This is a genomic window from Providencia sp. PROV210 (assembly GCF_028479445.1).
GTDB classification, from domain to species: Bacteria; Pseudomonadota; Gammaproteobacteria; order Enterobacterales; family Enterobacteriaceae; genus Providencia; species Providencia rustigianii.
Genome location: NZ_JAMPNQ010000011.1, coordinates 1 through 57,282, shown reverse-complemented (window position 1 = coordinate 57,282; position 57,282 = coordinate 1). Strand labels below are relative to the sequence as shown.

General features: G+C 41.6%; 58 protein-coding genes (1 of these 58 only partly in view). 38 read left to right on the top strand and 20 right to left on the bottom strand.

Features of this window, described 5'->3' with window-relative positions:
• The 4 genes from dppD to PR761_RS08730 form a co-directional block, all read left to right on the top strand.
• Positions 1–863, top strand: partial view of a dipeptide ABC transporter ATP-binding protein gene (gene dppD, locus PR761_RS08745; RefSeq protein ID WP_039854553.1) — the 3' portion only. 118 nt of this gene lie to the left of the window's left edge; only the last 863 of its 981 coding nucleotides appear in the window; its start codon lies beyond the left edge, outside the window; the stop codon is at positions 861–863.
• A complete protein-coding gene (gene dppF, locus PR761_RS08740) occupies positions 860–1,870 on the top strand; it encodes a dipeptide ABC transporter ATP-binding subunit DppF (RefSeq protein ID WP_006813754.1) in 1,011 nt (336 codons plus the stop codon). Before dppD ends, dppF begins: the two co-directional genes overlap by 4 nt.
• A 195-nt stretch (positions 1,871–2,065) precedes the next feature.
• The gene (locus PR761_RS08735) at positions 2,066–2,764 is read left to right on the top strand and encodes a HAMP domain-containing protein (protein WP_039854550.1); all 699 of its coding nucleotides are present in this window, start codon (positions 2,066–2,068) and stop codon (positions 2,762–2,764) included.
• Between the two features lie 293 nt (positions 2,765–3,057).
• A complete protein-coding gene (locus PR761_RS08730) occupies positions 3,058–4,593 on the top strand; it encodes an insulinase family protein (protein ID WP_112835977.1) in 1,536 nt (511 codons plus the stop codon).
• A 47-nt stretch (positions 4,594–4,640) separates the two neighbouring features.
• Here the strand turns inward: PR761_RS08730 and PR761_RS08725 are convergent, their stop codons facing one another.
• Complete coding sequence (locus PR761_RS08725; protein WP_039854544.1) at positions 4,641–5,633, bottom strand: serine hydrolase domain-containing protein; 993 nt, start codon at positions 5,631–5,633, stop codon at positions 4,641–4,643.
• Between the two features lie 252 nt (positions 5,634–5,885).
• Here PR761_RS08725 and PR761_RS08720 point away from each other — a divergent pair, with 252 nt between their 5' ends.
• Positions 5,886–6,944 carry an NAD(P)H-dependent flavin oxidoreductase gene (locus PR761_RS08720; RefSeq protein WP_154610896.1) on the top strand — a complete coding sequence of 353 codons (1,059 nt, stop codon included), beginning with the start codon at positions 5,886–5,888 and terminating at the stop codon, positions 6,942–6,944.
• Between the two features lie 38 nt (positions 6,945–6,982).
• Here PR761_RS08720 and yhjD read toward each other — a convergent pair whose 3' ends face one another.
• Positions 6,983–7,975, bottom strand: coding sequence for an inner membrane protein YhjD (gene yhjD / locus PR761_RS08715; protein WP_115163882.1), 993 nt, complete (start codon positions 7,973–7,975; stop codon positions 6,983–6,985).
• Between the two features lie 180 nt (positions 7,976–8,155).
• Positions 8,156–8,557: a DUF1090 domain-containing protein gene (locus PR761_RS08710; protein ID WP_006813745.1), complete on the bottom strand. Its 402-nt coding sequence runs from the start codon at positions 8,555–8,557 to the stop codon at positions 8,156–8,158.
• Positions 8,558–8,784: 227 nt separating this feature from the next.
• Here PR761_RS08710 and PR761_RS08705 point away from each other — a divergent pair, with 227 nt between their 5' ends.
• The gene (locus PR761_RS08705; RefSeq protein ID WP_039854902.1) at positions 8,785–9,627 is read left to right on the top strand and encodes a 23S rRNA (adenine(2030)-N(6))-methyltransferase RlmJ; all 843 of its coding nucleotides are present in this window, start codon (positions 8,785–8,787) and stop codon (positions 9,625–9,627) included.
• Positions 9,628–9,744: 117 nt separating this feature from the next.
• On the top strand, positions 9,745–11,097 hold the full coding sequence (gorA, locus tag PR761_RS08700) for a glutathione-disulfide reductase (RefSeq protein WP_006813743.1): 1,353 nt from the start codon (positions 9,745–9,747) through the stop codon (positions 11,095–11,097).
• Positions 11,098–11,181: 84 nt separating this feature from the next.
• Here the strand turns inward: gorA and PR761_RS08695 are convergent, their stop codons facing one another.
• Positions 11,182–11,781, bottom strand: coding sequence for a glutathione S-transferase family protein (locus tag PR761_RS08695; RefSeq protein ID WP_115163883.1), 600 nt, complete (start codon positions 11,779–11,781; stop codon positions 11,182–11,184).
• Positions 11,782–11,831: 50 nt separating this feature from the next.
• Complete coding sequence (locus PR761_RS08690) at positions 11,832–12,530, bottom strand: helix-turn-helix transcriptional regulator (RefSeq protein WP_006813739.1); 699 nt, start codon at positions 12,528–12,530, stop codon at positions 11,832–11,834.
• A gap of 223 nt (positions 12,531–12,753) precedes the next feature.
• Between PR761_RS08690 and PR761_RS08685 the strand changes: the two genes are divergently transcribed.
• Genes PR761_RS08685 through PR761_RS08660 form a run of 6 tightly spaced genes read left to right on the top strand, consistent with a single transcriptional unit; the run spans position 12,754 to position 18,513 of the window.
• The gene (locus tag PR761_RS08685) at positions 12,754–13,974 is read left to right on the top strand and encodes an ABC transporter substrate-binding protein (RefSeq protein WP_006813738.1); all 1,221 of its coding nucleotides are present in this window, start codon (positions 12,754–12,756) and stop codon (positions 13,972–13,974) included.
• A gap of 47 nt (positions 13,975–14,021) precedes the next feature.
• On the top strand, positions 14,022–14,885 hold the full coding sequence (locus PR761_RS08680) for a carbohydrate ABC transporter permease (RefSeq protein WP_115163885.1): 864 nt from the start codon (positions 14,022–14,024) through the stop codon (positions 14,883–14,885).
• Positions 14,886–14,887: 2 nt separating this feature from the next.
• Complete coding sequence (locus PR761_RS08675; RefSeq protein ID WP_115163886.1) at positions 14,888–15,700, top strand: carbohydrate ABC transporter permease; 813 nt, start codon at positions 14,888–14,890, stop codon at positions 15,698–15,700.
• Between the two features lie 12 nt (positions 15,701–15,712).
• On the top strand, positions 15,713–16,762 hold the full coding sequence (locus PR761_RS08670) for an ABC transporter ATP-binding protein (RefSeq protein ID WP_006813735.1): 1,050 nt from the start codon (positions 15,713–15,715) through the stop codon (positions 16,760–16,762).
• On the top strand, positions 16,752–17,501 hold the full coding sequence (locus PR761_RS08665; protein ID WP_115163887.1) for a ribonuclease Z: 750 nt from the start codon (positions 16,752–16,754) through the stop codon (positions 17,499–17,501). Before PR761_RS08670 ends, PR761_RS08665 begins: the two co-directional genes overlap by 11 nt.
• The gene (locus PR761_RS08660; RefSeq protein WP_115163888.1) at positions 17,488–18,513 is read left to right on the top strand and encodes a LacI family DNA-binding transcriptional regulator; all 1,026 of its coding nucleotides are present in this window, start codon (positions 17,488–17,490) and stop codon (positions 18,511–18,513) included. The genes PR761_RS08665 and PR761_RS08660 overlap by 14 nt, the downstream gene beginning before the upstream one ends.
• 44 nt (positions 18,514–18,557) lie before the next feature.
• On the opposite strand, the gene mobB is transcribed toward PR761_RS08660, so the two are convergent.
• Both mobB and mobA read right to left on the bottom strand, forming a co-directional pair.
• Positions 18,558–19,076 carry a molybdopterin-guanine dinucleotide biosynthesis protein MobB gene (gene mobB, locus PR761_RS08655; RefSeq protein ID WP_006813732.1) on the bottom strand — a complete coding sequence of 173 codons (519 nt, stop codon included), beginning with the start codon at positions 19,074–19,076 and terminating at the stop codon, positions 18,558–18,560.
• Positions 19,077–19,078: 2 nt separating this feature from the next.
• Positions 19,079–19,666 (bottom strand): molybdenum cofactor guanylyltransferase MobA, encoded by a 588-nt coding sequence (gene mobA, locus PR761_RS08650; RefSeq protein ID WP_006813731.1) that lies wholly within the window; start codon positions 19,664–19,666, stop codon positions 19,079–19,081.
• A 214-nt stretch (positions 19,667–19,880) separates the two neighbouring features.
• On the opposite strand from mobA, the gene PR761_RS08645 reads away from it, so the two are divergent.
• From PR761_RS08645 to PR761_RS17155, 5 genes are all read left to right on the top strand, one after another.
• Positions 19,881–20,150, top strand: a complete 270-nt coding sequence (locus PR761_RS08645) for a YihD family protein (protein WP_006813730.1) — start codon at positions 19,881–19,883, stop codon at positions 20,148–20,150.
• Between the two features lie 6 nt (positions 20,151–20,156).
• Entirely contained in the window at positions 20,157–21,152 is a 996-nt protein-coding gene (locus PR761_RS08640; protein ID WP_006813729.1) for a serine/threonine protein kinase, read from the top strand.
• Positions 21,153–21,185: 33 nt separating this feature from the next.
• A complete protein-coding gene (gene dsbA / locus PR761_RS08635) occupies positions 21,186–21,809 on the top strand; it encodes a thiol:disulfide interchange protein DsbA (protein ID WP_006813728.1) in 624 nt (207 codons plus the stop codon).
• A gap of 329 nt (positions 21,810–22,138) precedes the next feature.
• Entirely contained in the window at positions 22,139–24,943 is a 2,805-nt protein-coding gene (polA, locus tag PR761_RS08630; RefSeq protein WP_154610894.1) for a DNA polymerase I, read from the top strand.
• A 536-nt stretch (positions 24,944–25,479) separates the two neighbouring features.
• The gene (locus PR761_RS17155; protein WP_438361642.1) at positions 25,480–25,527 is read left to right on the top strand and encodes a hypothetical protein; all 48 of its coding nucleotides are present in this window, start codon (positions 25,480–25,482) and stop codon (positions 25,525–25,527) included.
• 115 nt (positions 25,528–25,642) lie between these two features.
• On the opposite strand, the gene yihA is transcribed toward PR761_RS17155, so the two are convergent.
• Positions 25,643–26,257 carry a ribosome biogenesis GTP-binding protein YihA/YsxC gene (yihA, locus tag PR761_RS08625; protein ID WP_006813724.1) on the bottom strand — a complete coding sequence of 205 codons (615 nt, stop codon included), beginning with the start codon at positions 26,255–26,257 and terminating at the stop codon, positions 25,643–25,645.
• 270 nt (positions 26,258–26,527) lie between these two features.
• Between yihA and ppiA the strand changes: the two genes are divergently transcribed.
• From ppiA to argD, 3 genes are all read left to right on the top strand, one after another.
• The gene (gene ppiA / locus PR761_RS08620; protein ID WP_006813723.1) at positions 26,528–27,100 is read left to right on the top strand and encodes a peptidylprolyl isomerase A; all 573 of its coding nucleotides are present in this window, start codon (positions 26,528–26,530) and stop codon (positions 27,098–27,100) included.
• Positions 27,101–27,478: 378 nt separating this feature from the next.
• Positions 27,479–28,054, top strand: a complete 576-nt coding sequence (locus PR761_RS08615) for an aminodeoxychorismate synthase component II (protein WP_006813722.1) — start codon at positions 27,479–27,481, stop codon at positions 28,052–28,054.
• Positions 28,055–28,185: 131 nt separating this feature from the next.
• Positions 28,186–29,403 carry a bifunctional acetylornithine/succinyldiaminopimelate transaminase gene (argD, locus tag PR761_RS08610; RefSeq protein WP_006813721.1) on the top strand — a complete coding sequence of 406 codons (1,218 nt, stop codon included), beginning with the start codon at positions 28,186–28,188 and terminating at the stop codon, positions 29,401–29,403.
• Between the two features lie 44 nt (positions 29,404–29,447).
• Here argD and PR761_RS08605 read toward each other — a convergent pair whose 3' ends face one another.
• From PR761_RS08605 to crp, 3 genes are all read right to left on the bottom strand, one after another.
• On the bottom strand, positions 29,448–30,572 hold the full coding sequence (locus PR761_RS08605) for a hypothetical protein (protein WP_006813720.1): 1,125 nt from the start codon (positions 30,570–30,572) through the stop codon (positions 29,448–29,450).
• Positions 30,573–30,751: 179 nt separating this feature from the next.
• On the bottom strand, positions 30,752–31,117 hold the full coding sequence (locus PR761_RS08600) for a hypothetical protein (RefSeq protein ID WP_119246301.1): 366 nt from the start codon (positions 31,115–31,117) through the stop codon (positions 30,752–30,754).
• A 197-nt stretch (positions 31,118–31,314) separates the two neighbouring features.
• Entirely contained in the window at positions 31,315–31,947 is a 633-nt protein-coding gene (crp, locus tag PR761_RS08595; protein ID WP_006813718.1) for a cAMP-activated global transcriptional regulator CRP, read from the bottom strand.
• 330 nt (positions 31,948–32,277) lie between these two features.
• Between crp and PR761_RS08590 the strand changes: the two genes are divergently transcribed.
• On the top strand, positions 32,278–32,682 hold the full coding sequence (locus PR761_RS08590; protein WP_006813717.1) for an OsmC family protein: 405 nt from the start codon (positions 32,278–32,280) through the stop codon (positions 32,680–32,682).
• Positions 32,683–32,759: 77 nt separating this feature from the next.
• On the opposite strand, the gene PR761_RS08585 is transcribed toward PR761_RS08590, so the two are convergent.
• From PR761_RS08585 to PR761_RS08575, 3 genes are read right to left on the bottom strand one after another with little or no spacing between them, the layout of a single operon-like run.
• Complete coding sequence (locus PR761_RS08585; protein WP_006813716.1) at positions 32,760–33,626, bottom strand: phosphoribulokinase; 867 nt, start codon at positions 33,624–33,626, stop codon at positions 32,760–32,762.
• A 60-nt stretch (positions 33,627–33,686) separates the two neighbouring features.
• A complete protein-coding gene (locus PR761_RS08580; protein WP_006659547.1) occupies positions 33,687–33,905 on the bottom strand; it encodes a YheU family protein in 219 nt (72 codons plus the stop codon).
• Positions 33,902–34,885, bottom strand: coding sequence for a hydrolase (locus PR761_RS08575; RefSeq protein ID WP_039854527.1), 984 nt, complete (start codon positions 34,883–34,885; stop codon positions 33,902–33,904). Before PR761_RS08575 ends, PR761_RS08580 begins: the two co-directional genes overlap by 4 nt.
• Positions 34,886–34,987: 102 nt before the next feature.
• Here PR761_RS08575 and PR761_RS08570 point away from each other — a divergent pair, with 102 nt between their 5' ends.
• A complete protein-coding gene (locus PR761_RS08570; protein ID WP_006813714.1) occupies positions 34,988–35,593 on the top strand; it encodes a LysE family translocator in 606 nt (201 codons plus the stop codon).
• Between the two features lie 65 nt (positions 35,594–35,658).
• Here the strand turns inward: PR761_RS08570 and murP are convergent, their stop codons facing one another.
• Together murP and murQ are read right to left on the bottom strand one after the other, a co-directional pair.
• Complete coding sequence (gene murP, locus PR761_RS08565) at positions 35,659–37,125, bottom strand: PTS N-acetylmuramic acid transporter subunit IIBC (protein ID WP_006813713.1); 1,467 nt, start codon at positions 37,123–37,125, stop codon at positions 35,659–35,661.
• Positions 37,126–37,152: 27 nt separating this feature from the next.
• Positions 37,153–38,064 carry an N-acetylmuramic acid 6-phosphate etherase gene (gene murQ, locus PR761_RS08560; RefSeq protein WP_006813712.1) on the bottom strand — a complete coding sequence of 304 codons (912 nt, stop codon included), beginning with the start codon at positions 38,062–38,064 and terminating at the stop codon, positions 37,153–37,155.
• A 249-nt stretch (positions 38,065–38,313) separates the two neighbouring features.
• Between murQ and PR761_RS08555 the strand changes: the two genes are divergently transcribed.
• The 3 genes from PR761_RS08555 to adiA all read left to right on the top strand — a co-directional run bounded on the left by PR761_RS08555 (position 38,314) and on the right by adiA (position 42,654).
• Positions 38,314–39,174: a MurR/RpiR family transcriptional regulator gene (locus tag PR761_RS08555; protein ID WP_006813711.1), complete on the top strand. Its 861-nt coding sequence runs from the start codon at positions 38,314–38,316 to the stop codon at positions 39,172–39,174.
• 253 nt (positions 39,175–39,427) lie between these two features.
• Positions 39,428–40,285, top strand: a complete 858-nt coding sequence (locus PR761_RS08550; RefSeq protein WP_154610892.1) for a TauD/TfdA family dioxygenase — start codon at positions 39,428–39,430, stop codon at positions 40,283–40,285.
• Positions 40,286–40,383: 98 nt separating this feature from the next.
• Positions 40,384–42,654: an arginine decarboxylase gene (gene adiA / locus PR761_RS08545; RefSeq protein WP_006813709.1), complete on the top strand. Its 2,271-nt coding sequence runs from the start codon at positions 40,384–40,386 to the stop codon at positions 42,652–42,654.
• Positions 42,655–42,750: 96 nt separating this feature from the next.
• On the opposite strand, the gene PR761_RS08540 is transcribed toward adiA, so the two are convergent.
• The 3 genes from PR761_RS08540 to PR761_RS08530 form a co-directional block, all read right to left on the bottom strand.
• Complete coding sequence (locus PR761_RS08540; RefSeq protein ID WP_006813708.1) at positions 42,751–43,461, bottom strand: Lnb N-terminal periplasmic domain-containing protein; 711 nt, start codon at positions 43,459–43,461, stop codon at positions 42,751–42,753.
• A gap of 15 nt (positions 43,462–43,476) precedes the next feature.
• A complete protein-coding gene (locus PR761_RS08535; protein WP_154610891.1) occupies positions 43,477–44,700 on the bottom strand; it encodes a peptidase in 1,224 nt (407 codons plus the stop codon).
• A gap of 441 nt (positions 44,701–45,141) precedes the next feature.
• Positions 45,142–47,076: an ABC transporter ATP-binding protein gene (locus PR761_RS08530; RefSeq protein ID WP_006813706.1), complete on the bottom strand. Its 1,935-nt coding sequence runs from the start codon at positions 47,074–47,076 to the stop codon at positions 45,142–45,144.
• Between the two features lie 151 nt (positions 47,077–47,227).
• Between PR761_RS08530 and kefG the strand changes: the two genes are divergently transcribed.
• The 4 genes from kefG to slyD all read left to right on the top strand — a co-directional run bounded on the left by kefG (position 47,228) and on the right by slyD (position 50,495).
• Positions 47,228–47,788 carry a glutathione-regulated potassium-efflux system ancillary protein KefG gene (gene kefG, locus PR761_RS08525; RefSeq protein ID WP_112835999.1) on the top strand — a complete coding sequence of 187 codons (561 nt, stop codon included), beginning with the start codon at positions 47,228–47,230 and terminating at the stop codon, positions 47,786–47,788.
• Positions 47,781–49,589 (top strand): glutathione-regulated potassium-efflux system protein KefB, encoded by a 1,809-nt coding sequence (gene kefB, locus PR761_RS08520; protein WP_115163894.1) that lies wholly within the window; start codon positions 47,781–47,783, stop codon positions 49,587–49,589. The genes kefG and kefB overlap by 8 nt, the downstream gene beginning before the upstream one ends.
• 10 nt (positions 49,590–49,599) lie before the next feature.
• Complete coding sequence (locus tag PR761_RS08515) at positions 49,600–49,803, top strand: YheV family putative zinc ribbon protein (RefSeq protein ID WP_006813703.1); 204 nt, start codon at positions 49,600–49,602, stop codon at positions 49,801–49,803.
• Between the two features lie 86 nt (positions 49,804–49,889).
• Positions 49,890–50,495 carry a peptidylprolyl isomerase gene (slyD, locus tag PR761_RS08510; protein WP_006813702.1) on the top strand — a complete coding sequence of 202 codons (606 nt, stop codon included), beginning with the start codon at positions 49,890–49,892 and terminating at the stop codon, positions 50,493–50,495.
• A 59-nt stretch (positions 50,496–50,554) separates the two neighbouring features.
• On the opposite strand, the gene PR761_RS08505 is transcribed toward slyD, so the two are convergent.
• Positions 50,555–50,776, bottom strand: coding sequence for a SlyX family protein (locus tag PR761_RS08505; RefSeq protein ID WP_154610890.1), 222 nt, complete (start codon positions 50,774–50,776; stop codon positions 50,555–50,557).
• Between the two features lie 234 nt (positions 50,777–51,010).
• Here PR761_RS08505 and fkpA point away from each other — a divergent pair, with 234 nt between their 5' ends.
• The 8 genes from fkpA to fusA all read left to right on the top strand — a co-directional run bounded on the left by fkpA (position 51,011) and on the right by fusA (position 57,205).
• Positions 51,011–51,754 carry an FKBP-type peptidyl-prolyl cis-trans isomerase gene (fkpA, locus tag PR761_RS08500; protein ID WP_006813700.1) on the top strand — a complete coding sequence of 248 codons (744 nt, stop codon included), beginning with the start codon at positions 51,011–51,013 and terminating at the stop codon, positions 51,752–51,754.
• A 341-nt stretch (positions 51,755–52,095) separates the two neighbouring features.
• Entirely contained in the window at positions 52,096–52,800 is a 705-nt protein-coding gene (locus PR761_RS08495; protein ID WP_006813699.1) for a helix-turn-helix transcriptional regulator, read from the top strand.
• Entirely contained in the window at positions 52,797–53,201 is a 405-nt protein-coding gene (tusD, locus tag PR761_RS08490) for a sulfurtransferase complex subunit TusD (RefSeq protein ID WP_006813698.1), read from the top strand. The genes PR761_RS08495 and tusD overlap by 4 nt, the downstream gene beginning before the upstream one ends.
• A 25-nt stretch (positions 53,202–53,226) precedes the next feature.
• Positions 53,227–53,586: a sulfurtransferase complex subunit TusC gene (gene tusC, locus PR761_RS08485; protein WP_006813697.1), complete on the top strand. Its 360-nt coding sequence runs from the start codon at positions 53,227–53,229 to the stop codon at positions 53,584–53,586.
• A gap of 39 nt (positions 53,587–53,625) precedes the next feature.
• Positions 53,626–53,913, top strand: coding sequence for a sulfurtransferase complex subunit TusB (gene tusB, locus PR761_RS08480; RefSeq protein ID WP_006813696.1), 288 nt, complete (start codon positions 53,626–53,628; stop codon positions 53,911–53,913).
• Positions 53,914–54,049: 136 nt separating this feature from the next.
• Complete coding sequence (rpsL, locus tag PR761_RS08475; RefSeq protein ID WP_004265905.1) at positions 54,050–54,424, top strand: 30S ribosomal protein S12; 375 nt, start codon at positions 54,050–54,052, stop codon at positions 54,422–54,424.
• Between the two features lie 97 nt (positions 54,425–54,521).
• Positions 54,522–54,992, top strand: coding sequence for a 30S ribosomal protein S7 (gene rpsG, locus PR761_RS08470; RefSeq protein WP_006813694.1), 471 nt, complete (start codon positions 54,522–54,524; stop codon positions 54,990–54,992).
• Positions 54,993–55,078: 86 nt separating this feature from the next.
• Positions 55,079–57,205, top strand: a complete 2,127-nt coding sequence (fusA, locus tag PR761_RS08465) for an elongation factor G (protein WP_006813693.1) — start codon at positions 55,079–55,081, stop codon at positions 57,203–57,205.
• The last annotated feature ends 77 nt before the right edge of the window (positions 57,206–57,282 follow it).

Here is a 57,282-nt window from a genome sequence, read left to right as displayed (position 1 = left end):
GTGAGTCAGGTTCAGGGAAATCAGTGAGCTCTCTGGCTATTATGGGATTAATCGATTATCCCGGAAAAGTCATGGCACAATCCTTACTGTTCGATGGCCGTGATCTGCTATCTATTCCTGAAAAAGAGCGCCGACAAATTGTCGGTGCTGATGTGGCGATGATTTTCCAAGACCCAATGACCAGTCTGAATCCTTGCTTCACGGTGGGATACCAGATTATGGAAGCGCTGAAGGTTCACCAAGGGGGAAATAAAAGTACCCGTAAACAGCGTGCAATCGACCTACTCAATATGGTGGGAATTCCAGATCCACAATCACGTCTCGATGTTTATCCCCATCAATTATCCGGTGGAATGAGCCAACGAGTGATGATTGCGATGGCGATTGCCTGCCGCCCAAAATTACTGATTGCGGATGAACCCACCACGGCGCTCGATGTGACTATTCAGGCACAAATCATCGAACTATTGCTGGAATTACAGCAGCAAGAAAACATGGCATTAGTGCTGATCACCCATGACTTAGCCTTAGTTTCTGAAGCGGCTCACCATATTATTGTGATGTATGCGGGACAAGTGGTGGAATCAGCCAAAGCGAAGGATATTTTTAAGCATCCGAGACACCCTTATACCCAAGCGTTATTACGCGCCTTGCCGGAGTTTGCCAGCAATAAATCGCGTTTGGCATCGTTACCGGGGGTTGTTCCAGGGAAATATGACCGACCACAAGGTTGCTTACTCAATCCCCGTTGTCCCTATGCGACAGATCGCTGTCGAGAAGAAGAGCCAGAATTACAAACGATAGGGGATCGTCAAGTGAAATGCCATATGCCGCTGGATGATATGGGGAGACCAACATTATGAGTGAGCAACGTACAAATGGAACTCCGTTACTTAAAGCGGTGGATTTGAAAAAATATTATTCCATCAAAGGAGGACTCTTTTCAAAAGAGAAAACCCTAAAAGCGTTGGATGGTGTTTCTTTCGAATTAGAAAAAGGCAAAACCCTCGCGGTTGTTGGTGAGTCGGGCTGTGGTAAATCTACTTTGGGTCGCTTGTTAACCATGATAGAGCAGCCCTCTGAAGGGGAGCTATATTATCAAGATCAAAACTTATTAGTCGAAGATAAAGCGGCAGAAAAATTGCGTCGCCAAAAAATTCAGATTGTGTTTCAAAATCCTTATGGCTCCTTAAACCCACGTAAAAAAGTAGGACAGATTCTTGAAGAACCACTGATCATCAACACATCGCTGACGAAAGAGCAGCGTAAAGAAAAAGTGTTGTCGATGATGGCAAAAGTTGGTCTGAAAACAGAGCACTATAGCCGCTATCCACACATGTTTTCTGGTGGTCAGCGTCAGCGTATTGCTATCGCACGCGGATTGATGCTTGATCCTGATATCGTCGTGGCGGATGAACCTGTATCTGCACTCGATGTTTCTGTACGTGCGCAAGTTTTGAACCTGATGATGGATTTGCAGCAGGAGCTAGGACTTTCGTATGTGTTTATTTCCCATGACTTATCGGTGGTTGAACATATTGCGGATGAGGTGATGGTGATGTATTTAGGGCGTTGTGTGGAAAAAGGGACTAAAGAGCAAATTTTTAATAACCCTCTACATCCTTATACGCAGGCGTTACTTTCAGCAACACCTCGCTTAAATCCAGATATGCGACGTGACCGTATCAAGCTAACTGGCGAGTTACCTAGTCCGCTAAATCCACCACCAGGGTGTGCTTTTGCGGCTCGCTGCCGACGTGCATTTGGTACCTGTACTCAATCTCAGCCTGCGTTAACGAATTACCATGAGCAATTGGTTGCTTGTTTCGCCGTTGAAGAAGATGAAAAACAGGGTATTGCAGTAAATTAATCACCTAAAACGGCAGAAAGTAAAATTCTGCCGTTTATTTATACGGCTCTCATTCCCCATAGCGGTTAATTTGGAGATTATCCCAAATACGCAATCTTTCTTTTCTAAAGATGCTCTTTTACGTCTAAAATCAAGTATACTATTCCTCCTATTTTTTTCTTTGAAAAAACAGTTTGCATCAGGAAGGTTGTGGGAATGAACATCCGAGTCCAGCGCTCACTAACGTTTAAGAGTATGATCGTATTCTTTGTGATTACGTTACTTTTTCTCGCCCTTTTTTTAACTATTCAATTCACCTATCTTTTGGATCAGCGCAAGCAAGATTATCTAAATCAGCTGAGTAATGCGGTGGTTCAAATTCAAAAGCCATTAACAGATTCACTATTGAGCTCAGATTTAAATGAAGCGAAAAGGTTGTTAGTGAGCTTGAAGACTTCCGGGATTATGGGTAATGCGATTGTGACCGTTGATAATGTCACCGTCATGAATTTAAGTTTTTCGACGCCGAAACCGATCCCAGAATGGTCATTACCGATGATTGGTATCCCCGTGGAAGTCACGGTGCCCTTGTATGCGTATGGTACGATGGCTCCATTAGCTAAACCTCAAGGGTATTTGACGCTTCGGGTTGATTCGAATCGTGTATATCGTTTCGCACTGAATACCTTTGCGTTACTCACCACCACTTACTTGCTATTGGCATTGATTATTGCCATCGCGATGACTTGGTGTGTCAGCCGGATGATCGTGAGACCACTGCGTAAAATGGCCAGCGAATTACAGTCTTCTCAAGCGGTTAATCATCTGGAAACACCTGAATATCATCAAGATGATGAACTGGGACTATTGGCCAAAGGTTATAATCGTCAAATAAAACGACAAAATTCAGATTAAGCCATGAACATGTTCTGAGGTTTGTGGTCTAATATCATTACATATACCTATCAGATTGTTAGTGCTGAAGTTCGGGTGATTAATATGTTGATTAACAATGATAATGCTTCAGGTTGCTGAGGCGTGCCCAATACTCGCAATAACATGCAACGATGGTTTCTCGGGTATAGTGATAAATAGAAATTTGATAAAACCAAATTATGTCGCTTAACCTGATAAATTAGCGCTTTTCGTTAATTCATTTGTTGCAATTTACGGTTAAATACAAGGATATAAAAAACATAGGGGTCTACATGCAGGGCTTGAAAGTTCGGTATATTATCGGTGTTGTTCTCTTGTCAGTGACTGGTTTCTCCAGTGCTGAAGCATTACAACCTGATCCAGCATGGCAGCAAGGAAAGCTAGAGAATGGCTTTAATTGGCAGTTATTACAAACACCACAACGCCCAAATGATCGCATTCAACTTCGGTTAGCTATTAAAACGGGTTCATTGTCAGAAAAGGCCAGTGAAAAGGGTTACAGCTATCTGCTTCCTAGAATGGCGTTGTACCATCAAACTGAAGCGTTCCCAGCTAGCGTATTACAAGATTTTTGGCGTCAGGCTAGTGATCCTGACATGCCACTTCCTCCAGCGGTTGTCTCTTACGACTACACAATTTATAGCTTAAGCTTACCAAATAACCGTCCTGATTTAGTTAAACAGGCGTTAAATTGGTTAGCAACTTCGGTAGCTGGTGCAAAATATACAGAAACCTCGCTACATAACGGACTTACCGTTAAAAATCTTCCTGTTGCAACCTTACCTGTCAATGCCAATGATCCTGTTTGGCGTGCGCGTTTAAATGGGTCTGCGATGTTAGGTTATGACCCTGGTCAGAAACCAAACGGCAATGTGGATTTGGCGAGTGTGAATTCGTTTTACCAAAAATGGTATACCCCTGATGTGATGACATTATATGTCGCGGGTCATGTCGACGCTCGCATGTTATCAGACAGCATTACTCAAGCCTTCTCCCCTTTAGAAGGTAAGCGTTCTGAGCCTGTTGCGGTTGCAGTATTATCGGCAGTGAAGCCACAAGCCATCGATATTCTTCAAGAAAACCAATCAAAGGATACGTTATCGTTGATTTGGGATATTGATTGGTTGCCGATTAAGGATTCCAATGTTCTTCTACGTTACTGGGGTAGTGATTTAGCCCGTGAAGCGATTTATCGTTCATTACAGAGAACTTTTAACCAGAAGTTTCCTGGGAATGAAGTGACTTCTGGATTAGATTGCCGAGTACAATACCAAAAAGCGAGTTGTACACTGGCAGTGACTGCGTCACCAGAAAAAATGGCGGCAGTATCGGATGTGATGCTGAGTGAGCTAGCGACGATTAATCAGAATGGTATTGATCCCGAACTGTTTAATGCCATGATGAAAGAGAAACAACTGCAATTATCTCAGCTGTTTGCTGCGTACGCGCGTACCAGTACAGATGTATTAATCAGCCAGCGTTTGATTTCTCAGCAAAATGGTGTGGTGGATATCGCCCCAGAACAGTATCAATTGCTAAGACAGACATTCTTAGGCTCTCAGAATATTGATCAAGTGAATATGGAAGCGCGTCGTTTACTTTCTCAAGAGGCTGCAATTGTATTAGCTCAGCCAAAAGAAAAACAGACGATGGATGCCGAGCAAATTCGCCAAAAATTCACTCAAACTTTGTGGCCAACACTGCCTGTTCCTGTTGTTGATGCATCGCCAGAAGCTTCAAAAGTAGTTGAACAGCAAGAGAATGAGCCAGCACCAGCGTTGCCAATTCCCAAGCCGCTGACGCGTTGATTATTGTTTGTTTGGCATAGATAAAAATAGCCCTCTTGGGCTATTTTTTATTGAGCAGTCAGCAGCGATTCCACGGCATTAATCAACATACCTCGTTCATCACGATTATCCACAAAACCAGCAACACAGGTTTGAGTTTCAGGTTCGTAGTATGCTACTGATCCCCAAAAACCTAAGTGAAAGTAAAGTGTTATACCATTGACCTTTTTAGCCATTATACCAAGGCGATAATGTTCAGCTCCCTCATGAGTTCCCATTCTCAACATGGTATTCAAGGTTTCAGGACTAGTAAAAATCTTGCCAGTAAACAGTGCCTCAAAAAATAGTGCCATTTGTTTCGATGACATTACCAGGCCGCCGCCGCCATACGTATCCATTGACGGGTGCACATCTGTACAATCCAGTTTGCCCAAATATTGTCTAGCTCTAGGCTCTGTTGTCGTTGGTGCCTCCAAATATTCCCAATAGGCTGTTTTCAGCCCAACCTCATCAAATCTGAGTAGCTCCCTAACGGCCTCGCCAAGAGGAAGTCGGGTTGCACGTTCAATAATGTCCCCTAACAGAATGTATCCAGTATCGGAGTAAATAAACGCTTCTGAAGGGCCAAACAGCGGAAAATCTTGTTGAACATAGCGTTCAATTTGCTCTAAGCGGCTCCATTGATAATCCGGTTGCTTTAGAACATCTTTAAGGTAATTCGCATCTGCGTGATCCAGTAATCCGCTACTATGGCTCAGTAAATGGGCGATGGTTATTGCATCAATATCATATTTTTGAGCCAGTAATTGGCTAAATTTAGGGGAAATATAATGGGAAATACTGTCTTCAATGAATAATGCCCCCATTTCTGCAAGACGCAGAATTGCTGCCGCTGTAAACGGTTTGGTATTACTAGCGATGCGTAGAGGGGTATCTATTGTTAAGGAATTTCCGACAAGGTCATGACCTCTAGCACAGAATGAGCCAACACTGTTTTGACGTTGATTATGGTAGTAAAGCACCACACCGCAAGGTAAATCTGTTAACTGAGAAATTGACATGTCAGGCATCCTTTGGGATTAGATTCCAATATCTTAGCGAGTTTATTCGAGGAAAATGCATTCATTAAATGCGGTGAAGCGTTGAAGTGGATGATTACCACAATAAATGAGGTCAGCATCACATTCAAAGCGAAGAATTTTGCCTAGTGCTAATGGTCATTGATTTTATTCAGTGCTCAGGTATTTTTGTTCTTTCTATAAGAATAATAAGTACTCACCAACATCACATTGAAAGAAAGGTAAGGAAGCAGCATGAGTAATTCCGATAGATTTATGCGTCGCCTAGGTTTACGTTACCCGATTATCCAAGCGCCAATGGCGGGAGTTTCAACTCCCTCGTTAGCCGCCGCAGTAAGTGAAGCAGGTGGACTTGGCTCTTTAGGATTGGGGGCTAGCACTGTTGAACAGGCAAGAACGATGATGACAGCCACTAAAGCACTGACTGACCAACCATTTAATGTGAATGTATTTTGCCATCGTCCTCCTCAGCGTAATGACCAAAATGAACATGCATGGATCGAGTGTTTAACTCCCTTATTTCAACAATTTAATGCCATCCCTCCAGAGCAATTAAATGAGATTTATCTCTCATTTTTAGATAACCCTGAAATGTTGCAACTCCTTTTAGACATGAAGCCTGCGGTTGTCAGCTTTCATTTCAATATTCCGTCCCCCGAGATAGTGAAAGCTTTGCAGGGGCGTGGGATTTATACCATGGCGACGGCGACAAATTTGCATGAAGCTCGGCAGATTGAGCTGGCTGGTATTGATGCGATTGTTGCTCAGGGAATTGAAGCTGGCGGTCATCGAGGAATGTTTGATGTACAAGCAATAGATCAAGAATTAACAACAAATCAGCTGGTTATACAGCTGGTCAAACAGACACAATTACCGATTATCGCTGCTGGTGGCGTGATGAATGGCGAAGATATTAATGATGCGCTGGCAAACGGTGCGGCGGCTGCACAGCTAGGAACTGTATTTTTGTTGTGTCCTGAATCGGCAGCAACAGAAGGATATCGCCGCAAATTAAAAAGCCAGACATCAGATAATACGGTGTTAACTACCGCTATTTCAGGGCGTCCTGCTCGGGGGATTCTCAACCCATTGATTCAACTGGCAGAGCAATATGGTACCGACAAATTACCTGATTATCCCGTTGCCTACGATGTTGCTAAACAACTTCATCGGGCGGCTCTAAAGTGTGGAAATGATGGTTTTGCGGCTTATTGGGCTGGGCAGAAAGTGGCGAGATCTCGGGAAATGAGTGCAAAAACATTAATGGAAACATTGATTAAAGAGATGAGCTAAATAGCGGGGGAATGGGATTTCTCCATTCCCCAACTAAGTTAAGGTGCAATAACCTCTTCTTGGCTGCCTTTAGGTTCATCAGTGGCAATCCATGCCGCACAGAATAGTGTCAATCGCGCAAAGAAATAGAAAAACGCCATCAAGCCAAGTACCGAACCAAATGCGGCACCAGAAGGTGAGGATGCGAGGCTCGGTAAAATCCACGTCATCACCGATTTAATAATTTCAAAGCCGATAGCCGCCAATAATGTTCCTTTTAGGAGTGAACGGCGGCGGTGTTGCATACGCGGCAGTATCCAAAAAATCCATAAAAATAATAAGAAATTAGCGGCGATAGAAATGGTTAAACCAATCAGTGTCCATACGGGACGTAGCCATTCGATACTGTCTAAACCGAGTGTGCTGACAATCGTTGCCTGTGCCGATCCTGCTACTGAGGTAAGCGTAATGGTCACAATCAAGGCAATCAGTAGGCCAATCAAGGCCAAAAAATCACGTACGTAGCGGAAAATAATATTTTCTTGTTCTGCTTGGTTGTGTTCCCAAACGGGACGTGATTGCGCCAAAATGGCTAAGCGTAAGTTATTTACCCAGTTAACCCCAGAGTAGACCGCTAATGCTAAACCCGTTAACCCAACTGTGGTACGTTGGCGAATTGCGGTATCAATGGTTTGCTCCAGAGTATTTGCCAGAGTTGGGTCTGTAATATTGGCAGAGATTCCACGGACTAATTTCTCAAGCAATTCAGGGTTGCTAGCTAATACAAAACCCGCTGCTGCAAAGCTAAACATCAGTACGGGGATTAATGATAAAAAGGAAAAATAGGTAATCGCAGCGCCAAACTGATTTCCCATGCGGTCAGTAAAGCGTTGAGCAGTACGAATTAAGTGAGCGATAAAAGGAATATCACAAACAAAATCGACTACGCGCATGGAAAATGAAAGTGCTTTTTTACTTCCATCCAAGCTTTTATTGAGCGTGGATTTGAGTTTACTTTCGTCTTTTGGTTGTTCATTTTGCATGTTTGACATGCGTTCCCCTTTTTTCACTACTTATCAAAATATGCTTATAATTCACGGTGCTAGATTATTTTATACTATAGCTTAAGTTTGCCGATAATTTCACACTAATGCCGTTATTGATCCAAAATTCGGCATTAGCGTGAAAGAAAAGTCAGAAAATAATGATTTGATTAAGTGGTGATTTTTTAATTACAGAGCATCTTTAAAGGTTTTTAATTCTGCTTCAGCTTCTTGAAGTTCGGTTTTGGCTTCAGCTAATTTACGTTCACGTTTGGCGACTTTATCGGTATCCCCTTTCTGAATACTTTCTTGCAATTCAGCTTCACGTTCTTTTACTTCTTGCAGTTTTTCTGCCACATCTTTTTGGCTATCTTTATACAGTGATTCTGGAGTGCAATAGCGATTAACGTTGTCTAGTGCTCGCTGTAAACCGTCAAGGCGATGGTTATTACCATTAGCTTTGGCGTATTCAATTTGCTTTTCAATATTCTGTTTTTTGATTTCACAGCCATTAGGTGATTTAGCGGCTAATGCATGAGTATTTAATGAAAAAATAGCAAGAATCGATGCTGCAACAAATACTGTTTTCATTTGTTTTCCTTATAGAGTTTCTAATTTAATTTAGGGTAACTTTTTATATAAAAAAGGTCATGCAATATTTGTTGTGTTTTGAAGCTATGACAATTACCTCTAATTTTAGCTATAATGGCGCGAAAGAATTTATTCGGTCTATTTTTTATTCAACAGACCCTCTTTACAGACTCTATTTAATAGCCGAAAAAGTGGCTGTTAAAAATCCCTCAGGAAATAAACGCGACATGTTAAGTTATCGTCACAGCTTTCACGCAGGCAACCACGCAGATGTTCTTAAGCATACTGTTCAGAGCCTGATCATTGAATCTCTTAAAGAAAAAGAGAAGCCCTTTCTGTATCTGGATACTCACTCCGGCGCGGGTCGTTATCAATTAACGAGTGAGCATTCAGAAAAAACGGGTGAATATCTCGAAGGGATTTCGCGTATTTGGGATCAACCAGATTTACCAGAAGAACTGCAACCCTATATGAGTATCGTGCGTCGTTTAAATGAAAACGGTCGTTTACGTTATTATCCGGGGTCCCCATTATTGGCTAAACATTTGCTGCGTGAGGACGATAAACTGATTTTAACGGAATTACATTCAAGTGATTATCCGTTATTGCGTGCTGAATTTTTAAAAGATCACCGTGCGCAAGTCTCCCGTGAAGATGGTTATCAACAATTAAAATCAAAACTACCACCACAAAGCCGTCGAGGCTTTATGTTGATGGACCCGTCTTATGAGATGAAGTCTGATTATGAAACGGTCGTGAAAGGGGTTGTTGAAGGTTATAAACGCTTTGCTACTGGTACATACGCCATCTGGTATCCTGTTGTTTTACGCCAACAAATTAAGCGTATGGTGAACCAGTTAGAAGCGACTGGTATCCGCAGAATTCTTCAAATTGAATTGGCAGTACGCCCGGATAGTGACCAACGCGGTATGACGGCTTCCGGTATGATCGTGATTAATCCGCCTTGGAAACTTGAACAGCAAATGAAAAATGTATTGCCATGGTTGCATAAAACGCTGGTGCCAGAAGGCACTGGGCATACATTAGTTGAGTGGATTGTACCTGAGTAACAATAGACTCTAGCTATTGCAGTAACAGGCAATAGCTATCTTAAATGTTTATGTTTACATAGCATAATAAGAGAATATTAACGTATTCGTAATTCAACAAATGGGAATCACCAAGTTATGAGCAAACATTACGACTATATTGCAATTGGCGGCGGTAGCGGCGGTATTGCGTCAATGAACCGTGCGGCGATGTACGGACAAAAGTGTGCCCTGATTGAAGGTAAAGAGTTAGGTGGCACTTGTGTTAACGTCGGTTGTGTACCGAAAAAAGTGATGTGGCATGCAGCGCAAATTTCTGAAGCAATTCGCGCCTATGGTCCAGACTATGGTTTCGATACCACTATCAATGATTTCAACTGGAAGAAATTAATTGAGAGCCGTACTGCTTATATCGACCGTATCCACCAATCTTACGATCGCGTACTTGGCAATAACAAAGTCGATGTGATCAAAGGTTTTGCTCGTTTTGTTGATGCCCATACTGTTGAAGTTAATGGCGAAATTTATACGGCAGATCATATTCTGATTGCAACGGGCGGTCGTCCGGTGATCCCAACCATTCCTGGTGCAGAATACGGTATGACTTCCGATGGTTTCTTTGAACTAGAAGCCTTGCCAAAACGTGTTGCGGTAGTCGGTGCGGGTTATATTGCAGTTGAATTAGCGGGTGTATTAAATGGCTTAGGTAGCGAAGCCCATTTATTCGTGCGTAAACATGCGCCACTGCGTGCTTTTGATCCGTTAATTGTTGAAACCTTAGTTGAAGTGATGAATACCGAAGGTCCAACACTGCATACCGAGTCTATTCCAAAAGAAGTCGTGAAGAATGCCGATGGCTCCCTGACCTTGAAACTTGAAAATGGCCATGAGCAAACTGTCGATGCGCTGATTTGGGCGATTGGTCGAGAGCCAATGACTGATAATCTGAATCTTGAAGCGACCGGTGTAGAGCTAAATGAAAAAGGCTACATTAAAGTCGACAAATATCAGAATACGAATGTTGCTGGTGTTTATGCTGTGGGTGATAACACGGGTGCAGTTGAGCTGACGCCAGTTGCGGTTGCTGCAGGTCGTCGTCTGTCTGAGCGCCTATTTAACAATAAGCCGGATGAACATTTAGACTACAGTAATATCCCAACCGTGGTATTTAGCCATCCGCCAATTGGTACTGTAGGTCTGACTGAACCTGAAGCTATCGAGAAATATGGCGCAGACGCGGTGAAATGCTACAAATCTTCATTTACTGCAATGTATACGGCAGTCACTTCCCATCGCCAACCATGCCGCATGAAACTGGTGTGTGTCGGTGAAGAAGAGAAGATTGTAGGTATCCACGGTATTGGATTTGGTATGGATGAAATCCTGCAAGGCTTTGCGGTCGCACTGAAAATGGGCGCCACCAAGAAAGATTTCGATAACACCGTCGCTATTCACCCAACTGGTGCAGAAGAGTTTGTGACAATGCGTTAAGTTTCATTTAACTCTCTTTAGCTATAGCAAAAGGCGCAGCGTCAATCTGCGCCTTTTGGCATTTCATGGGGATGATAATACGTATTACACCGCCATCAGCGCCGCAATTTCTGGATGGGTTGATAAGTTATCCATATACGTTTGCATAGCTGGAGTGGCGGCGTAGTTGCAGTATTTAATTAAAAACATCACAAAGCAGCCTACATAGACATCAACAGCGGTAATTTTTGCTCCGCAAATATAGGGTTTAGCACTTGCTAAGCCTATCTCTAGCGTGGATAAAGTACGTTCAACGGAACCGAAACCGAATGATTTTTGCTGCTCTTCATTTAATTCAACGCCTAAATCTCGAACGGTAAATGCAGATTCAATTGGACCCGCCGTAAATAAAAACCAACGATAGTAAGCGCCTCTTTCAGGGCTATTCAATGCAGGTGCAAATTCCTTTTCGATAAATTTATCGGCAAGATAAAGACAAATAGCGGCACATTCCGTGACCACCACATCACCATCAACTAACGCCGGGACTTTTGCCATCGGATTAATGGCAAGGTATTCCGCGGTATGCATCTCTGCGCCGTAAGCTAATTCAATTCGCTTATAGGGAACGCCCATCATTTTTAACAGTAAATCGACGGTATTACCGCGGGACATGGCATTGGTAAACAGAACTAGCTCGCTCATCTTGGTTTTCCTTAAATGAAGTAGAAAACCTACTATAAGGGAGAGCTGTGTCAGAAATTGTCAGGAGTGTCACAGAGAATTTCTTGTTTCCAACGGGCGAGTAAATAGCTTTTTGGGTACGGCAGGGCATCACTTAAAACTGTATAAGATTGAATTCTATCGAGGCGAAAATGACGATAACTTCGACGTAATTCACACCATGCCGCCAGCACTTGGGTCTCTTTCATATAGCCGATGGCAATAGGCCAAATGACCCGTGAACTGGCTTTTCCTTTGATATCTGAATAATCCATTTTTGCCTTGCGTTCTTCTCGCAGGCTAAAGCGTAAATCTTTGGCTATCTCATTGTTAATACTTTCAAAATGTGTAGTTGGGGCAAACAGCGTATTGCGGTTGAGGATCGCTTGAGATTCTTTAGCCACCACTGAGTTAATTTTATTAATCGCGCGTATTGCGGAGTTTTTCAGTTCCTCATCTGCATTACTTTGTACCCAGCGTAAGCCCAAAATTAGTGCTTCCAACTCATTTTCATCGAACATTAGTGGAGGCAGTAATAATCCACTTTTTAATTGATAGCCAATGCCAGCTTCCCCAGTGATCTCTGCACCTTGATCCCGTAATGACTCGATATCGCGATAAATAGAGCGAACGCTAACACTTAATTGGGTGGCGAGAGAATCAGCCGTCACCGGATAGCGTTTTTCTTTTAAGATTTGTAATAGTGTCAATAAACGCTGGGTACGGGTCATGGAATTCTCAGTTAGGACGTTATGCAGTGAATAGCTCACCATACTAAAGAAACCCGCTTTTTAATGCCAATCTTCTTATATGCACTCCACGAAATCTTCACCGTACATTCATCTTACTGTCATCTTTCAGCCGTAGCCTGCCATAGCAATTTGAACGCGCGTGCAAAAAATATCATCCAACAAAAGCTCGTATAACAAGATAGAAAAACACTAGGAGAAGCAAATGGTTAAGCGCACATTATTGGCATCGGCTCTTATCGCATCCACCTTTGGAGCCAGTGCCGCCGAGTTAGTGATTGCAGGACGAGATAGTGGCTACGGTGATGCCATGCAGTTTGTGGTGGACGAATATAAAAAAATTAATCCAAAGACGGAAATCACGTTAGTAAAACGCCCAAGTAAAGGGCTGTATGAAAGCATTGTGCTCTCTATGCGAGAGAAAACAGGTAATTATGATGTGGTTTTAATGGATGATACTTGGGCGCCTGAGTTTCTCGCTAATAAGTGGTTATCTCCATTACCTAACTCGCTAGAAGATAAGGATTTTATTCAATCTACTCTAGATATTGGACGTAACCCTGATGGTAGCGGAGCGACTTATGCGTTACCCATGGTGGGAAATGTTGCGATGTTTGCGTGGAACAAAGATTTGTTTGACCAATACCAATTAAAACAGCCACAAACATGGACGGAAGTTCTGAGCTCGGCAAAAACCATTAGTCAGGATGGTAAGGTCAATGGAGTGGTTTATCGTGGCGTTAAAGGCAACCCAATCGTGACGGGATTTTTGCCAATTTTGTGGGGATATGGTGGCGACGTTGTCGATAGTAATGGCAAACCAACATTAAATACGCCGCAAGCTAAACAGGCTTTAGAGACTTTCTTAGCAATGAAGCAATATGCGCCGAAAGGCGTGGATGTGTATAACGCTGATGAAGTGCGCGATGCATTACAAAAAGGCACTGCGGCGATGGCCATTGAAGTGTGGCCTGCGTGGGTTCCCGATCTCGATAATGCCAAGGTGTCTAATGTGGTTGGTAAAATGGAAATGATGGCGCCACCAGCACAAACAGGGCAACCGTCGCCAATGCTCGGAATTTGGCAACTGGCTATCCCTGCTGATGCAAAAAATAAAGCGGAAGCCGAACAATTCTTAGCTTTTGCAAGTAGTGCCGCAATGCAAAAAGCGTTAGCGCTGAATTTTGGGACACCACCGACTCGCCAAAGTGTTTACGCTGATCCGCAAGTGGTAAGCAAATATCGTTGGTATCCACAGCAAGCTGCCGCATTACAAGCAGGCAAAGCACGCCCGCGTATCCAAAACTGGGCAGAAGTCGAAAGTATCTTAGGGGATTTTCTTCAAATGGCAATGATGGGGCAAATGACTTCAGAGCAAGCTTTGCAACAAGCCCAGAAACGTATTGAGCGCACCACCAAAAAATAAAATTGCCTCAATGGCGCTAGCTTTTAGCGCCTTTATGGATGCTGAGTATGTTATTTGAAAACCGTAAACAGTTATTTTGGCTACTGTTACCCGCGCTGATTATGTTGGGACTGTTGACCCTGTATCCCATTGTATCCGTGCTGTATAACGCCTTTGGACAAATGGACTATATCGATGATAGTTACCATTTTATTGGCTGGGCGAATTTTTCTGAATTATTCGATGATTTCTTCTTTTTAGCCGCAATAAAAAATACCTTTATTTTTACGTTGGTCGCGTCCATCGCCCAAGTCTTACTTGGATTGTGGCTCGCATTGCTGTTTAACCGCCAGTTTTATGGGCGCAAATTTGCATTACCCATCATTATCTATCCGATGATGCTTTCTACGCTGGTGTGCTCTTCAATTTGGCGCTCTTGGTATAACTACGATTTTGGTTTCTTAAATAGCGTATTGGTCAGCATGGGGTTACCTCCTCAAGAGTGGTTGTTTAATCCAGATTTAGCGCTGTATGCCATCGCATTGGTGGATACCTGGCAATGGACGCCAATGGCATTTCTGATCATTTTGGCCGGGTTGCAGTCGATTCCTAAAGATATTGGTGAAGCTGCTATGGTGGATGGTGCGAGAGGCTGGAAATCCTTTATTTACATCACATTGCCACTGATTAAAAAACAACTGATGCTGGCATTTTTATTACGCTCAATCGACACATTCAAGCTTTTCGACAAAGTGTATGTGATGACGGGGGGCGGGCCGGGCAACTCCACCGAAACCTTATCCATGTTTGTGTATAAATACGGCTTCCGTTTCTTTGATTTGGGTATGGCAAGTGCAGCTGCATTAGTGATGCTAGCTATTTCATTACTAATGACGCTGATTTATGCCCGCAACGTGATGAAAGGGAGCTGACCATGAAAGCAAGATTACACACTGTTGTTGTTTGGTTGGCGGTATTGATGATGGCGCTACCCATTATCTGGATGTTTGGCACGGCCTTTAAATCGCCTGGAGATATTTTGCAGTCCGGAGCTAATTTATTGCCTAGGGAACTGAGTTTATCTGCGTTTGAAAAACTTTTTGAAGGCGATTTACTGCGTTTAGTCGGTAATACCGTGCTCATTTCTACCGGTGCTACTGCGGTCTCTATCCTATTGGCGTTCTTTTGCGCCTACGCGCTTGTTCGATATCGCTTTCCCGCCAAACTGGATAACGTGTTTTTACTCGGGGTGCTGATTATCAAAATGATGCCGCCGATTGTCATTGCTATCCCTCTGTATTCGTTAATGAACCAAGTTGGGCTACTGAATACTCGCATCGGACTTATTTTGTCTTATCAGGTGTATACCTTGCCATTTTGTATTTGGATGTTGCTGGGTTTTATTCGTGATATTCCCCTCGAGATTGAGGAAGCGGGAGCGATGGATGGGGCAAATCTATTGCGTCGATTAGGCTATATCGTATTTCCACTGTGCGCCCCGGGTTTAGTGGCAACCGCCATTTTTTCCATGATCCTCGGCTGGAATGAATTTTTATTCTCGCTGCTATTTATCCACACACCGGACAAATTCACCATTCCATTATTTATCTCCAACTTTATGACCGAAGACGGCACTGCATGGGGAGAAATGATGGCAATTGGCATTGTCTCGTCATTACCCATGTTGGCGTTGGCGGGTTACATGCAGCGCTACTTATTACGTGGCTTTTCGATGGGATTGAAATAATAGGCATTTATCATGAAAAAACTCGAATTGATTAAGTTAGGTAAAAGCTACACAGGACAGCGGGTGATCCCTCAGGTTGATTTATCCATTGAGGCGGGGGAGTTTGTGGTATTTGTGGGACCTTCGGGCTGTGGGAAATCCACATTATTACGGATGATTGCTGGGCTAGAATCAATTACCGACGGTGAGTTACGACTTAATGGCCAGCGTTTAAATGATGTTCATCCTTCTTTGAGAAAAGTGGCGATGGTATTCCAATCCTATGCGCTATATCCCCATATGAGTGTGGAAAAAAATATGGGGTTCCCACTTAAAATGGCGGGGATCGGTAAAGAGGATATCACTCAAAAAGTACGAGCGACCGCTGAACACTTACAGTTAACGCATTTACTTAACCGCTTACCTTCTGAACTTTCGGGGGGACAACGTCAGCGTGTGGCGATTGGTCGTGCCATTGTACGTGATCCCGAGTTATTTTTGTTTGATGAACCGCTGTCTAACCTCGATGCTAAGCTAAGAGGCGAAATGCGTATCTACTTGAAAAAACTACATCAGGCCTTGAAAGCGACCATGATTTACGTCACCCATGACCAAGTAGAAGCTATGACGCTGGCAGACCGTATTGTGGTTCTGAACCAAGGTCGTATTGAACAAATTGGCACCCCTGAAACATTGTATAACCAGCCTGCTAATAAATTTGTGGCGTCATTTATTGGCTCTCCGGTGATGAATTTTATCGATCCACAAACCTTACGCGAATTAAAAATCACCAAGATCTTTTCAGAAGAAACTGCGGTTATCGGTGTGCGTCCAAATCAAGTCGTTGTGGATAGCGAATGTCCCGATGTATTAATGCCAATTTCGGTGGTGGAACCTTTGGGGCATTCTCGCCTGTACTATGGTTCATTTCCGGGCGGCTCGCCTTTTTTAGTGGAAAGCAACCATATTTATGATGTTGGTGATGCTTTACCCATCAGCTTGTCGCGCTCAATTTTGCATTTATTTGATCAGCAGGAACAACGGATTGAACTGACTAATACAAGGAATGCAGATGCTGCCTAATTTTCAGGTAACCGTGGTAGGAGCTGGCGATGCGTATGATTGCGAACGAACTAACGCCAGCATTTTAGTGGAAGAGTCCGGTTTTAAATTGTTGGTGGATTGTGGTCCAACAGTACCCCAGAAAATGTTCAAAATGCATCAAGCGGATGAGTTGGATGCGATTTATATCACGCATTGCCATCCTGACCACTGCCTTGGCTTGACCTCATTATTAAATTGGATGGATAGTTATCGGCGTAAACGCCCACTGACTATCATCGCTCAACAGGCTCAATGGGAAATCTTGGCGCCGTTATTGCATTTTGCTCACTGGCCAAAACCTCAATTAGGGTTTGAGATTATTAGAAAATATAGTGAAGAGATTCAATCGATTGGCTCTTGGAAAGCCACTACGTCGCCAACACAACATTCAGTCAGCAATTTAAGTTTGCATCTTACTAGCGGCTCAGGACATCGATTATTTTATTCCGGTGATGGTGAAATATCCCTACAGGGTGAACAGCTTGCATTGCAAAGTGATTGGGTATTTTTGGAATGTGAAACCTTAAATTCTCACCCTAGCCATGGCTCGTGGCACTCCATACAACAGCGGTTTCAGTGCCAGACACCAAAAATCAATAGCCAATGGCGGCTGTATCACATTGAGCCGCGCTATCGTGAAAAATTGAGCCAGCATATTGTGCTTTATGATTTTATTCAATTGGCTGAGCAGGGAGAAATACTCCATGATGCCCAGTAAAAAAATAACCGCTGAGGATGTTGCCGAAGCTGCGGGTGTCTCTCGTTCCTCGGTATCTCGCGCCTTCACGGATGGGGCGAGTATCCATCCTCAGAAGCAGAAAAAAATCCTCGAGGCAGCCAAGCAACTCGGTTATCAACCCAATTTTTTTGCTCGAACATTGAGTATGCCTACTCAAAAAAAACGCTCCAATATTGTGGCGATCTTAGTGAGTGATTTATCGAACCCGTATGAATCCTATCTGTTTGAGGTTTTATCGCGAACGTTACAGAGCCATGGAAAACAGCCGATGCTACTGAATGTGAAGCTGGAGGACGACCTAGATGAGGCAATCTTACGGCTATCGGGGTATCAAATTGATGGTGTTGTTGCAGTCGTTGGTTCTCTGCCCGCTGACCATTTTCAGCAGTGTTTGAAATTGTCTTTACCGCTCATCACGTTAGGTCGTTCAGACACCACAGGGATTATTCCCTCAGTACAAACGGATAATGTGTTAGTGGGAGAAATGGCGGCGGAGCACTTGCTGAGCTTAGGATTGAGAAAGTTTGGATTTCTTGCTGGGAGGCAGGATGGACAAGCATCCAACGAGCGTTATCAAGGATTTAAACGGTGTTTGATGGCGGCAGGCGTGACGGAGTCAATTTACCTACAGGCGGGTAGTTATAGTTATCAAGCTGGATTTGACACGGCTTGGCAGCAAAGAGAACCGTTAATGCTGTTAGACGGCATATTTTGCGCTTCAGATTCACTTGCCATGGGGCTGATGGATTGTTGTCGTCAAAAACTAAATTTGTCTATTCCCCAACAATTGAATGTGGTGGGGTGTGATGATATTCCGATGGCGGCATGGCAAGGTTATCAACTAACCACATTAGCACAGCCAGTGAACGGTATTGCTCAGCACGTATTAGCCTTGCTTGAAGGGATTTGGATGAAGTCAGAAGATAGCCCCAATATGGTGAGGTTGGCTCCGGAATTAAAAGTGCGCGAAAGCACTAAAATGAGAGGATAGATAAAAACGCCTAGGGTTAGGCGTTTTTATGAGTTGCGGATGCGTTATTGGCTTTTTTGCCACCAAGAAACGATATAGTCGGCAATTTGCTCTGGGTTATTTATATCAAGTTGTGGCACGTTAGTATCGATGATTTCATTACTGGCCACTGCGACCACAAATTCATCAATTAAACCATTTAGCGGTTTACCTACTTCCGATCTAAACAGGGCGATTTTGTCGATCGGTTCGCTTTTAAATCCTTCTACCAAGATCAGATCCAATGATGTTGGATCGAACCGGCTGGCAAGGTAATTGAGATCCATTTCATCGCATTCAGGAGTTTCAGTCATGAGCGCCCAACGCTGATTACTGGCAACTAAGGTTTGGTCGGCACCGGCTTTACGCAGTTCGAAGCTGTCTTTACCCGGCTTATCCACTTCCATGTCGTGATGGGTATGTTTAATCAAACCTACACGTACATTGCGCTGTCTCAGTAACGGAATCACTTTTTTTAATAAGGTGGTTTTTCCCGTTCCGCTATAGGCGGTGATCCCGAGGAGAGGTAAGGTATTCTGGTTCATAGTTATTTTTGTTGCAGCTCCCAGTTTCGGCTATCTTCCGGTGTATTTAAATTGGCAAATGTTTCGGTTTCAGAGGTAAACATAATGCTCTTTGCATGCACTTCTCGCATAAATAGCATTAATTTGCGATCCCCGCGAGCGAGGTAATTATCCAGCGGTTTTTGTAGTGAGCGATGGATTAGGGCAAAGGTTGGGTGCTCCCGTTCACTATCACAGGCATAGCAAGCAAGATGCTCCCCTTTTTCGTGAAACATTTTTTCCGCTAAATTACGGGGAAACTCGGGGACGTCACACGGTACAAATAGCAGCCACTCAGTTTTTGCCTGATGTAATGCGGCTTGCATTCCCGCTAATGGACCCGAAAAATCTTCAGTAAGATCGCTAAAAACCGGTAATTGGCTTTGGCGATAACGTGCTTGGTTGCGATTGGCATTAATCATTAATTGCCCAACTTGAGGTTGCAGTCGTTCGGCAATATATTGATATAGCGGCTTACCGAGTAAAGGAACCAGCCCTTTATCCTGCCCGCCCATTCGCGTACCTTTGCCTCCTGCGAGGATCACACCTGTGATTAACTGACGAAATGGCATGTTCAATATCTCTGAAAATCTTAGCGAAAATGTTTCAACGAACTTAAAAAATTTATTAAGTATAGTAATTGCTAAAATTTATTCTATTTTCCTATAAAATCAATGAATATTAATACAAGAGATAGTTAAACTTTACTTAGATTGACAACAGTTCTCTTTTTCTCTTGTATGATTATTGGTAACTTGTATCGAATATTCGTGATAAGGAATAAACATGAAATGCCATCGCTTAAATGAAGTTATTGAGCTTCTGCATCCAGTATGGAAGGACAACTCAGATTTAAATTTAGTGCAATTATTGCAGAAACTGGCTGATGAGGCGGGTTTTACCGGCAGTTTATCTGAACTGACTGATGACGTATTAATTTATCATCTGAAAATGCGTGACGCCGATAGTAATGCGGTGATCCCGGGAATTCAAAAAGATTATGAAGATGATTTTAAAACCGCACTTTTACGCGCGCGTGGCATTATAAAAGACTAAATAAACATGGATGCAATTGAACAATCGAGTTTCCATTTTGGTGGGATCTCTCCTGATATGATCCTCGATGCCCTGATGGAAGCGGGGATCTATCCAGAGTCAGGCTTAACAGAGTTAAATAGTTACGAAAATCGGGTTTATCAGTTTCAGGATGAGAATCGCCAACGCTATGTGGTGAAGTTTTATCGTCCTGAACGTTGGAACCGTTCCCAAATCCAAGAAGAGCATGACTTTACTCTTGAGTTGAAAGAGGAAGGTTTAACCGTTGCTGCGCCATTAGAGTTTGCTGGGCAAACGGTACTTGAGTTTGGTGGATTTATGTTTGCAGTCTTTCCTAGCATTGGTGGGCGCCAATATGAAACAGACAACCTATTTCAGCTTGAAGGTGTCGGCCATCTATTGGGGCGAGTACACCAAATAGGTAAGCAGAGAAACTTTGCATTTCGTCCGACTATCGGTGTTGATGAGTATCTCGACCAGCCGAGAAAGATTCTGGCAGCAAGCCCATTAATCAAAGAGCGTGATAAAGAAAAATTTTTAAGCTCATTAGATGGTTTGATTGCGCAGGTTAAATCCCATTGGCCAGTAGAACAGTCATTCATTCGCCTACAGGGGGATTGCCATCCCGGTAATATTTTGTGGCGTGATGAAGCGTGGTTGGTTGATTTTGATGATGCACGCAATGGCCCTGCAATACAGGATTTATGGATGTTGCTGAATGGTCCTCGCCAAGAGCAAATTATCCAGCTCGATACTTTATTAGAATCGTATAACGAATTTTGTGATTTTGATGTACGTGAGTTGAAGCTGATTGAACCGCTACGAGCAATGCGAATGGTGCATTATTTGGGATGGATTACTCGCCGCTGGCAAGATCCTGCTTTTCCTAAAGCATTTCCGTGGCTACAAACAGCCGATTTTTGGCAACAGCAACACATTGAGTTTGCCGAGCAAACCAAACGGTTGCAGGATGCCCCTTTGCAGTTGAACCCGCAATATTAATATTTAAGACTTTGTTTTTGGAGAAAGTTGTCTATGAAAAGAATCATGTTGGCTTTAATGGGTATCGCCATGTCTTTTGGTGCAGCGGCAGCAAATTACACGGAAGGTAAAGAGTACACAGATGTAAAACCACCGGTACAAAACTTGCCACAGGTTGTGGAGTTTTTCTCTTTCTACTGCCCACACTGCTATCAGTTTGAAAGTGTGTATAAAGTGCCACAAACGGTAGAGAAAAACTTACCAGAAGGTGTAACGCAAGCACGTTATCACGTTGATTTTTTAGGGCCTTTAGGTGCTGATCTGACCCAAGCATGGGCGGTGGCAATGGTGCTAAAAATTGAAGATAAAGTGACGCCAATCTTGTTTGAAGGTATCCAGAAAAACCAATCAATCAATAGTGCCGCGGATATCCGTAATGCCTTTATCAAAGCTGGTGTTTCTGGTGAAGAATATGATGCAGCACTGAATAGCTTCGTCGTAAAATCGCTGGTAGCGAAACAACAAAATGCAGCGCAAGACTTAAAACTGCGTGGTGTTCCAGCTCTGTTTGTTGATGGAAAATACCAAATTCGTAACAACGGTATTTCAGTCGATAATCCAGAAGATTATGCTAAAGAATACTCAAAAGTTGTGAACTTTTTAGTCAATAAAAAGTAGTGACCTAAGATAGCGGCACCTTGCCGCTATCTTTTTATTTACTGACTGTCCGTTATCAATATCCACAATTTGACCAGATCCCATTCTTTGCGATAAATCAATATCATATTCGCTAACTTATTGATTTTATTTTCTAGTTTTCTTATTGCAATTTTATTACTTGTTGAATCTGTTAGACAACCTAAAATTACCCACAAAGTTATCCACAGGATGTTCAGGTGGGTAACAGGTGGCAGATGAGTAGGAAATTGAATCTCAAGGTGTATCTAAAGCCACATTGTGGCATCCTATCTCCCATTCATTCCCGATAAACAAGATGATGACAGACTATGGCTCAAATTGCTGAAAATCCCCTTATTTTGGTAGATGGTTCTTCTTACCTTTACCGCGCTTATCATGCATTTCCTCCATTAACTAACAGTGCTGGCGAACCAACCGGTGCAATGTATGGTGTGCTTAATATGCTGCGTAGTTTAATCATGCAATATAGCCCAAGCCATGTCGCTGTTGTCTTTGATGCTAAAGGGAAAACATTCCGCGACGAGCTATTTGAAAGTTATAAGTCACACCGTCCGCCAATGCCTGACGACCTACGTGCACAAATTGCACCGTTACATGAAATGGTTGAAGCGATGGGATTACCCCTGCTGGTGGTACCTGGGGTTGAAGCTGATGATGTGATTGGAACGCTGGCACGCGAAGCGAGCAGTAAAGGGATGCCTGTGTTGATCAGTACAGGGGATAAGGATATGGCACAGCTCGTTGAGCCAAATATCACCCTGATCAACACCATGACCAATACCATTTTAGGTCCTGAAGAAGTTGAAGCAAAATACGGGGTTCCACCTAGCTTGATTATCGATTTCTTGGCGCTTATGGGGGATTCTTCAGACAACATTCCTGGTGTACCCGGTGTTGGTGAAAAGACTGCATTAGCGTTATTACAAGGGATTGGTAGCTTAGAAGCTATTTATAATGATTTAGAAGCGATCGCCCCATTAGGCTTTAGAGGCTCAAAAACCCTTGCACCAAAAATGGCTGAAAACCGCGAATTAGCGTTCTTATCGTACCAATTGGCGACAATTAAAACGGATGTTGAGTTAGAAAAGCCGTGTGAAGAATTAAAAGTGGCTGAACTTGATGCAGATAAACTCCATCAGCTTTTTAGTCGCTATGAATTTAAACGCTGGTTAGTCGATGTTGAAAATGGCAGCTGGATGGATGCTAAAGGCGTAAAACCGAGCAAAGCAGCTGAAAGTTATCGCGCCCCAGAAAATAAGCCCGCCGCAAAATCTAAACCGACTGCACCGACTTTAAGTGCCGAAAACTACCAAACTATTTTAGACAAAGCGGAGTTAGCACTGTGGGTGAAAAAGCTCAGTGAAGCTTCTCTGTTTGCGTTTGATACAGAAACCGATAGTTTAGATACCCAAGAAGCTCGCTTGGTGGGGATGTCATTCGCGATTGAAGCGGGGCATGCCGCTTATTTACCTATCGGTCATGATTATCTGGATGCGCCTGTTCAACTATCACTTGATGATGTTATCGCTGTGATGAAGCCAATTCTTGAGAACGAAAAGATTGGCAAAATTGGACAAAATCTTAAATACGATGCAGAAGTACTGGAAAATTACGGTATTGAACTGAAAGGCATTGCATTCGATACCATGCTGGAATCCTATGTGTTGAATAGTGTGGCGGGCATGGGACGTCATGATATGGATAGCCTAGCGGATCGTCATCTCAACCATAAAACAGTGAGTTTTGAGGAAATCGCAGGCAAAGGTAAAAAACAGCTGACATTCAACCAAATTCCATTAGAGCAAGCGGCTAATTACGCAGCTGAAGACGCAGATGTCACTTTATTACTGCACCAAGCGCTATTCCCTCAGCTTGAAGAAGAACCGAAATTAGCCCACGTATTCAAAAATATAGAAATGCCATTAGTGCCAGTATTGGTGCGAATGGAACGTAAAGGCGTCCTGATTGATGCACCAACGTTGGCGGCACAATCTAAGATCATTACGGCGCGTCTGGCTGAGCTGGAAAAACAGGCGTTTGAACTAGCGGGTGAAGAGTTTAATCTGGCATCCCCGAAACAGCTGCAAACTATTTTGTTTGAAAAGCTTCAATTGCCTGTTATCAAGAAAACACCAAGTGGTGCAGCTTCAACGAATGAAGAAGTGCTTGAAGAGCTGGCTCTCAATCATGAATTACCAAAGTTACTGTTGGAACATCGTAGTTTAGCCAAACTGAAATCTACTTATACTGATAAGTTACCGTTGATGATCAACCCAAAAACGGGGCGTGTGCATACTTCGTATCACCAAGCGGTCACTGCAACAGGTCGTTTATCTTCTCGTGATCCTAATCTGCAAAATATTCCAGTGCGTACGGAAGAAGGTCGCCGTATTCGCCAAGCCTTTATTGCTCGCAAGGGCTACAAAGTGATGGCAGCGGACTATTCACAGATTGAACTGCGTATTATGGCGCATCTTTCCCAAGATAAAGGCTTATTAACCGCCTTTGCAGAAGGGAAAGATATCCACAAAGCGACAGCGGCAGAAGTGTTTGGTGTACCGTTAGACCAAGTGACCAGCGACCAACGTCGTAGTGCAAAAGCGATTAACTTTGGTTTGATCTACGGAATGAGCGCATTCGGTTTAGCGCGTCAATTGGGGATCCCGCGTGGAGAAGCCCAGCGCTATATGGATCTCTATTTTGAACGCTACCCGGGTGTTCTGCGTTATATGGAAAATACCCGTTTGCAGGCATCAGAACAGGGGTATGTTGAGACCTTAGAAGGTCGACGACTCTATCTGGCAGATATCAAATCAAGTAACGGTATGCGTCGTAAAGCGGCTGAACGCGAAGCCATCAACGCACCAATGCAAGGGACAGCGGCAGATATCATCAAAAAAGCGATGATTGCAGTGGATCACTGGCTACAAACAGAAAAACCAGAAGCAGACATGCTAATGCAAGTGCACGATGAATTGGTGTTTGAAGTGAAAGAATCCGAACTAGAGAAGGTGCAGGCGAAAGTGCAAGAGTTGATGGAGCAGAGCATGAAGTTGGATGTTCCTCTAAAGGTGGAAGTTGGTGTTGGCTTTAACTGGGATGAAGCCCATTAATCCGCAATACTCGTCATATTTCACGCTGTGGCTGTGTTGGTTTCACATAGCCACTTGGGTCACATACTTGTGTATGCTCCCCAAGCTGTCTTTGTTCACGGCCTTGCCACACATGAACTATTTAGAATATTGATTAGGTAAACAGCTTTAGAAGCAAAAACGAAAAATTAAGAGCTAAGCGAAGCAGAAAGATAATGTTAAGGCATCCCAAAGGTTGGCGACAATTTTTGGGGTGCTTTTTTTATGTTTGGCGTATTTTTTTAGTGGTATTTACGCAAAATTTGGCGGCGTTTTGTTCCCTTTAAATTGCAGATAATTCATGGTTAATACACTGAATTTTAAAAATATCGGCTAGATTTGGGGGGATATGTTTATGCGATGCAGATCTCATAAATATGTAGTAAAAGTACATTTTTATGATTTTAACGGACGATTATGCGAGCTGAATCGTAGTAAGCTTTGAAAAAAAACTACAAAAAGTCTTTTTTTCGAGCGAAAAATAAAGTACATTATCAGGCGTAGGGTACAGAGGTAAGATGTTCTATCTTTCAGACCTTTTACTTCACGTAATCGGATTTAGCTGAATATTAGCTGCTCCAGTCAAAGTTTTTGACTGGAGCATTTTTTTTGCCTAAATTTTAGTGAATTTATTACAATGAGCCGTTGTACGCCAACATCGACGTACAAGATATAGGTAGGTTATTCCGCGGCAGTGCTGTACCAATTGTCTAATTTGATACGTAGCTTATCGATACCAATCTTTTTCGGCGCAGAGAAATATTCAACTTCAATATCACCGTTTAGCGGAGCCAATGCTTGGCGAACGTCCATCAACTGTTTCTTTCTGGCACCGGAAGCGAGCTTATCAGCCTTAGTGAGCAGCACGAGGACTGGAATGCTCATTGCAACAGACCATTCGACCATTTGCATATCAAGATCTTTCAGTGGATGACGAATATCCATCAATACCACTAATCCTTTGATACATTCCCTTTTTTGCAGATATTCACCGAGAGCTTGCTGCCATTTGCGCTTCATCTCTTCGGGAACTTCGGCATAACCGTAGCCTGGAAGGTCAACTAGGCGGATGCCTTCTTCAACTTCAAATAAGTTGATGAGCTGGGTTCTTCCTGGTGTTTTACTTGTACGCGCTAAGCTCTTTTGCTGCGTTAGTGCATTTAGTGCGCTTGATTTGCCGGCATTTGAACGGCCAGCAAAAGCAACCTCAATTCCAGTATCTTTCGGTAGATGACGGATATCGGGTGCACTGATGACAAATTTTGTCATGTGGTAGTTATGGTTTTTAATTGCCATTGGTGGTTCTCCCTGAGTAGCCTCAAAAGGCTGGGGGGATTATAGCGATTGAATAGCGGACAAACAACAAACTACGTCTATTTGAGGTGATATCTATTTTAGAACAACATTATTGGAGCTATTTTTTAGCAAAATGACACTATAATTAGGTATCTCTAGCGAAATGAAATGATTTGGCGTAAATAAAGGTAAATCTTTAGCAATCCACTGCGCTTCGCTCTAGAATTGGAACATTAATATGTTATTTGGTATTAACAAAAGGGACCTTGAATGTTGAAACGAATTTTTGTGCCATTATTGGCTATCTGTGCAATGAGCACGACCTCCCTCGCATTAGCGGCTGGTGAAACTTACGTTAAATTAGTGACTTCGGCTGGTGATATTGAATTAGAGCTAAATAGTAAAAAAGCACCCGTTAGTACCGAAAACTTTGTTCAATATGTTAATGAAGGTTATTACAATGGCACGACATTTCATCGTGTTATTCCGGGCTTTATGATCCAAGGCGGCGGTTTTAATAAAGAACTACAGCAAAAACAAACGCGCGCACCAATTAAAAATGAAGCTGATAATGGATTACGTAATTTGCGTGGAACCATTTCAATGGCTCGCAGCGCAAATAAAGATAGCGCAACCAGTCAATTTTTTATTAACGTCGCAGATAATGCATTCTTAGACCATGGCCAACGTGACTTTGGATATGCCGTATTTGGTAAAGTGGTAAAAGGAATGGACGTTGCAGATAAGATCTCGAAGGTGAAAACGGAGAACGTAGGCCCTTATCAAAATGTGCCTGTAGAACCTATCACAATTATTTCTGCGGAAGTGATTAAAAAACCTTAACTTTTGTTAGCGGGTGGGTAAGTTATTCAATATTGCCCACCTTATGTTTAATTTCTCTCCTCTGTATTTTCTTCAGTATTTATTCTCAATTCGCGATATAACTTACTAATATTCTTATTTTATTGTATTTAAAACAATTTTTTATACGCATTAATGTTGTTATGAGAATGTGAATATAATCCCATGATTTTTATATGGATTTTTCTAAATGAAAAGGGATTACTTGATTTAAATAGGCTATTTTCCTGACTAGGCTGTGCTATGATAGCCGCCCCTCATAAAAATGTATGGTTTTTGGGTGGTGTTCTGATTGCCAACCTCCATAAATTATGTATGAGAAATAATTTATAATGATAAAAATCAGTCGGATAGGCTACTATGCTTTTACTTATTGATAATTACGATTCATTTACTTACAACCTCTACCAATACTTTTGTGAACTCGGTGCGGAAGTGGTTGTGAAACGAAATGACGAAATTACCCTCGAAGAGATTGAACAACTGGCTCCTACACACTTGGTGATCTCACCAGGTCCTTGCACACCAGATGAAGCCGGAATTTCTCTTGAAGCGATAAAATATTTTGCTGGGAAGTTACCTATTCTAGGTATTTGCTTGGGACATCAAGCGATTGGACAAGCTTTTGGTGCGTCAGTGGTGAAAGCCCGTGAAGTGATGCACGGCAAAACGTCTTCAATTCACCATAATCACCAAGGGGTATTTAAGGGGCTTAATCGGCCACTGACGGTCACCCGCTATCATTCGTTAGTGATTGCTGCGGAAACTCTCCCTGCTTCCTTTGATGTCTCTGCATGGTCACTAAATAATGGTGATATTGACGAGATTATGGGAATTCGCCATAAAACCCTGCCTATTGAAGGCGTCCAATTCCATCCAGAAAGTATTTTGAGCGAGCAGGGGCATGAGCTACTGAATAATTTTCTCAAGTATTAATCTCTGGATTTAGCACTCTTTCAATTTAATTATGCATATTTGCCCCTTTGCTATTGCTCTTTTTTGATTTTTTATTCATATTTGATGCTTATATTTTCACTTAGGCATTAAGTAAAGAGCAGGTGAGGGGTATGACACAACATCAAGCGGTAAATCGGCAGACATTTGACCAAGTCATGTTGCCTATTTATTCTCCAGCAGAGTTTATTCCAGTTAAAGGTCAAGGTAGCCGTGTTTGGGATCAACAGGGCAAAGAATACATTGATTTTGCTGGTGGTATTGCCGTATTAGCATTGGGTCATTGTCACCCAAGTCTTGTTGCAGCGGTGCGTAAGCAAAGTGAAAAACTTTGGCATGTGAGCAATATTTTTACCAATGAAGAAGCACTCACACTGGCACAGAAGCTGATCAATGCAACGTTTGCCGATCGTGTTTTCTTTGTTAACTCAGGCGCGGAAGCGAACGAAGCGGCTTTTAAACTTGCTCGTCATTACGCCATTACCAAACATAGCCCGTATAAAACCAAAATTATTGCATTTAAGCAGGCTTTTCACGGACGTACATTTTTTACTGTCTCTGTGGGTGGTCAAGCCAAATATGCTGATGGTTTTGGTCCAAAACCTGCCGATATTATCCATGTTCCTTTTAATGATCTTGATGCGGTCAAAGCTGTCATTGATGAAAATACCTGCGCTGTGGTATTAGAACCTGTGCAAGGGGAAGGTGGTGTGACGGCTGCAACACCAGAATTTATGCAAGGTTTACGTCAACTGTGTGATGAAAATAAAGCATTGCTGGTATTTGATGAAGTCCAAAGTGGTATGGGGCGCACTGGCAAGCTATTCTCCTATATGCATTATGGTATTGCGCCGGATGTATTAACGACGGCAAAAGCACTCGGTGGTGGCTTCCCTATCAGTGCCATGATAACGACCAATGAGATTGCTCAAGCGATGGAAGTTGGGTCTCATGGTACGACGTATGGCGGTAATCCATTAGCGTGTGCGGTAGGAAATGCTGCATTTGATATCATCAATACCGATGAAGTGTTAGATGGCGTTGCAAAACGTCGCGAATTATTTGTTTCTCATTTGAATAAGCTCAATGATAAATATGGAATTTTTGCTGAAATTAGAGGCATGGGTCTATTAATTGGTGCGGAATTAGATGGGAAATTGCTCAACCGTGCGAAAGATATTTTGCAAGCTAGTGCGGATGAAGGCTTGATGATGTTAAGCGCTGGTTCCAACGTATTGCGTTTTACGCCATCTTTGATTATTTCTGAAGAAGAAATAAACAGTGGAATGGAAAAATTAGCGACAGCGATTGAAACATTATTAGCGAAGTGATCAGATAAACACTCAAAGAGGTAAAGCCTCTTTGAGTGTCAGTATTATTTTCGGGCTAGAATTCTATCTTTTATCATATCCATTTTTTGTTTTTTTACGCTAATATCCTCTCTCAAGCTATCTATTTTCTTTGAATTTCTTTCCATTTCTTGATGAATTTTCATTAGGAATGAGTCTTGAGCTCGTATGTTATCTGGCGTTCTTATTCTGTGTTTTTGTAATCGAGTATTGGAGTTGTTTTGTTCTTGGACAGATTTAAATGCATTGTGTAATTTTGTACTTTTACTGGGTGTGCGTTCAATCTTTATATTTTGATGATTTTGGGTATGTTCCGTTGATTTTATTGTTTTCCCTGATGTGTAAAGCTCAATTTTTTTCCCGTTAATTTTTTTTGTTCTGATTGTGTTGAAATCGGATTTGGAATTTTTCAACATCATGTCTTTATCATGAGTTTTATGATTAGAATATTGATTATCTACTGGATTTGTATTTTTTATTTGTCGTGGAATTTTACTTCCTTTAATTCTTTTTATTTCTTTAGGTAATTGAAAATTAATTATAATATTGAGTTTTTCAGCGTCACTAAGTTCAGGCTTTGTATAAAATACGGTAGGAGGAAATTCTGTGTTTTTAAGATTGAGCAGTGTGTGGTCAAGATCTGCTTTATCTAATGTTACTCTCACTCGCTCATCTAATGTAGCGATATGTTGTGAATTTTTAGTCGTTTTTTCTAATAAATTTTTACATCTATCAATGAGTACAGTAATTTTTTGAGGGGTATTATCTTTAGCGGTTTTTTTTACGTTTTTTTCATTCTTAACATAGGTATTTTCGAAGAGATGATCACTCTTCCCAAGCAACCGTTGTAAAGCCTCAATTTTTATATTGGTCTCTCTAATTACCGGGTGTAAGTTTTGATAAGTATTTTCTTTATTACAATCCCTCAGTTTTAGCTTGGTTGTTTTAATCGCTTCATCCCACATATTTTGGAATTTTTTATTTTCATTTAATGACTTCGTTCTATTATGAAAATCGATAACAGGAAATATTTTTGGAGATGAATTTGTTTCAATAACCTTATTCAGAAATAGATACTTTTTTTCAGATTGTAGAAATGTCGATGGGGTACTATTTCTAACATTCGGTGAATTTATGATTGTGCCTATCATGATTGCTTCTCCTAATTATTTATCTATTTCAATGCTATAGGAGTTTTAGATAGAATTGATATAAAAAATCGATTCCATTAAATAATTAGCTAATTGATAAAAAAAAGCCTAACAAATACGCGTTAGGCTAAAGGGGTGGCATATCGATTGTAGGATTGAGACGTGGCGAATAAATAAAATTAATTAGATAAGTTTTTAAAAAATGCAAAACTCTTATTAAAACCAATAAAATGCGTATCAATATTTTTGTTAAACGGAGTACCAAAAATAACTTTTGCTTTAGGTGTAAATGAGTGTTGTGTGGGTTGATTATTAGGAACTAAGCTTCCAATTTTGAGTGAAGATATAAAATGAGGTACACGAGTTTCTTTAGCTTGAGTAGTTGATTCTTTTACTAAAATTGGAAATTTTTTTGGGGTCGAATTCGCTGATTGTAAGCGTTCAAAGAATGCCTGACGCTGTAAAAAAGTTTGGTTATTACCGCTCTTAGTTGTACCGGCATGGTAGATGTAGTTTGATGGTGTTAAATTATTAATCTGTTTCATAAATAAAATCCTAAATGATTGCTGGCTAATTATTCAGTATTTTATATATAAGGATTGTTAGACTAATATCAAAAAGCGCTGCTATTTTGAACAGAAAGTATATGATGGGCAATATTAGGAATGAAAAACAGCCATATATGAGATATATACAGCTGTTTATATAAAGCCCAGTAAATATTACTGGACCAAAATAAAAATTATCGAGTACCGTAAACGACGATCGTTTTACCATGTGCAGAGATCAAATTTTGATCTTCTAACATTTTTAAAATACGACCTACAGTTTCGCGTGAACACCCAACGATTTGACCAATTTCTTGACGAGTAATTTTGATCTGCATACCGTCTGGGTGAGTCATTGCATCAGGTTGTTTTGCTAAATTTAATAAGGTTTGAGCGATACGACCAGTCACATCAAGGAATGCCAAGTTACCGACTTTTTCTGATGTAGTTTGTAAGCGGCTTGCCATCTGCGCAGAAAGGCGCATCAGAATATCTGGATTAACCTGAATTAGCTGACGGAATTTCTTATAAGAAATTTCAGCGACTTCACAAGCAACTTTAGCTCGAACCCACGCAGTACGTTCTTGCCCTTCTTCAAATAACCCAAGTTCACCAATGAAGTCTCCCTGATTTAAGTAAGAGAGAATCATTTCTTTGCCTTCTTCATCTTTGATTAAAACAGCCACTGAACCTTTAACGATATAGTAAAGGGTTTCTGCTTTTTCACCCTGATGGATTAGAGTGCTCTTGGATGGATACTTATGAATATGGCAGTGTGACAAAAACCATTCAAGAGTAGGGTCTGTTTGTGGCTTGCCGAGAACCATTAGCGTTATCCTCTGTATGTTATTGCAACCCTTCAGAAAATTAAGGTGAAAGGCTGACTTTAAAATTTCTAGCTTGGCATACTAAGTTGCGTTAGTTACCCATAATTAATGCTCGTTATAGGTCAAAAGCAAGTTAATATCAATTGTATAATATAATCAATTGAATCGTTGAGTTTTGATCTTAATCCTATCAACTAAGCATTGTTTGTATCATATCCAATACAGAAAGTCTTCCCTGTATCGCTTCAGCCTAATAATGCTGATATAACATTATTCAGATATATGGAACAATGTAGCCTTTAATAACGACATTTTTCAAGGGGAACAAAAATGGAAGCACGCGTAAAGTGGGTTGAAGGGCTCTCTTTCTTAGGTGAATCAGCATCTGGGCATCAAATCATGATGGATGGTAATGCTGGAGATAAAGCACCTAGCCCAATGGAAATGGTCTTGATGGCAGCAGGTGGATGTAGCGCGATAGACGTGGTGTCTATTTTACAAAAAGGTCGCTACGATATTACCGACTGTGAAGTTAAACTCACATCCCAACGCCGTGATGAAGCCCCTCGTTATTTCACGCACATCAATTTGCACTTTATTGTTGTCGGTCGTGAATTAACCGAAAAAGTGGTTGAGCGAGCCGTACAACTTTCGGCTGAAAAATATTGCTCAGTCGCGATTATGTTAGAAAAAACAGTAAAAGTAACCCATAGCTTCGAAATTAAAAATATCTAATTACTTTTATGTTATTAGATACTTATCTTCAAAGAAGGTAAGTATCTATGTAAGTATTCATTTAATTTGATATGGCTTTATTCACTTCGCTGCTTAATTAGCTTTTCAACTAATGGCATCATAATGAGCTCCATTGCGAGCCCTAATTTTCCCCCAGGTACCACAATGGTATTCATCGCCGAGATAAATGAACCGTTAACCATCGAAAGCAAATAAGGAAAATCAATCTGTTCTAACCCTCTAAAGCGGATCACAATGAAACTTTCATCCTGTGATGGGATAGCTTTAGCGGAGAATGGGTTCGACGTATCGACGGTTGGAACGCGTTGGAAATTAATATGTGTGCGCGAAAATTGCGGAGTAATATAGTTAATATAATCACCCATAGAGCGCACTACGGAATCCATCACCGCTTCTCGGGAATGTCCTCTTTCCGTCGTATCGCGGATCATTTTTTGAATCCACTCTAAATTGACAATCGGGACAACACCGACCAGTAAATCTACATGTTTGGCAACATCATGCTCAGGTGTCACGACACCGCCATGTAAACCCTCATAAAATAATACATCGGATTTTTCTGGCAGAGACTCCCAAGGCGTAAAGGTTCCCGGTTGGAGACCATAAGGTACGGCTTCATCATAGGTATGCAGATATTTTCGAGATTGCCCCTGACCTGTTTTAGCGTAATCAATCAACGTTTGTTCTAGCAGAGCAAAATCATTCGCTTCGGAACCAAAATAACTAATATGGCGACCTTGTTCACGGGCTTTACGGATTGCCATATCCATTTCTGGGCGGGTATAACGATGAAAACTATCCCCTTCAAGGGTTGCAGGGCGAATATTTAGTTGGTGGAATATTTTACGAAAAGCTTGGCTAGTAGAGGTCGTTCCTGCGCCACTCGATCCGGTGACGGCAATGATAGGGTGTTTCTTCGACATAGTGGACTCCCTGTTTTACGCTCATGACCACTATTTCAATAAACAGCGAATGAAGCGGGATTACGGGCGAAACTGGTTATTAGGCATAAAATTTACGGATTCATGTAGCTCAGACCAGACTAGCACAATTTCCCCAGAAACTAACTGCCGTTTCACATCATTCACTTTGTCTTGTAAGCTTTTTTCATGAGTACCATAGTCGGTGCCTTCACGTAATACATAGCTTTCAATCAGATTTTCGAGGGTTTCAGGTGCTAAGTCTTTCCACGGAATAATCATGATTTGTTCTCATTTAAATAAGCCGTTAGCCATAATGGGATACGCGTTTCTAACCACATTTGAGGTTTACGGAAACTGCCTCCCACAAAACCAACGTGACCTCCATGTTCAGTCATTTGGTACTCAATATTGTGAGGCAATTGGCTGAGGTCAGGAACGACTTCAGGGGCCATAAAAGGGTCATCTTTGGCATGAATAATCAGCGTAGGCTTGGTGATATGTGACAGTTTTGGTAATGCACTGCATTTTTGATAATAGTCTGCCGCATCGTCAAACCCATGAATACGAGCCGTAATGACATCATCAAATTCTCGAATTCGTTTCAGTTGCTTTAGTTGCAAGAGATTCAGAGGAAGTGATCCTGGATAGCGAACTAATTTACGGCTTGCATTACGTTTTAAGCCATTAAGGAGATAGCGTTGGTACAACTGGGAAACCCCAGTTTCCATTTTCAGGGAGCAGGCTTCTAGCATTAAAGGTGCAGAGACAACGACACCCGCGTCCAAATCTGCGTTTTCACCTTGTTCTGCCAGATAGCATGCCAGCATATTACCACCAAGAGAATAGCCTACTGCGGCGGTTGGTACATCTCCCCATGTCTGCTTCAGCCAATGTAAAAAATAGCCTGCATCACTGGTTTCACCAGAGTGATAGATTCGTTTTTGGCGATTAGGCTCACCGCTGCAACCTCTAAAATGCATGATCACGCCGAGCCAACCCTGTTTTTGGGCACTCTCTAGCATCCCGTGAGCGTAGGGGCTTTTAAAATTTCCTTCCAATCCATGAAAAATAACTAAACGCGGCTTGGTGCTCGCGTGTTCAGGTTTTTCACTCCAAGCAAGATCAATAAAATCACCGTCGGGTAATTCTAATCTTTGCCATGTCGGGATTATTCTTGGGGTACGCCTAAATATCCTTGGCAGTAAGGTTTGGAGATGTGGGTTTTTAGCCCAGCTCATTGGACGGAAATTATCTGACATAGCCTTATATTTTATTTATTGGGGACTCTTGTGAGTCACATAACATACTGTTATTTTTTTGTGATGCAAGTAAACATATTTAGGTTGAGGTTTAAATTATAAATGACTCTGGGGCTAATTTTTTCACTATTTACGTTTTTATTCATTGCCGCCGTCACTCCAGGGCCTAACAATATGTTATTGACCTCATGTGCAGCTAACTATGGATTTCGTCGTAGCATAGGATTATTACTAGGAATAATGCTTGGTATGCAGTCTATTCTTTATCTGTCTGCATTCGGCATTGCGGCATTACTATTATTGTATCCAGCAATTCATATTGTACTGAAAGCTATCGGTAGCCTCTATTTATTATGGTTGGCATGGAAAACTACCATGGCAAATTATGAACCTTTAAAAACAGATAGCAAAGCACCAAAGAGTATCAATTGGTTTCAGGGGGGGTTATTACAGTTCTTGAATCCAAAAGCTTGGATGATGGGATTAGGGGCTGTAGGGAGCTTTAGCTTACCGGGAGAGCTATTTTCACAATCGATTATTGTGATGAGCATTGCTTTTGTGATTGTGAATTTTACAGCAGGTTTAATTTGGATGGGATTCGGCTCTTTGATCGGTTCATTCTTACGTAGCCGCCGTGCATGGTTTATTTTTAATCTCGTAATGGGCTTACTGACAGCCGCTTGTGTCCCCCTAATTTGGTTGGAATAAGCATTCAACGAATAAAAAAGAAAAAGGCACTGATAAAGTGCCTTTTTACTCAAAAATTAAATCTATTAATCCAAATCTACATTTTTACTACCAAACAGGTATGTAAAGATAAATCCGCAAAGATAAGCGACCAAGACTCCGCCTACATATACCGCCATTGCGGGTAATACGCCTTGGGCTGATGTCATTAATGGAATAGCAATTAATCCGGAAGGACCGAAAACGGTGTTCAAACCAACGGGTAATCCCATCCAAGCTACGGTACCGACAAAGAACCCACCGGCTGCACCACCGAGACATGCGGTTACAAATGGTTTTACTCTAGGTAATGTAACGCCATAAATCAGTGGCTCACCGATACCTAAGAAGCCCGGGAACAATGCTCCGCCAATCTGACTACGAGTCACAGATCCTTTTTTTGCTTTTACATACAGAGCCAAAGCCGCTCCAACTTGGCCTGCTCCCGCCATGGCAAGAATTGGGAATAATGAGTTAAAGCCTTGGGCTTCAACCAATGCCACGTACACAGGAATAAATCCTTGGTGTACCCCAAACATCACTGCGATTAAGAATAGACCGGCTAATATAGCTGTACCAATAGGATTTCCATTTAAATGCATGAATAGCCATGACATCCCATCAAATAACCAGACACCTATTGGCATGATGAAGATAAAGGTTGCGGCGCCCACGATAAGCAGTGTGATAGTTGAGGTTAAAATAATATCTAGGCTAGCCGGGATGACTTTACGTACTTGCTTTTCAACCCACGCCCCAAAGATACAGGCGATTAATATACCGATAATATTTCCGCGTGGATCAATGTACCAGCCAAAGAAATCCGTCATTCCGGAATAAAAGCCTTTGGTTGCAGCAGGATCGTAACCCAAAATAAATAGTGCAGCGATAATCGCTCCATTAACGCCACTTCCTCCAAATGCTTTTTGGGCGTTATAGCCGATTAATAATCCCATAAAGGTAAATAATCCTTTACCAAACACGCTCATATAAGCAATTAAACTTTTCAGTGAGTCAAGCTGGCTGGAATCTGCGGGGAATAAGTTTTGGTTAGCGGATAATAGTGCCAGCAGTGATGCAAGCCCCATCAGTAAACCCGCTCCGATAAAACCCGGGATTAGTGGTGTAAAGATGGTCGCGAATTTTGATAAAAAACGGTGAATGCCACTGGTTTGTTTCTTTTTCAACTGTTGTTTATTAGCGGAGGCGATATCCTTCAGATCCTGTGGTGCATTAGGTTGAATCTCATTTGCTTCGTCATTTTCTAGCATTTGTTTCATTAAATCAGCGGCAGCTTGCGCTTTCCCCGGTCCGAGAACAATTTGCAGTTGGTCATCACTTTCGAGGACGCCCAGCACACCTGCAATTTTTTTAATCGCCGCTTTATCTACATGTTGAACATCATTTAATGTAAGTCGTAAACGAGTCATACAGTTACCACACTGTTTGATGTTACGACCGCCACCCACCAGTTGCAGGATCTGCTGGATCATTTCATTATTTATTTTAGACATACTGTTTTTCTCATAAGTGTCCGTTGATTAGACAGACTTTGCGATGTTGAGGGCAGTGCGAATAAAGCCGTTATTGTTAGCGAGTAGTTGACGGGCTTCATCCGCATTTAAGCCTGATAAAATCATCAAAATTGCGGTCTTACAGTGTCTATCACATTGTTGCAATGCCAATTCTGCGGTGTTGCGATCACACTCAGTCGCTTCCATCACGATGCGAGTTTGGCGCTCAATTAATTTGGCGTTAGTCGCTTCAACATCGACCATTAAATTGCCAAAAACTTTACCGATACGGATCATGGCGCCCGTTGTAATCATATTGAGGATCAGTTTTTGGGCAGTACCCGCTTTCATTCGTGAGGAGCCCGTAACAACTTCAGGACCAACTACTGGCGTGATGGCGATATCAGCGGCTTGAGATACTGGGCTGTCAGGATTACAGCTAATGGATGCCGTGGTTGCACCGACAGAATATGCATACTTCAGTGCACCAAGTACGTAAGGCGTTCGCCCACTTGCTGCTATACCAACGAGAATATCTTTTGAATTGAAATGAATATCTTTTAAATCTTGCTCGCCAAGATCTGGCTTGTCTTCGGCATTTTCTACCGCCCGAAAAATGGCTTGATGACCACCCGCAATTAAGCCAATCACTTGTTCATGTGGCGTTCCGTAAGTCGGTGGGCATTCACTGGCATCAAGGATCCCTAAACGACCAGATGTTCCGGCACCAGAATAAATTAAGCGACCACCATTAAGGAAAGCTTCGGCAACTTTATCAACTAATTGAGCTATTTGTGGTAAGGTTTTTTCCACCGCTACAGGCACTTTTTTATCTTCATCATTGATGACTTTCAGCATCTCAATAGTGGACAGTTGGTCAATATCCATGCTCGCAGTATTACGGCTTTCCGTTACCATCTTGCTTAAATCAATTGTCATAAAAATTGCTCCGAAATTTTATCATGGCAGTATGCTATGGAATTTTTTATTCCTACGATGTGATGAATGTCACGGCGTTATCTATTCTAGCTTGCCAATATATAGGAATAATTTTGTTAATTGTCCCTTTAATAATCTAATTTATTATTGAATTTAAAGGAATAATCTCTTGGCATGATATTTCTATTGTTGGAATAATTTATTTGTAAATGGTCAATAATTTACGGATATCTCTTTTCTGAGGGCGCTATGAATTTACTCGATACGATGACCTGTTTATTACCTCGGCTTGCTGAGAACCAACAGAAAATTGCACAATTTATCTTAGAGAATCCACAAAAAGTACTGAAATTGTCTTCTCAGCAGTTAGCGGAACAGCTTGGTATCAGCCAATCTGCCATTGTGAAATTTAGCCAAAAATTGGGTGTAAAGGGGTATCCTGCGCTGAAATTGGCATTGAGTGAAATCATTGGGCGTCAACAGCAGGAGCATGTTAGCCCACATATGGCGTTACATAATCGGATTGCTCAAACCGATAGCTTGATGGTGGTGGCGCAAAAATTAGCATTGGAAAAAAATAACTCAATTACAGAAACGACAAAACGTATTGATTTTAATCAGTTTGAAAAAATTGTTGAGATCCTTGATAGCGCCCAGCGTGTACAGATTGTTGGTATCGGCGGTTCAGGCTTAACGGCGAAAGATCTTAGCTATAAATTGCAAAAAATAGGCATTACGACGCTGGTGGAACCTGATCATCATGTGCAAATTGCGGCTGCACTTACGCTTACCCCCAAAGATGTTCAAATTGTAATTTCCTTTTCAGGGAAGCGAAAAGATATGCTAACGGCTGCTAACATTGGTCATAATAATGGTGCTTGCGTGATTGCGATTACGCGCTCTAAAGATTCCCCTTTGGCACAGTTATCTGATTACGTATTAGAAAGTATGGCGGAAGAGAATGAATGGCGCAGTTCTTCCATCTCTTCAAGGACGGCGCAAAATACCCTAACCGATTTATTGTTTATGGCGTTACTACAAAAACGTGAAGACAAAGCCAAGGCTCTGGTGATGAATGCAAAGGTCATGATCAATCAATTGGATGAGTAAAATTTTAATATAAATAATGATATGTTTAATTAAAAAATGCAGGTATTCATAATTTAAATAACGGTATTAGAATACATTTTTATTTTTTAAATTTGGTATTTTTGCTTTAATAAATGAAGTTAAATAATATTCAATTTAATTAAATTGATATTATTTGTTAATCCTTAAATTACAATTGATGTTGTGTGGTTATATTTTTCCGGTAAATATATTCTTCTCAAATGTTATCTTAATATCCATTGTGAGGAATATCATGAACGCGACGATAAAATGGCAACCAATGATGTCAACGGGATTTGGTGCGAAGATGTCTGCCAATGATTTTATGCAAGCAGACACAAATAACATTAAAAAATTATTAATGCGACAAGGTTTCTTAGTTATCAATAAACTAAAATTTGATGTGATTGCGTTTCGGGATATGTATACCCAGTTTGGTTCAATCGTTGAGAGAGTTGAACAACATACAGAAGCGGAGCCTGAATGCCGAGATGTGATGCAACTGGATGGTAAAAAAGACCGATTATTAACTGGCCGTAATCAGCTTCCTTTTCATGCGGATGGTGGCGTATTGTTATCACCAGTCGATCAGATATTTTTGTATGCTAACGAAATTAAAAATATGAAGTTTCATGGTGCAACAATCATTTGTGATCAAGTTTTAGCATTAAAAGAAGCGCCTCCTCATTTAATTAAAATACTCAAACATGAAACCTTCCAAGTCCGAGCATTGGATCGTGGTTGTAATATTGATATTTCAGTGGATGGGTGGTTCGATATGGAACAGGAAGGATGGTGCAATTATCCTGTTTTTACCGATTTGGGATGGATAGAGCAGATGCTGATTTATTTCCCTTTTAATGACGGTCAACAAGCTAATTGGGAATCACGTATTGTCGGATTTTCTAAAGAGGAAACGAAAAAATTCTTTGCTGAATTAGCCGAATTTATAAAACAGCCTCGTTATTCTTATAAACACTATTGGGAAAATGGTGATTTGCTTATTATGGATAACCGGCGAGTGCTCCATGAACGAGAAGAATTTGAGGATGATAAAATTATTCGCCATCTCTATCGTGGGCAAACAACAGATTCTTCATTATCTGAATAGATAATACATTCATTAACGCTCAATTTTGCAATAATGCTTAATCTGAGTTAAGAATAGAGTAATGATTTTTTTATTTACTATTTGAAAGGGTATTATTGATGAGAGCGCTCATTGTTTATACTGAGTTAACTGATGAAGATTCCGTGATTAGCCATGCAGTCGCTAGGCTTGCAAGTGAATTAAACGATGAGCATGTGGAAACGGTCATTATTCGTGATTTTGAAGATGGTTTGGCATATATTCGCTCAAACTCCAGTATTGATTGCCTGCTCTATGGACGGGATATGTCCGATAAAGAAGAGCAGGCACAAGCCCATCGGCTAATCACGCAATTGCATCGTCGCCAAGAGGATGTCCCCGTTTTCCTATTAAGCGATCGTGAAGAAGCCCTTGTTGCCTTTGATAGAAAAATGATGGAGCAAGTGGATGAATTTGCGTGGATCCTTGAAGACTCTGCTGACTTTATCGCAGGGCGAGTACTGGCTGCGATAATCCGTTACCGAGCTCAATTACTACCTCCTCTGATGAAAAGCTTGATTAAATACAGTGATGTGCATGAACATTCATGGGCTGCACCGGGACATCAAGGGGGCGTGGGTTTTACTAAGACGCCTGCGGGACGTATCTATCATGATTTCTTTGGTGAAAATCTGTTTCGTACTGACATCGGTATCGAACGAGTCGCAGTAGGTTCGCTTTTGGATCATACTGGCGCATTTGGTGAGTGCGAGAAAAATGCCGCACGTATTTTTGGTGCCGACCAGTCCTATTCTGTGGTGGTAGGAACCTCTGGCTCGAACCGAACCATTATGCAGGCGTGTATGACCGATGATGATGTGGTGGTGATTGACCGTAATTGCCATAAATCTATCGAGCAAGGATTGATTTTAACAGGGGCAAAACCTGTTTATATGGTCCCAAGTCGTAACCGTTATGGGATTATCGGCCCAATTTACCCAACTGAAATGTCTCCAGAGGCGATTCAAAGAAAAGTGGCAAGTAACCCATTAACAAAAGATAAAGTAGGCAAAAAACCTGCTTATAGCGTAGTGACCAACTGTACCTATGATGGGGTGTGCTACAACGCGCGTAAGGTTCAAGATTTACTGGATAAATCCCTCGATCGTATTCATTTTGATGAAGCTTGGTATGGCTACGCACGTTTTAACCCTATTTATCGTGACCATTTTGCGATGCGTGATGAGGAACGAAAAGCAGATGACCCCACTATCTTTGCTACTCACTCAACACATAAATTACTTAATGCTCTCTCCCAAGCCTCATTTATTCACATCAGAAATGGGCGTAATGCCATAGATTTTAATCGCTTTAATCAGGCTTATCATATGCATGCGACCACATCGCCGTTATATGCGATTTGTGCATCAAATGATATTGCTGCCGATATGATGGACGGTAACAGTGGTCGCTCTTTAACCGATGAAGTGATCCGCGAAGCCATCGACTTCCGCCAATCTTTGGGGTATCTGTATAAAGAATTCCAAAATGATGGCGAGTGGTTTTTCAAACCGTGGAATCAGGAGACAGTAAAAGACCCTGCAACAGGCGAAGTTTATCCCTTTGAATTTGCGCCGGTTCCTCTGCTGATGAAAGAACAGAGTTGCTGGGTGATGAATCCTGAAGATACATGGCATGGTTTCAAAAATATTCCTGCTGATTGGGCGATGCTAGATCCGATTAAAGTGAGTATTTTGGCTCCAGGCATGGGAGATGATGGTAAATTACAAGATTCTGGTGTTCCCGCTGCATTGGTGACGGCGTGGCTCAATCATTATGGTATCGTCCCAACAAGAACGACAGATTTTCAAATTATGTTCCTGTTTTCTATGGGAATTACCAAAGGTAAATGGGGAACGCTGGTGAATGCGTTACTCTCCTTTAAGCGCCATTACGACACCAATACGCAATTGAAAAAAGTGCTTCCGGAAGTGGTGGAGGTTGCTCCTGAGATTTATGGAGATATGGGGCTGCGTGATCTTGGGGATAAAATGTTTGCCTATTTACAGCGCAATAATCCGGGAAGCCAGTTGAACCAAGCCTACTCTGAATTACCGCAAGTGATGATGAGCCCACGAGATGCCTACCAAGAGATTGTCGCTAACCGCGTGGAAGCCGTTCCTCTCGATAAGTTAGCGGGACGTATCGCGGCTAACTCGATTATTCCTTACCCACCGGGTATTCCAATGTTGTTATCGGGTGAAAGTTTTGGGGAAACCCATAGTCCTCACATCGGTTATTTACGTAGTTTGCAGGCATGGGATAGCGAGTTCCCAGGTTTTGAACATGAAACCGAAGGCACAGAAAAAATTGATGGGAAATATCATGTGATGTGCGTGAAGGGTCAATAAATTTATATCGTTAGATAAATAATTTTAAGTAAAAATAGAGTCCCATATGGAAATATAGGGCTCTATTTTTTTGCGTACTTGATTTATATGTAGAATCTAATTTCTTATTTTTTTTGAAAACTCATTATCGATTAATTCAATAATCGGAATTTGCTGCTTATTAATAAACTGTTCCTTTTCAATAAATCCCAGCTGAATGCAATATTTAAACGCATATCCGCTAGCTAATAATTTCCAGTTAAATTTAAATTCTGGGTAAGTTTTCTTGGCAATTTTATAGATACTTGTTGTGCAGTTATTCCACATGGAATGATATCGTTCATCCGTATCTTTGAGCTCATTGACTTTATGCATATAGTTTAAAAATAATAACGTGACTAGCTCGTGATCTAGGTTTAAAGGATAGATATAAACCTGCTCATTACGCAAATTGACTCTTGTACCAATCAAATCTTGTTCATCCGCCACGACATAAATAATGTCATAGTGATAGAAAAATCCTTTCCAAACAGAAAATTCTTGATGTGATTTTCGCCGTGTTTCAATGGAGAAAGAAACATATTCTCCATTGGCAAAACCAAAACTAAGAAAAACATGGGCGATCACTTTTCCTGTCCAATGGGACTGTACTAAATCCACACTGCGCAAATCGGAAAGATTGTAGCTCTTTGTATTCCAAATATATTTATTTTCATCTAAAAACTGAAAGGACCTAAAATTGTGGATCGTTATTTCAGCGGTATCACTGTTAAGCTCCATATGAGGTTTATAGCGATATTCCGTTCTCCAATCATCTTTTGGATTCATAGACTGACCGTAAAGTTACATTTTTAATAGTACAGACATCGCTCGGGAATAATCTAAAACAATCCCTGGAGTCCATGTCATGATACTTGCATGTTTTCTTAGCTGGGACATAACCCATAATTCAGGGCTAAATAGCAGCTTCAGGAGGAGCATAAATCCGCCACGCTTCTCAGTAAAGTAACCCTCGGTGCTTTTTATTAATGCAAGAGAGACCACAGTTGAGCAATTTCGGTTAGTGAGATTGTAAGTGGTATCTTTGCGATATTCATTCCAAAATTCGTCTAACTTTTCTTTGCTTACACCGTCGATTGGGATTGTGAAATTAGAGGGTGGTGCGATTTTCATTTCGTCGTTATAACTGATTTGGAAAACGCCAGAATCGTTATTTTCTTCAGTCGATTTTAAAATTTTCAAGAATTGAGAGGTATCGCGTTCAATATCTTTTTCTGGGTAATGGCTAATATAAACCTCATCAAGTTCAAAGGCGACGTGGCCTGTACTGATCACCCCTAATGAATTGCGAGAGACAATGTAGCGTTGAATAAGTTTAAAAAAGAGTGGTAATTGCCCTGTGGTTGTCCAAACATGCAAAACCGCTTTTTCTCTATTTTTATTATTAGTCTCATTCTCTTCATTAGCCTCATTTTCATTTGATTTTAGGCTATCAATATCCGCTAACTGACTACTTGTGACGAAGTAATAAACAAAAAATGAATCAAGAGAATAAATTAAAATCAGAGTCCCAACATCCCAATATATTTGACGAGACGAGTAATCAAAGGACCATGGAATAAAATTCCACAGTCCTATCATGAATTCAAGAACGGAAACAGCGAACATCAGTTTCCAGCGTTTAAACTTAAGCACGACGCTGTTTGACATCTTCCAAACAGAGCTCACCATCAAATATAAGCCGGTAATAAAACCGGATAATACGGTTTCCCAAGCATGAATTTTAGAAAATAAAACGACATAGACCATAAACAGTAAAACAAGTCCGCGGCTGATCCTTAGCCCTCTAGCCGCTCCAGTACAATAGGCTGCACAAAAAAATGAGCGGATAGCTTCTAATAAGATAGGAATACAGAGGAGGATAATAAATTCATAGGGATCGGCGAAAAAAGGTAATAAAAAAAAGCAGATGCCAATTAAAGCACCAAATAATGTTATTGTGAGAATAGCCCAAAAATATCGCTTAGCCGTTTCTCTTCCGTAAAGCATTGTTATTATATAGATCATAGAATACCAGCCATGAAATAATATCAAAATAAGAATAGTTAAATTCTCACTTGGATGATTTTTAATGTGTGCAATTATGAATATTATAAAGGCTTTCTTTCGATGGAAAAAATAGCTTATTTAAGCGATTATTTTTTAGAACGTAATATTATGAATAATAAAGAATGTTTTAATATTCTTTGATTTTTTATTTAGTTAAAAATACTCATTTATTGCTATCGAATGAAATATCAGACCAGCAATTATAATTAAGTGCTGTTAAACATATGTAAATTGATGGAAATATAAGATTTTTATTACTAATTAATATTTCATATCTAGATATCCCATTTTTACTTGTGTAATTGGACTTAAATTAGGTGTGTCATATGTATAGACAATAAAAAGCCCTAGTTAATAACTAGGGCTACATCTATCGATTTAAAAGCTTAAGCCGCAGAGCTAACCCGCTTCAAACTCACTGGTCATCGTTTCTAATTGCTCTTGCAGGTCCATCCACTCCATTTCAACATCCTCAAGTGCGGATTTTTGTTCTGTCTGTTTTTTCAAACAGTCAGTTAACTCTGCTTTTTTGTCTTGTTCGTAAATTGCAGGATCGGATAACTTGGCTTCTAACTCATTCAAAGACGTCGAATATTTTTCCATCTTTTTTTCCAACTCCGTAATTTTTTTACGGATAGGTTGGGTCAGTTGACGGAATTCGGCATCGCGACGTTTTTGGTCTTTTCTATCTTGTGCCGTCACGGTTGATGCGCTGGCTGGTTTGTCTTTTTCTAGCAGATCGCGAGTCTGTTGTAACTCGAGTTTGTTTTGCTCAGCTAGCCATTGTTGATAATCATCTAAATCACCATCAAATTGAGCCACCATACCGCCATGAACCAGATAAAATTCATCCGTTGTTGAGCGCAATAAATGCCTATCATGGGATACCACCACTAATGCCCCTTCAAAGTCCATTAGCGCATCAGTAAGTGCTTGACGCATATCTAAATCAAGGTGGTTAGTCGGTTCATCGAGTAACAGTAGGTTAGGGCGCTGCCATACCACTAAAGCTAAAACTAAGCGCGCTTTTTCACCACCAGAAAAACGGCCCGTTGGATCCGTGACTTGGTCGCCTTTAAAGCCAAAACCACCTAGATAATCACGCAGTTGTTGCTCGGTTTGGTCAGGTGCAAGGCGGGCGATATGCTGTAATGGCGATTCATCTGCATGCAAATATTCTAATTGATGCTGAGCGAAGTACCCAAGCTTGATGCCTTTTGAGAGCGAGATTTTCCCATGTAATGGAGGCAAATCACCCGCAAGCATCTTGATCAAGGTCGATTTACCTGCTCCGTTACGGCCTAGTAAGCCGATACGTGAACCGGGAACTAGGTTCAATTTAATGGATTCTAAAATCACTTTTTCGGCGTAACCTGCGCTGACTTTTTCCATTTTCAATAATGGGTTTGGTAAGCTTTCGGGTTTACGGAATGAAAAATGGAAGGGGTTATCTACATGTGCTGGAGAAACCATTTCCATTTTTTCGAGCATTTTAATCCGGCTTTGAGCTTGTTTTGCTTTAGTGGCTTGCGCTCTAAAACGATCAATATAACTTTGTAAGTGTGCAGCTCTAACTTGTTGACTCTCATATAAAGCTTGTTGCTGTGAAAGCTTCATCGCGCGTTGCCCCTCGAACGATGAATAATTGCCGGTATACTCGAACATGGATTCTTGCTCAATATGCAGCACTTTGTCGATGATTGGGTCGAGGAAGTCCCTATCATGGGAAATCAAAATCAGGGTGCCAGAATAGCTTTTAAGCCATTTTTCCAACCAAATCACTGCATCTAAATCTAAGTGGTTCGTCGGCTCATCGAGCAGCAACAAATCTGAACGGCACAATAACGCTTGTGCAAGGTTCAAACGCATACGCCATCCACCGGAGAATGATTTTACTGGGGATTGTAGCTGGGCTTGGCTAAAACCTAAACCGTGGAGCAAGCTAGAGGCTCTTGAGCGGATCGTCCACGCATCGATAGCATCTAATTGACCGTGGATCACGGCAATCCCATGACCATCATTTTTTTCATTGGCGTGTTGTAGCTTACGCTCTAATTCACGGAACTCTCGGTCACCGTCAATCACATATTCAATACAAGGGATATCAAGGGCTGGAGTTTCTTGGTTTACCCACGCCATTGACCAATTACTTGGAAAGGTTGCTGATCCTGCCTCTGCTTGCAGTTCGCCCTTTAAGAGTGCCAGCAGTGTTGACTTCCCGCAGCCGTTTTTACCCACTAACCCAACTTTTTGTCCTGGGTTGATAGTCGCAGTTGCATTGTCCAACAGAACACGTACACCTCGGCGAATTTGTAATGAAGAGAAAACAATCATAGAAACCGTCTATTGAAAATATGTTAAATTATCGAGTTGGATATATTTGAGTAATAAAGTTATTACAGAAATATATTAAGCTTAAAGTACATTTTTGAGGCTGCATGGTAACGGAAAATTATCCGTCTGACACGCCTTTGAGGAGGGAAAGATGTCAAATACACCGAAAGTGCTCGTAGTCTATGCTCACCCATATCCAAATGAATCTGTTGCTAATCGTCAGTTACTGAATGCTATACGTGATTTTGAGCATGTTACGGTTCATGATTTATATGCGACCTACCCCGATTTTTTTATTGATATCACGGCTGAGCAAAAGCTTCTTTGTCAGCATGACATCATTGTATTTCAACATCCTCTTTACACTTATAGTTGTCCCGCTTTACTGAAAGAGTGGTTTGACCAAGTGCTAACTCGGCGATTTGCAACAGATCAGGGCTACCAAAAACTAAAAGGAAAATATTGGCGCTCGATTATTACTACCGGGGAACCGGCTACAGCTTACCAGCATGGTGGATACAACCGTTATCCATTATTAGAAATACTTCGTCCGTTTGAATTGACGGCATTGATGTGCGACATGCAGTGGTTATCGCCAAGTATTATTTATTCTGCTCGTCGGCTGGAGGGGGAACGACTACAGCAAATGATTGATGAATATAAACAATGGATGCAGCAACCCTTAAGTACCGGAGGAAATCCAAATGGATGAACTGAACCTTTTCGAGTCAGTGATCATATTTCTGTGCGCGGGTGTGGTTATGGTGCCGATTGCGCAAAAAATTCGTTTGGGAGCGGTGCTGGGGTATTTGCTAGCAGGCATCATGATTGGGCCCTTTGTATTCGGTTTTATTCACAATGTCGACGATATTCTGCATTTTTCCGAAATGGGTGTGGTTTTTCTAATGTTCCTGATTGGGTTGGAATTAAAGCCCTCTAAGCTTTGGGAACTTCGGCGATCAATTTTTGGCGTAGGCTCAGTTCAGGTTGTCGTCACTGCTGCGATTATGGCTGGGTTATTAATTCTTGCACAATTTTCATGGCAAGCGGCGGTTGTTGGTGGGCTCGGTATGGCAATGTCCTCCACGGCAATGGCATTGCAGTTAATGGATGAAAAGGGCATGTCTAAGCAAGAAAGTGGGCAGCTCGGTTTTTCTGTTTTACTTTTTCAAGATATGGCGGTTATTCCAATAATGGCGTTGATCCCACTCCTCGCAGGGGATACAGGGAGTAGCGACTGGTATAAAATTGGCTTGAAAGTTGTCGCTTTCGCTGGATTATGGATTGTCGGGCGTTATCTATTACGTCCATTATTCCGATTAGCGGCTAAGTCTGGTGTACATGAAATTTTCACAGCAGCTGCGTTACTGGTGGTTCTCGGATCAGCACTAGTGATGGAAAGCTTAGGTTTTTCAATGGCGCTCGGTACGTTTATGGCGGGGGTCATGCTAGCAGAAACGGAATTCCGCCATGAGCTAGAAATCAATATCGATCCATTTAAAGGGCTGCTTCTGGGATTATTTTTTATCTCTGTGGGTATGTCCCTTAACCTACAAGTCCTATGGAGCTACCTGCCACAGGTCTTAATTGCCGTGGTTGCTTTGGTGGCTGTAAAAGCGTTGGTTTTATATGGGTTAGGTTTTGCAGCTCGTTTACGCAATGGCGCAAGGGCTCAATTTTCTGGGGTACTCAGTCAAGGTGGGGAATTTGCATTTGTGATTTACGCGACAGCATTTGGAGCGAGTGTTATCAACGAGGTGCAGATGGATTTACTGTTGGTTGTGGTGACATTATCCATGATGACAACCCCACTTGTGATGCAGCTGATAGATGCTTATTTGAACCGTCGCTATAATCAACAACCTTTTTCCACAGAAAAACCGTTTGTTGAGGATAATGATCCCCATGTTATTTTGGTTGGTTTTGGGAGAATGGGGCAGGTTGTTGGTCGCTTACTCATGGCGAATAAGGTGAAAATTACCGTATTAGAGCAAGATGTCACCGCAATTAGTACCATGCGCCGCTATGGTTACACCGTATATTATGGGGATGCTAGAGACCTTCAACTATTACGCTCAGCGGGGGCAGATAAAGCAAAATCGATTGTTATCACTAGCAATGTTCCAGAAGAAGTGATGGAAATAGTCCGAATTTGCCAAGAAAACTTCCCTAATTTACATATTATTGCTCGTGCTGAAGGGCGTTTAGAAGCTCACGAATTACTGCATAGTGGTGTGACAGATTTTAGCCGTGAAACTTTTTCCAGTGCTTTAGAGATGGGAAGCAAAGCATTAGTCAGCACAGGAATGCATCCTCACCAAGCTTATCGAGCGAAACAGCATTTCCGTCGTCTAGATATGCGTATGCTAAGGGATGTCGTTCCTGAAAATGAAAATAGCGACAGTGGCCAAATATCACGTATTAAAGAAGCTCGCCGTGAATTAAACGAGCTTTTTGAAAAAGAGATGCAAAGAGAAAATCGCCAGCCTCATAGCTGGAATCGCGAACAGTGAAGGTAGAAAAATGGCGTCAACACGTAAACGCTTTATTGCGGGGGCTACTTGCCCTAAATGCCAGTCCCAAGATACTTTGATGATGTGGCGTGAAGATAAAATTGATGTAGTGGAATGTGTGAAGTGCGGCGATCAACAACGACAAGTTGAGGGTGATGCAACGGAGCATGTTAGAAAACAAGAAAAAGTAATCGGTATTTTTAATCCAGAGTAAGAGAATTTTGTCAATTCTCAATACAGCACACATGTTTTCCGGTACAATTGGCAAAAATTTTTCCCTTACGGGTCGTAGGAGATGTCATGAAAGTAGCAAAAGACTTGGTTGTGAGCTTAGCTTACCAAGTAAGAACAGAAGACGGTGTTTTAGTTGATGAGTCCCCAGCCAGTGCGCCAATGGACTACCTGCATGGTCGTGGTTCTTTAATTTCTGGTCTGGAAAAAGCATTAGAAGGCCGTGAAGTTGGTGAACATTTCGATGTTGAAGTCGCTTCAGACGATGCATATGGTCAGTATGATGACAACTTAGTTCAACGCGTACCAAAAGATGTATTTATGGGTGTTGATGAGTTAGAAGTGGGCATGCGTTTCTTAGCTGACACTGATATGGGTCCTGTTCCAGTTGAAATCACTGGAATCGAAGGCGATGAAGTTATCGTTGATGGTAACCACATGTTAGCGGGCCAAAACCTGAAATTTAACGTTGAAGTCATGGCTATCCGTGAAGCAACAGAAGAAGAAATCGCTCATGGACATGTTCATGGTGCAGATGGTCACGACCACGATCATGACCACGAAGGTGGTTGTTGTGGCGGTGGCGGTCATAGCCATGGTTCTGAAGGCGGTTGCTGTGGCGGTGGCGAAGGTCACGGACACGGTCAAAAACAAGGTGGTTGCGGCTGCCACTAAGCCTTAACTGTTTGTAGAAAAGGAAAGCTTATGCTTTCCTTTTCTCGTTTTAGCCCACATTAGTAATGTGGTGGCGGAGTTTCTTCCTCTGGACGTGCGAGATAGGAAGATTGTGATGCTTTTAATCTTTCAGCGACAATTCGGAGATGCTCTTGCATTTTTGACAGTTGCATTTGTTGCTCTGTGATCACTTGGTTAAGTTGTTCAATCGTCAATTCTTGGAAAGCAACTTTACTTTCTAAAAGTTCCAACCGTTGTTCAAAAGTATCTGATGCATCCATTTTAGACTCTCCTTATGGGTTCTCATCATAAAAAAACATCATAATAACCGAACATTACAAATCAACAGATAAGTTTTACTTAAAGGTATAGGCGTTGAAACCTCTTTTTGTTAATGTGGTCTAAGATATTCTTATATTAATTGTGTTAACTGACAGCTTGTTTTTTAAATTAAAGGAACAGCTATCAATAAAAGTGAGTCTCAAAGACTCGAATAATAGCTATCGGAGATTAGGATGAAATCACTGTTTAAGGCAAGTCTATTAGCAACGACATTAGCGCTGACATTTGCGGCACCGCAAGTCATGGCAGCAGAAGCAAAAGCGCAAAGCAGCGCATTCAAAAATGCAGAAGAGCGTAATGCTTACGCACTAGGTGCCTCTTTAGGCCGCTACATGCAGAATTCTTTAGATGAGCAAAAAACCATTGGTATCAACCTGGATAAAGCTCAACTGCTTGCCGGTGTTCAAGATGCATTCAACGGTAAAAGCAAAATGACAGATGCTGAAGTTGAAGAAACTTTACGTCAATTTGAAGGTCAAGTAAAAGCAGCTGCTGAGAAAAAAATTAAAGACGAAACTGTCGCTAATGAGAAAAAAGGCGCTGATTACCGTGCTGCATACGCTAAAGAAAAAGGCGTAGTAAAAACGAAATCAGGTCTGCTATACAAAATTGAAAAAGATGGTACAGGCGCAAAACCTAAAGAAGATGAAACTGTTGTTGTTCATTATAAAGGAACTTTAGTTGATGGTTCTGAATTCGATAGTTCATATGCACGTAATGAGCCACTGACAATTCCATTGAATTCAGTGATCAAAGGCTGGACTGAAGGTTTATCTAACCTGAAAAAAGGCGGAAAAATTCAGTTAGTGATCCCACCAGAATTAGCATACGGTGAGAATGGCGTTCCAGGTATCCCTGCAAACTCCACATTGGTCTTTGATGTTGAATTATTAGATATCAAACCAGCTGCAAAATAATTTTTCTCTATGAGACAAAATTGATGAAACCCAGACTTGTTCTGGGTTTTTTTGTATTCAATGGTCAATACGAGACGAAAAAAATAGTTTTGTATAAGCCTTGAGAGAAAATTTGTATTTAAAAATCTTAAATTGCATGAAACTTGTGATAAAACATACTCTCTTGCATTCATTCTCTTGACGGCAGCGCCTCGTAGTTTTAACTTCAATAGATTCGTTTTTATTTTTTATCATCATATACGTCAGCTATGAGCAATAAAATGAAGGCAAATTAGTCGAATAATGAATGCCTTGCTAGCCGACGTGATGAATTTTATACACTTTAGAAGGATGAAGTTGAAATGTCTGATGCATTACAATCCCATGATCTCAGTGATATCAATATTTTAGATAACCAACCTTTTACTGAGACAGACCATGAAATTTTAAAGTCTTATGAAGCTGCGGTTGATGGACTCGCTATGCTAATTGGTGAGCATTGTGAAATTGTTCTTCACTCTTTGGAAGACCTAAAATGTTCAGCGGTGAGAATAGCAAATGGTCAGCATACTGGTCGTAAAATTGGCTCACCAATTACTGACCTCGCGTTAAGAATGCTACACGATATGGCTGATGCGGAATCCAATGTATCAAAAGCTTACTTTACTAAGGCAAAAAGTGGCGATTTAATGAAATCGGTCACTATTGCGATTCGTAATCGTAAGCAGCGTGTCATTGGTTTATTGTGCATCAATATGAACTTAGATGTTCCTTTCTCTGAGATTATCAAAAGCTTTGTGCCAGAAGAAAAGCAAGAGATTACATCTGATGTTAACTTTGCATCGTCTGTTGATGATCTTGTTGCACAAACTTTGGAATACACCATTGAAGAAGTGAGTAATGATCGCAACGTATCGAATAACGCGAAGAACAAGCAAGTTGTACTCAACCTTTATGAAAAAGGTATTTTCGATATTAAAGATGCGATTAACCAAGTTGCAGATCGCCTAAACATCTCTAAGCACACCGTTTATTTATATATCCGCCAATTTAAGAGTGGTGAATGAGTAAGCCAAACCCATTAACTTACTGCTTATTAGTCACTGGACCTGCTTATGGCACTTCGCAAGCTGCGAGTGCCTACCAGTTTGCCAAAGCTCTACTGAAAGCGGGGCATATTTTGAAAACCCTATTTTTTTATCAAGATGGGGTTCTCAACGGTAACGTGCTCACCTCACCGGCTACGGATGAATTCGATTTAGTCAATGCATGGCGGAAGTTAGCACAAGAATCTGGTTGTGAAATGCATATCTGTGTCGCCGCAGGATTACGTCGTGGAATTATTGATAAAGAGCAAGCAGCCTCATTATCATTACCTACACATAATTTATCGGACGGTTTCATCATGAGTGGTTTAGGCAGTCTTGCTGAAGCTATGTTAACAACTGACCGCACTATCCAGTTTTAAGCTGCGATTTTATTGAAGGTATCTTGTGAAAAAAATTGCCTTTGTTTTTACCACCATACCTCATGGAAGTGCCAGTGGGCGAGAAGGGCTAGATGCATTGTTAGCAACATCTGCATTGAGTGACGATATCAGTGTTTTCTTTATTTCTGATGGTGTTTGCCAGCTACTCGGATATCAACAACCTAAAGAAATTCTGGCGCGCGACTATATCTCGACATTTAAAATTTTGCCTCTATATGACATCGAAAATATTTACATATGTATGGACTCATTACAGGAAAGAGGCATTAGCCAACAAAATGAATGGGTTGTTCCTCCGGAGTTTTTAACGGCGCAGCAAATCAAAGAAAAATTGTCATCTTGCGATGTCGTGCTTAAATTTTAAGCTTGCGCTCAAATTTTGATCTGTAGTAGGATCCCGTCCATGCTATACACAATCGCTACCTCCCCGTTTAAATGTGATTTTCCCGCTATATTGCGGTTAATAACAAACAATGACGCTGTTCTACTGATGCAAGATGGGGTTGTCGCCGCCATTGCGCACTCAAAGTACCTCGCTGAATTACAAAACAGCGGTGCTCAAATTTACGCCTTAGATGTTGATATTAACGCCAGAGGATTGCAGAAAAAAATTTCTGACAACGTTTCTATCATCACATATCAAGGTTTTGTGACACTGACTGAGGCTCATAAGCAACATTTTGCCTTATAAAGTCACTAAAAGTTGTATATTTCTTGACACCTGAGCCAGTCGGCAATAAAATTTCGCGTCCTCGTGTATCGTCATGTTGGCGAACGAGGTCAAAATCCGTGTTTACGAAGCAAAAAAACCAGGAGCTTTTTTAATAATGGCAACTATTAATCAGCTGGTACGCAAATCTCGTAGCTCGAAAGTTGTTAAAAGCAACGTTCCAGCACTGGAAGCTTGCCCGCAAAAACGTGGCGTATGTACTCGTGTATATACTACCACTCCAAAGAAACCAAACTCAGCATTACGTAAAGTATGCCGTGTTCGTTTAACTAACGGTTTCGAAGTTTCTTCCTACATCGGTGGTGAAGGCCACAACTTGCAGGAACACTCCGTAATCCTGATCCGTGGCGGTCGTGTTAAAGACTTGCCAGGTGTGCGTTATCACACCGTTCGCGGAGCACTGGACTGTTCTGGTGTTAAAGACCGTAAGCAAGCTCGTTCTAAATACGGCGCGAAGAAACCTAAGGCTTAATGGATTTCCGTTAAGTAAGGCCAAACATTTTCATCTTAATGTCAAAATACTCTCGTAGAGTTTTGGACAAACCTGAATTAACAACGGAGTAATATCCATGCCACGTCGTCGCGTAATTGGTCAACGTAAAATTCTTCCAGATCCTAAGTTCGGATCAGAATTACTGGCCAAGTTTGTGAATATCCTGATGGTAGACGGGAAAAAATCTACTGCTGAAGCAATCGTATATAACGCACTTGAGCTCCTTGCTCAGCGTTCTGGTAAAACTGAACTTGATGCATTCGAATTAGCACTGGATAACGTGCGTCCGACTGTCGAAGTTAAATCTCGCCGTGTTGGTGGTTCAACTTACCAAGTTCCAGTTGAAGTTCGCCCGGTTCGTCGTAATGCCCTGGCAATGCGTTGGATCGTTGATGCTGCTCGTAAACGCGGTGATAAATCTATGGCACTTCGCCTGGCAAACGAATTATCAGACGCTGCTGAGAACAAAGGTTCATCTGTTAAGAAACGTGAAGACGTTCACCGTATGGCAGAAGCTAACAAGGCGTTCGCACACTACCGTTGGTAATTTCTTACTGATATTAGTGATGTATCTCAGGGTAGCCTTTCGCTACCCTTTATATGATAAATTGAACGCCCACGAGAGAGGAAAAAATGGCCCGTCAAACGCCCATAGCACGCTATCGTAATATCGGTATCAGTGCACACATCGACGCCGGTAAAACCACAACTTCTGAACGTATTCTGTTCTATACTGGTGTAAACCATAAAATTGGTGAAACTCACGAAGGTTCTGCAACAATGGACTGGATGGAGCAGGAGCAAGAGCGTGGTATTACTATCACTTCCGCTGCGACTACGGCATTCTGGTCTGGTATGGCAAAACAGTTCGAGCCACACCGTATCAATATCATCGACACCCCAGGACACGTTGACTTCACAATCGAAGTAGAACGTTCTATGCGTGTTCTTGATGGTGCAGTAATGGTTTACTGTGCGGTTGGTGGTGTTCAGCCACAGTCTGAAACTGTATGGCGTCAGGCTAACAAATATAAAGTTCCACGTATCGCGTTCGTTAACAAAATGGACCGTATGGGTGCGAACTACTTACGCGTTGTTGAGCAATTAAAAACGCGTTTAGCAGCTAACCCAGTTCCACTTCAAATTCCAGTAGGCGCAGAAGAAGGCTTCACTGGTGTTGTTGACCTGATCAAAATGAAAGCGATCAAGTGGAGCGATGAAGACCAAGGTGTTACCTTCGAATACGAAGATATCCCTGCAGATCTTCAAGACTTAGCTGAAGAATGGCACAACTATTTAGTTGAATCCGCAGCAGAAGCATCAGAAGATCTGATGGAAAAATATCTGGGCGGTGAAGACCTGACTGAAGACGAGATTAAAGCTGCACTTCGTCAACGTGTTCTGGCAAGCGAAATTATCCTGGTTACTTGTGGTTCTGCGTTTAAGAACAAAGGTGTTCAGGCGATGCTGGATGCAGTTGTTGAGTACTTACCAGCACCTACAGACGTACCTGCAATCAACGGTATTCTGGATGATGGTAAAGATACTCCAGCTGAGCGTCATGCAAGTGATGATGAGCCGTTCTCCTCTTTAGCATTTAAAATTGCAACTGACCCGTTCGTTGGTAACCTGACATTCTTCCGTGTTTACTCCGGTGTTGTTAATTCAGGTGATACTGTACTGAACCCAGTTAAATCTAAGAAAGAACGTTTTGGTCGTATCGTTCAGATGCACGCTAACAAGCGTGAAGAGATTAAAGAAGTTCGCGCTGGTGACATCGCGGCTGCTATCGGTCTGAAAGACGTAACTACAGGTGATACTTTATGTGCTATCGATGCACCAATCATCCTGGAGCGTATGGAATTCCCAGAGCCAGTAATCTCTGTTGCAATTGAACCAAAAACTAAAGCTGACCAAGAAAAAATGGGTATCGCACTTGGCCGTTTGGCTCAAGAAGATCCATCATTCCGCGTATCAACCGATGAAGAGACTAATCAGACTATCATCGCTGGTATGGGTGAATTGCACTTGGACGTTCTGGTTGACCGTATGCGTCGTGAATTTAAAGTTGAAGCGAACGTTGGTAAACCTCAAGTTGCTTACCGTGAAGCAATCACGATGAAAGTGACTGACATTGAAGGTAAACACGCGAAACAGTCTGGTGGTCGTGGTCAGTACGGTCATGTCGTTATCGATATGTACCCACTGAACAAGGCAGACAAAGACGGCGTCAACATGGAATACGAATTTGTCAACGACATTAAAGGTGGTGTGATTCCTAGCGAATACATCCCTGCGGTTGATAAAGGTCTCCAAGAGCAGCTGAAATCTGGTCCATTAGCTGGTTACCCAGTTGTGAACATGGGTGTTCGTCTGCACTTCGGTTCTTACCATGATGTCGACTCCTCAGAATTGGCGTTTAAATTGGCAGCATCGCTGGCATTTAAAGACGGCTTCAAAAAAGCGAAACCAGTTCTGCTTGAGCCAATCATGAAAGTTGAGGTGGAAACACCTGAAGACTACATGGGTGATGTAATTGGTGACCTGAACCGTCGTCGTGGTATGATTGAAGGTATGGATGACTTACCTACTGGTAAAGTTGTTCGTGCACAAGTACCATTATCCGAAATGTTCGGTTATGCTACTGACCTGCGTTCTCAGACACAAGGTCGTGCTTCATACTCTATGGAGTTCCTGAAGTACAATGAAGCGCCAAACAACGTTGCACAAGCTGTAATCGAAGCTCGTAACGCTAAATAATCGATTTTTATCGATAACAACTTTAATTTAAGTTCCTTCTTTATAGTAAAGAGGGAACTCCATAAGGAATAGAGTCG

Coding starts and splice junctions, on each gene's coding strand:
- PR761_RS08575 (WP_039854527.1), bottom strand. CDS start 34,885: ATGTCAGATAATTTCCGTCCAATGAGCTGGGCTAAAAACCCACATCTC.
- PR761_RS08720 (WP_154610896.1), top strand. CDS start 5,886: ATGAGTAATTCCGATAGATTTATGCGTCGCCTAGGTTTACGTTACCCG.
- tusB (WP_006813696.1), top strand. CDS start 53,626: ATGCTATACACAATCGCTACCTCCCCGTTTAAATGTGATTTTCCCGCT.
- argD (WP_006813721.1), top strand. CDS start 28,186: ATGACACAACATCAAGCGGTAAATCGGCAGACATTTGACCAAGTCATG.
- PR761_RS08600 (WP_119246301.1), bottom strand. CDS start 31,117: ATGAAACAGATTAATAATTTAACACCATCAAACTACATCTACCATGCC.
- PR761_RS08690 (WP_006813739.1), bottom strand. CDS start 12,530: ATGACCCGTACCCAGCGTTTATTGACACTATTACAAATCTTAAAAGAA.
- PR761_RS08580 (WP_006659547.1), bottom strand. CDS start 33,905: ATGATTATTCCGTGGAAAGACTTAGCACCTGAAACCCTCGAAAATCTG.
- PR761_RS08540 (WP_006813708.1), bottom strand. CDS start 43,461: ATGAATCCAAAAGATGATTGGAGAACGGAATATCGCTATAAACCTCAT.
- kefB (WP_115163894.1), top strand. CDS start 47,781: ATGGATGAACTGAACCTTTTCGAGTCAGTGATCATATTTCTGTGCGCG.
- mobA (WP_006813731.1), bottom strand. CDS start 19,666: ATGCCATTTCGTCAGTTAATCACAGGTGTGATCCTCGCAGGAGGCAAA.
- PR761_RS08505 (WP_154610890.1), bottom strand. CDS start 50,776: ATGGATGCATCAGATACTTTTGAACAACGGTTGGAACTTTTAGAAAGT.
- rpsL (WP_004265905.1), top strand. CDS start 54,050: ATGGCAACTATTAATCAGCTGGTACGCAAATCTCGTAGCTCGAAAGTT.
- PR761_RS08705 (WP_039854902.1), top strand. CDS start 8,785: ATGTTAAGTTATCGTCACAGCTTTCACGCAGGCAACCACGCAGATGTT.
- slyD (WP_006813702.1), top strand. CDS start 49,890: ATGAAAGTAGCAAAAGACTTGGTTGTGAGCTTAGCTTACCAAGTAAGA.
- PR761_RS08605 (WP_006813720.1), bottom strand. CDS start 30,572: ATGATAGGCACAATCATAAATTCACCGAATGTTAGAAATAGTACCCCA.
- polA (WP_154610894.1), top strand. CDS start 22,139: ATGGCTCAAATTGCTGAAAATCCCCTTATTTTGGTAGATGGTTCTTCT.
- PR761_RS08660 (WP_115163888.1), top strand. CDS start 17,488: ATGATGCCCAGTAAAAAAATAACCGCTGAGGATGTTGCCGAAGCTGCG.
- PR761_RS08670 (WP_006813735.1), top strand. CDS start 15,713: ATGAAAAAACTCGAATTGATTAAGTTAGGTAAAAGCTACACAGGACAG.
- PR761_RS08555 (WP_006813711.1), top strand. CDS start 38,314: ATGAATTTACTCGATACGATGACCTGTTTATTACCTCGGCTTGCTGAG.
- ppiA (WP_006813723.1), top strand. CDS start 26,528: ATGTTGAAACGAATTTTTGTGCCATTATTGGCTATCTGTGCAATGAGC.
- murQ (WP_006813712.1), bottom strand. CDS start 38,064: ATGACAATTGATTTAAGCAAGATGGTAACGGAAAGCCGTAATACTGCG.
- PR761_RS08570 (WP_006813714.1), top strand. CDS start 34,988: ATGACTCTGGGGCTAATTTTTTCACTATTTACGTTTTTATTCATTGCC.
- rpsG (WP_006813694.1), top strand. CDS start 54,522: ATGCCACGTCGTCGCGTAATTGGTCAACGTAAAATTCTTCCAGATCCT.
- PR761_RS08665 (WP_115163887.1), top strand. CDS start 16,752: ATGCTGCCTAATTTTCAGGTAACCGTGGTAGGAGCTGGCGATGCGTAT.
- PR761_RS08530 (WP_006813706.1), bottom strand. CDS start 47,076: ATGATTGTTTTCTCTTCATTACAAATTCGCCGAGGTGTACGTGTTCTG.
- dsbA (WP_006813728.1), top strand. CDS start 21,186: ATGAAAAGAATCATGTTGGCTTTAATGGGTATCGCCATGTCTTTTGGT.
- PR761_RS08515 (WP_006813703.1), top strand. CDS start 49,600: ATGGCGTCAACACGTAAACGCTTTATTGCGGGGGCTACTTGCCCTAAA.
- adiA (WP_006813709.1), top strand. CDS start 40,384: ATGAGAGCGCTCATTGTTTATACTGAGTTAACTGATGAAGATTCCGTG.
- PR761_RS08535 (WP_154610891.1), bottom strand. CDS start 44,700: ATGATCTATATAATAACAATGCTTTACGGAAGAGAAACGGCTAAGCGA.
- PR761_RS08550 (WP_154610892.1), top strand. CDS start 39,428: ATGAACGCGACGATAAAATGGCAACCAATGATGTCAACGGGATTTGGT.
- PR761_RS08725 (WP_039854544.1), bottom strand. CDS start 5,633: ATGTCAATTTCTCAGTTAACAGATTTACCTTGCGGTGTGGTGCTTTAC.
- fkpA (WP_006813700.1), top strand. CDS start 51,011: ATGAAATCACTGTTTAAGGCAAGTCTATTAGCAACGACATTAGCGCTG.
- PR761_RS08710 (WP_006813745.1), bottom strand. CDS start 8,557: ATGAAAACAGTATTTGTTGCAGCATCGATTCTTGCTATTTTTTCATTA.
- PR761_RS08685 (WP_006813738.1), top strand. CDS start 12,754: ATGGTTAAGCGCACATTATTGGCATCGGCTCTTATCGCATCCACCTTT.
- PR761_RS08585 (WP_006813716.1), bottom strand. CDS start 33,626: ATGTCGAAGAAACACCCTATCATTGCCGTCACCGGATCGAGTGGCGCA.
- murP (WP_006813713.1), bottom strand. CDS start 37,125: ATGTCTAAAATAAATAATGAAATGATCCAGCAGATCCTGCAACTGGTG.
- PR761_RS08675 (WP_115163886.1), top strand. CDS start 14,888: ATGAAAGCAAGATTACACACTGTTGTTGTTTGGTTGGCGGTATTGATG.
- PR761_RS08640 (WP_006813729.1), top strand. CDS start 20,157: ATGGATGCAATTGAACAATCGAGTTTCCATTTTGGTGGGATCTCTCCT.
- gorA (WP_006813743.1), top strand. CDS start 9,745: ATGAGCAAACATTACGACTATATTGCAATTGGCGGCGGTAGCGGCGGT.
- yhjD (WP_115163882.1), bottom strand. CDS start 7,975: ATGTCAAACATGCAAAATGAACAACCAAAAGACGAAAGTAAACTCAAA.
- dppF (WP_006813754.1), top strand. CDS start 860: ATGAGTGAGCAACGTACAAATGGAACTCCGTTACTTAAAGCGGTGGAT.
- PR761_RS08645 (WP_006813730.1), top strand. CDS start 19,881: ATGAAATGCCATCGCTTAAATGAAGTTATTGAGCTTCTGCATCCAGTA.
- PR761_RS08735 (WP_039854550.1), top strand. CDS start 2,066: ATGAACATCCGAGTCCAGCGCTCACTAACGTTTAAGAGTATGATCGTA.
- PR761_RS08495 (WP_006813699.1), top strand. CDS start 52,096: ATGTCTGATGCATTACAATCCCATGATCTCAGTGATATCAATATTTTA.
- PR761_RS08590 (WP_006813717.1), top strand. CDS start 32,278: ATGGAAGCACGCGTAAAGTGGGTTGAAGGGCTCTCTTTCTTAGGTGAA.
- yihA (WP_006813724.1), bottom strand. CDS start 26,257: ATGGCAATTAAAAACCATAACTACCACATGACAAAATTTGTCATCAGT.
- PR761_RS08730 (WP_112835977.1), top strand. CDS start 3,058: ATGCAGGGCTTGAAAGTTCGGTATATTATCGGTGTTGTTCTCTTGTCA.
- fusA (WP_006813693.1), top strand. CDS start 55,079: ATGGCCCGTCAAACGCCCATAGCACGCTATCGTAATATCGGTATCAGT.
- mobB (WP_006813732.1), bottom strand. CDS start 19,076: ATGAACCAGAATACCTTACCTCTCCTCGGGATCACCGCCTATAGCGGA.
- kefG (WP_112835999.1), top strand. CDS start 47,228: ATGTCAAATACACCGAAAGTGCTCGTAGTCTATGCTCACCCATATCCA.
- PR761_RS08615 (WP_006813722.1), top strand. CDS start 27,479: ATGCTTTTACTTATTGATAATTACGATTCATTTACTTACAACCTCTAC.
- PR761_RS08695 (WP_115163883.1), bottom strand. CDS start 11,781: ATGAGCGAGCTAGTTCTGTTTACCAATGCCATGTCCCGCGGTAATACC.
- tusD (WP_006813698.1), top strand. CDS start 52,797: ATGAGTAAGCCAAACCCATTAACTTACTGCTTATTAGTCACTGGACCT.
- PR761_RS08680 (WP_115163885.1), top strand. CDS start 14,022: ATGTTATTTGAAAACCGTAAACAGTTATTTTGGCTACTGTTACCCGCG.
- crp (WP_006813718.1), bottom strand. CDS start 31,947: ATGGTTCTCGGCAAGCCACAAACAGACCCTACTCTTGAATGGTTTTTG.